At 70.7% G+C, this 56,313-nt stretch carries 54 protein-coding genes, 1 tRNA gene and 2 pseudogenes (2 of these 57 cut by a window edge); 28 read left to right on the top strand and 29 right to left on the bottom strand.

The annotated features are described in order from the left end of the window. From MYF83_RS18365 to MYF83_RS18395, 7 genes are all read left to right on the top strand, one after another. Positions 1 to 719 carry the 3' portion of an O-antigen ligase family protein gene (locus MYF83_RS18365; RefSeq protein ID WP_248961684.1) on the top strand. The gene continues 682 nt to the left of window position 1, outside the view, so 719 of the gene's 1,401 nt are visible here — the last part of the coding sequence; its start codon lies beyond the left edge, outside the window; its stop codon occupies positions 717 to 719. Further along, on the top strand, positions 716 to 1,702 hold the full coding sequence (locus tag MYF83_RS18370) for a hypothetical protein (protein WP_248961685.1): 987 nt from the start codon (positions 716 to 718) through the stop codon (positions 1,700 to 1,702). The genes MYF83_RS18365 and MYF83_RS18370 overlap by 4 nt, the downstream gene beginning before the upstream one ends. Next, the gene (locus MYF83_RS18375; RefSeq protein ID WP_248961686.1) at positions 1,699 to 2,556 is read left to right on the top strand and encodes a sulfotransferase domain-containing protein; all 858 of its coding nucleotides are present in this window, start codon (positions 1,699 to 1,701) and stop codon (positions 2,554 to 2,556) included. Before MYF83_RS18370 ends, MYF83_RS18375 begins: the two co-directional genes overlap by 4 nt. Beyond that, a complete protein-coding gene (locus tag MYF83_RS18380) occupies positions 2,544 to 4,028 on the top strand; it encodes a lipopolysaccharide biosynthesis protein (protein ID WP_248961687.1) in 1,485 nt (494 codons plus the stop codon). Before MYF83_RS18375 ends, MYF83_RS18380 begins: the two co-directional genes overlap by 13 nt. Next, a complete protein-coding gene (locus MYF83_RS18385) occupies positions 4,025 to 5,110 on the top strand; it encodes a sulfotransferase (protein ID WP_248961688.1) in 1,086 nt (361 codons plus the stop codon). The genes MYF83_RS18380 and MYF83_RS18385 overlap by 4 nt, the downstream gene beginning before the upstream one ends. Positions 5,111 to 5,226: 116 nt before the next feature. Further along, positions 5,227 to 6,195 (top strand): GlxA family transcriptional regulator, encoded by a 969-nt coding sequence (locus tag MYF83_RS18390; RefSeq protein WP_248961689.1) that lies wholly within the window; start codon positions 5,227 to 5,229, stop codon positions 6,193 to 6,195. A 77-nt stretch (positions 6,196 to 6,272) separates the two neighbouring features. Further along, positions 6,273 to 6,899 (top strand): DJ-1/PfpI family protein, encoded by a 627-nt coding sequence (locus tag MYF83_RS18395; RefSeq protein ID WP_248961690.1) that lies wholly within the window; start codon positions 6,273 to 6,275, stop codon positions 6,897 to 6,899. Between the two features lie 216 nt (positions 6,900 to 7,115). On the opposite strand, the gene MYF83_RS18400 is transcribed toward MYF83_RS18395, so the two are convergent. From MYF83_RS18400 to MYF83_RS18410, 3 genes are read right to left on the bottom strand one after another with little or no spacing between them, the layout of a single operon-like run. Continuing rightward, positions 7,116 to 8,033 (bottom strand): WecB/TagA/CpsF family glycosyltransferase, encoded by a 918-nt coding sequence (locus MYF83_RS18400; protein WP_248961691.1) that lies wholly within the window; start codon positions 8,031 to 8,033, stop codon positions 7,116 to 7,118. Then, a complete protein-coding gene (locus MYF83_RS18405) occupies positions 8,033 to 8,968 on the bottom strand; it encodes a glycosyltransferase (RefSeq protein ID WP_248961692.1) in 936 nt (311 codons plus the stop codon). The genes MYF83_RS18400 and MYF83_RS18405 overlap by 1 nt, the downstream gene beginning before the upstream one ends. Continuing rightward, the gene (locus MYF83_RS18410; protein ID WP_248961693.1) at positions 8,965 to 9,939 is read right to left on the bottom strand and encodes a sulfotransferase; all 975 of its coding nucleotides are present in this window, start codon (positions 9,937 to 9,939) and stop codon (positions 8,965 to 8,967) included. The genes MYF83_RS18405 and MYF83_RS18410 overlap by 4 nt, the downstream gene beginning before the upstream one ends. 398 nt (positions 9,940 to 10,337) lie before the next feature. Between MYF83_RS18410 and MYF83_RS18415 the strand changes: the two genes are divergently transcribed. Beyond that, positions 10,338 to 10,622: a hypothetical protein gene (locus MYF83_RS18415; protein ID WP_248961694.1), complete on the top strand. Its 285-nt coding sequence runs from the start codon at positions 10,338 to 10,340 to the stop codon at positions 10,620 to 10,622. 82 nt (positions 10,623 to 10,704) lie between these two features. After that, complete coding sequence (locus MYF83_RS18420) at positions 10,705 to 12,021, top strand: sensor histidine kinase (RefSeq protein WP_248961695.1); 1,317 nt, start codon at positions 10,705 to 10,707, stop codon at positions 12,019 to 12,021. A 17-nt stretch (positions 12,022 to 12,038) separates the two neighbouring features. On the opposite strand, the gene MYF83_RS18425 is transcribed toward MYF83_RS18420, so the two are convergent. The 3 genes from MYF83_RS18425 to MYF83_RS18435 all read right to left on the bottom strand — a co-directional run bounded on the left by MYF83_RS18425 (position 12,039) and on the right by MYF83_RS18435 (position 14,370). After that, positions 12,039 to 13,121, bottom strand: coding sequence for an LCP family glycopolymer transferase (locus MYF83_RS18425; RefSeq protein ID WP_248961696.1), 1,083 nt, complete (start codon positions 13,119 to 13,121; stop codon positions 12,039 to 12,041). Next, entirely contained in the window at positions 13,109 to 13,708 is a 600-nt protein-coding gene (locus MYF83_RS18430) for an RNA polymerase sigma factor (RefSeq protein WP_248961697.1), read from the bottom strand. The genes MYF83_RS18425 and MYF83_RS18430 overlap by 13 nt, the downstream gene beginning before the upstream one ends. Positions 13,709 to 13,911: 203 nt before the next feature. Next, positions 13,912 to 14,370, bottom strand: a complete 459-nt coding sequence (locus MYF83_RS18435; protein ID WP_248961698.1) for a rhodanese-like domain-containing protein — start codon at positions 14,368 to 14,370, stop codon at positions 13,912 to 13,914. 71 nt (positions 14,371 to 14,441) lie between these two features. Here MYF83_RS18435 and ftrA point away from each other — a divergent pair, with 71 nt between their 5' ends. Beyond that, positions 14,442 to 15,440: a transcriptional regulator FtrA gene (gene ftrA / locus MYF83_RS18440; protein WP_248961699.1), complete on the top strand. Its 999-nt coding sequence runs from the start codon at positions 14,442 to 14,444 to the stop codon at positions 15,438 to 15,440. A 64-nt stretch (positions 15,441 to 15,504) separates the two neighbouring features. On the opposite strand, the gene MYF83_RS18445 is transcribed toward ftrA, so the two are convergent. Continuing rightward, positions 15,505 to 15,951 (bottom strand): Lrp/AsnC family transcriptional regulator, encoded by a 447-nt coding sequence (locus tag MYF83_RS18445; RefSeq protein ID WP_248961700.1) that lies wholly within the window; start codon positions 15,949 to 15,951, stop codon positions 15,505 to 15,507. 105 nt (positions 15,952 to 16,056) lie between these two features. On the opposite strand from MYF83_RS18445, the gene MYF83_RS18450 reads away from it, so the two are divergent. The 5 genes and pseudogenes from MYF83_RS18450 (at position 16,057) to MYF83_RS18470 (ending at position 20,596) form a co-directional block, all read left to right on the top strand. Further along, entirely contained in the window at positions 16,057 to 16,914 is an 858-nt protein-coding gene (locus MYF83_RS18450) for an LLM class flavin-dependent oxidoreductase (protein WP_248961701.1), read from the top strand. Continuing rightward, entirely contained in the window at positions 16,911 to 17,366 is a 456-nt protein-coding gene (locus tag MYF83_RS18455) for a nucleoside deaminase (protein WP_248961702.1), read from the top strand. Before MYF83_RS18450 ends, MYF83_RS18455 begins: the two co-directional genes overlap by 4 nt. 221 nt (positions 17,367 to 17,587) lie before the next feature. Beyond that, positions 17,588 to 18,094, top strand: a pseudogene (locus MYF83_RS18460) (IS5 family transposase); the annotation flags it as partial. 161 nt (positions 18,095 to 18,255) lie between these two features. After that, a complete protein-coding gene (locus MYF83_RS18465) occupies positions 18,256 to 19,020 on the top strand; it encodes a class I SAM-dependent methyltransferase (protein WP_093931067.1) in 765 nt (254 codons plus the stop codon). Between the two features lie 1,048 nt (positions 19,021 to 20,068). Beyond that, positions 20,069 to 20,596, top strand: a complete 528-nt coding sequence (locus MYF83_RS18470) for a hypothetical protein (RefSeq protein ID WP_248961703.1) — start codon at positions 20,069 to 20,071, stop codon at positions 20,594 to 20,596. Positions 20,597 to 20,784: 188 nt separating this feature from the next. On the opposite strand, the gene MYF83_RS18475 is transcribed toward MYF83_RS18470, so the two are convergent. After that, the gene (locus MYF83_RS18475; RefSeq protein ID WP_248961704.1) at positions 20,785 to 22,209 is read right to left on the bottom strand and encodes an MFS transporter; all 1,425 of its coding nucleotides are present in this window, start codon (positions 22,207 to 22,209) and stop codon (positions 20,785 to 20,787) included. 101 nt (positions 22,210 to 22,310) lie between these two features. On the opposite strand from MYF83_RS18475, the gene MYF83_RS18480 reads away from it, so the two are divergent. Further along, the gene (locus tag MYF83_RS18480) at positions 22,311 to 22,805 is read left to right on the top strand and encodes a winged helix-turn-helix transcriptional regulator (protein WP_248961705.1); all 495 of its coding nucleotides are present in this window, start codon (positions 22,311 to 22,313) and stop codon (positions 22,803 to 22,805) included. Between the two features lie 3 nt (positions 22,806 to 22,808). Here the strand turns inward: MYF83_RS18480 and MYF83_RS43810 are convergent, their stop codons facing one another. The 6 genes from MYF83_RS43810 to MYF83_RS18510 all read right to left on the bottom strand — a co-directional run bounded on the left by MYF83_RS43810 (position 22,809) and on the right by MYF83_RS18510 (position 26,056). Then, on the bottom strand, positions 22,809 to 23,585 hold the full coding sequence (locus MYF83_RS43810; RefSeq protein ID WP_248961706.1) for a GNAT family N-acetyltransferase: 777 nt from the start codon (positions 23,583 to 23,585) through the stop codon (positions 22,809 to 22,811). Positions 23,586 to 24,080: 495 nt separating this feature from the next. Beyond that, entirely contained in the window at positions 24,081 to 24,314 is a 234-nt protein-coding gene (locus MYF83_RS18490; protein ID WP_248961707.1) for a hypothetical protein, read from the bottom strand. Positions 24,315 to 24,322: 8 nt separating this feature from the next. After that, positions 24,323 to 24,613, bottom strand: coding sequence for a DUF6247 family protein (locus MYF83_RS18495; RefSeq protein WP_248961708.1), 291 nt, complete (start codon positions 24,611 to 24,613; stop codon positions 24,323 to 24,325). A 78-nt stretch (positions 24,614 to 24,691) separates the two neighbouring features. Next, positions 24,692 to 24,904, bottom strand: a complete 213-nt coding sequence (locus MYF83_RS18500) for a DUF397 domain-containing protein (RefSeq protein ID WP_248961709.1) — start codon at positions 24,902 to 24,904, stop codon at positions 24,692 to 24,694. A 115-nt stretch (positions 24,905 to 25,019) separates the two neighbouring features. Beyond that, positions 25,020 to 25,232: a DUF397 domain-containing protein gene (locus tag MYF83_RS18505; RefSeq protein ID WP_248961710.1), complete on the bottom strand. Its 213-nt coding sequence runs from the start codon at positions 25,230 to 25,232 to the stop codon at positions 25,020 to 25,022. Then, positions 25,220 to 26,056, bottom strand: coding sequence for a helix-turn-helix domain-containing protein (locus MYF83_RS18510; protein ID WP_248961711.1), 837 nt, complete (start codon positions 26,054 to 26,056; stop codon positions 25,220 to 25,222). Before MYF83_RS18510 ends, MYF83_RS18505 begins: the two co-directional genes overlap by 13 nt. 232 nt (positions 26,057 to 26,288) lie before the next feature. On the opposite strand from MYF83_RS18510, the gene MYF83_RS18515 reads away from it, so the two are divergent. From MYF83_RS18515 to MYF83_RS18530, 4 genes and pseudogenes are all read left to right on the top strand, one after another. Then, on the top strand, positions 26,289 to 26,807 hold the full coding sequence (locus MYF83_RS18515; protein ID WP_248961712.1) for an ATP-binding protein: 519 nt from the start codon (positions 26,289 to 26,291) through the stop codon (positions 26,805 to 26,807). A 239-nt stretch (positions 26,808 to 27,046) separates the two neighbouring features. After that, positions 27,047 to 27,373 carry a YciI family protein gene (locus MYF83_RS18520; RefSeq protein WP_248961743.1) on the top strand — a complete coding sequence of 109 codons (327 nt, stop codon included), beginning with the start codon at positions 27,047 to 27,049 and terminating at the stop codon, positions 27,371 to 27,373. A gap of 88 nt (positions 27,374 to 27,461) precedes the next feature. Then, positions 27,462 to 27,827: pseudogene (locus tag MYF83_RS18525) on the top strand (sigma factor); the annotation flags it as partial. 182 nt (positions 27,828 to 28,009) lie between these two features. Next, on the top strand, positions 28,010 to 28,624 hold the full coding sequence (locus MYF83_RS18530) for a DUF6596 domain-containing protein (protein ID WP_308201469.1): 615 nt from the start codon (positions 28,010 to 28,012) through the stop codon (positions 28,622 to 28,624). A gap of 141 nt (positions 28,625 to 28,765) precedes the next feature. Here the strand turns inward: MYF83_RS18530 and cysN are convergent, their stop codons facing one another. From cysN to MYF83_RS18580, 10 genes are all read right to left on the bottom strand, one after another. Then, positions 28,766 to 30,028 (bottom strand): sulfate adenylyltransferase subunit CysN, encoded by a 1,263-nt coding sequence (gene cysN / locus MYF83_RS18535; RefSeq protein ID WP_248961713.1) that lies wholly within the window; start codon positions 30,026 to 30,028, stop codon positions 28,766 to 28,768. Positions 30,029 to 30,116: 88 nt separating this feature from the next. After that, positions 30,117 to 31,031 (bottom strand): sulfate adenylyltransferase subunit CysD, encoded by a 915-nt coding sequence (gene cysD, locus MYF83_RS18540; RefSeq protein WP_248961714.1) that lies wholly within the window; start codon positions 31,029 to 31,031, stop codon positions 30,117 to 30,119. A gap of 23 nt (positions 31,032 to 31,054) precedes the next feature. Further along, the gene (locus MYF83_RS18545; protein WP_248961744.1) at positions 31,055 to 31,834 is read right to left on the bottom strand and encodes a 3'(2'),5'-bisphosphate nucleotidase CysQ; all 780 of its coding nucleotides are present in this window, start codon (positions 31,832 to 31,834) and stop codon (positions 31,055 to 31,057) included. A gap of 40 nt (positions 31,835 to 31,874) precedes the next feature. Then, on the bottom strand, positions 31,875 to 33,227 hold the full coding sequence (locus tag MYF83_RS18550) for a sugar transferase (protein WP_248961715.1): 1,353 nt from the start codon (positions 33,225 to 33,227) through the stop codon (positions 31,875 to 31,877). 555 nt (positions 33,228 to 33,782) lie between these two features. Beyond that, on the bottom strand, positions 33,783 to 34,379 hold the full coding sequence (gene pth / locus MYF83_RS18555) for an aminoacyl-tRNA hydrolase (RefSeq protein WP_248961716.1): 597 nt from the start codon (positions 34,377 to 34,379) through the stop codon (positions 33,783 to 33,785). 108 nt (positions 34,380 to 34,487) lie between these two features. Then, complete coding sequence (locus MYF83_RS18560) at positions 34,488 to 35,081, bottom strand: 50S ribosomal protein L25/general stress protein Ctc (protein ID WP_248961717.1); 594 nt, start codon at positions 35,079 to 35,081, stop codon at positions 34,488 to 34,490. A gap of 66 nt (positions 35,082 to 35,147) precedes the next feature. Further along, positions 35,148 to 35,435 (bottom strand): hypothetical protein, encoded by a 288-nt coding sequence (locus tag MYF83_RS18565; RefSeq protein WP_248961718.1) that lies wholly within the window; start codon positions 35,433 to 35,435, stop codon positions 35,148 to 35,150. Positions 35,436 to 35,605: 170 nt separating this feature from the next. Next, positions 35,606 to 36,583 (bottom strand): ribose-phosphate diphosphokinase, encoded by a 978-nt coding sequence (locus MYF83_RS18570; RefSeq protein WP_248961745.1) that lies wholly within the window; start codon positions 36,581 to 36,583, stop codon positions 35,606 to 35,608. A gap of 98 nt (positions 36,584 to 36,681) precedes the next feature. Continuing rightward, positions 36,682 to 38,277: a bifunctional UDP-N-acetylglucosamine diphosphorylase/glucosamine-1-phosphate N-acetyltransferase GlmU gene (gene glmU / locus MYF83_RS18575; protein ID WP_248961719.1), complete on the bottom strand. Its 1,596-nt coding sequence runs from the start codon at positions 38,275 to 38,277 to the stop codon at positions 36,682 to 36,684. Between the two features lie 193 nt (positions 38,278 to 38,470). Beyond that, positions 38,471 to 38,543 (bottom strand) — tRNA-Gln (locus MYF83_RS18580). Positions 38,544 to 38,863: 320 nt separating this feature from the next. On the opposite strand from MYF83_RS18580, the gene MYF83_RS18585 reads away from it, so the two are divergent. From MYF83_RS18585 to MYF83_RS18600, 4 genes are all read left to right on the top strand, one after another. After that, a complete protein-coding gene (locus tag MYF83_RS18585) occupies positions 38,864 to 39,808 on the top strand; it encodes an acyl-CoA desaturase (protein ID WP_248961720.1) in 945 nt (314 codons plus the stop codon). A gap of 139 nt (positions 39,809 to 39,947) precedes the next feature. Next, a complete protein-coding gene (locus MYF83_RS44320) occupies positions 39,948 to 41,003 on the top strand; it encodes a TetR/AcrR family transcriptional regulator (RefSeq protein WP_248961721.1) in 1,056 nt (351 codons plus the stop codon). A 57-nt stretch (positions 41,004 to 41,060) separates the two neighbouring features. Continuing rightward, entirely contained in the window at positions 41,061 to 43,154 is a 2,094-nt protein-coding gene (locus MYF83_RS18595) for an RNA degradosome polyphosphate kinase (RefSeq protein ID WP_248961722.1), read from the top strand. Continuing rightward, positions 43,147 to 44,040 carry an NUDIX hydrolase gene (locus MYF83_RS18600; RefSeq protein WP_248961723.1) on the top strand — a complete coding sequence of 298 codons (894 nt, stop codon included), beginning with the start codon at positions 43,147 to 43,149 and terminating at the stop codon, positions 44,038 to 44,040. Before MYF83_RS18595 ends, MYF83_RS18600 begins: the two co-directional genes overlap by 8 nt. Before the next feature lie 54 nt (positions 44,041 to 44,094). Here MYF83_RS18600 and MYF83_RS18605 read toward each other — a convergent pair whose 3' ends face one another. Both MYF83_RS18605 and MYF83_RS18610 read right to left on the bottom strand, forming a co-directional pair. Continuing rightward, positions 44,095 to 45,594 (bottom strand): CYTH and CHAD domain-containing protein, encoded by a 1,500-nt coding sequence (locus tag MYF83_RS18605; RefSeq protein WP_248961724.1) that lies wholly within the window; start codon positions 45,592 to 45,594, stop codon positions 44,095 to 44,097. Between the two features lie 132 nt (positions 45,595 to 45,726). After that, positions 45,727 to 46,500, bottom strand: coding sequence for a trans-aconitate 2-methyltransferase (locus MYF83_RS18610; RefSeq protein WP_248961725.1), 774 nt, complete (start codon positions 46,498 to 46,500; stop codon positions 45,727 to 45,729). 57 nt (positions 46,501 to 46,557) lie between these two features. Here MYF83_RS18610 and MYF83_RS18615 point away from each other — a divergent pair, with 57 nt between their 5' ends. Next, entirely contained in the window at positions 46,558 to 47,145 is a 588-nt protein-coding gene (locus MYF83_RS18615) for a MarR family winged helix-turn-helix transcriptional regulator (protein ID WP_248961726.1), read from the top strand. A 183-nt stretch (positions 47,146 to 47,328) separates the two neighbouring features. On the opposite strand, the gene MYF83_RS18620 is transcribed toward MYF83_RS18615, so the two are convergent. Further along, positions 47,329 to 49,158 carry an ABC-F family ATP-binding cassette domain-containing protein gene (locus MYF83_RS18620; protein ID WP_248961727.1) on the bottom strand — a complete coding sequence of 610 codons (1,830 nt, stop codon included), beginning with the start codon at positions 49,156 to 49,158 and terminating at the stop codon, positions 47,329 to 47,331. Between the two features lie 215 nt (positions 49,159 to 49,373). Continuing rightward, positions 49,374 to 50,357, bottom strand: coding sequence for a 4-(cytidine 5'-diphospho)-2-C-methyl-D-erythritol kinase (locus MYF83_RS18625; RefSeq protein WP_372500189.1), 984 nt, complete (start codon positions 50,355 to 50,357; stop codon positions 49,374 to 49,376). A gap of 178 nt (positions 50,358 to 50,535) precedes the next feature. Here MYF83_RS18625 and MYF83_RS18630 point away from each other — a divergent pair, with 178 nt between their 5' ends. After that, a complete protein-coding gene (locus tag MYF83_RS18630) occupies positions 50,536 to 52,017 on the top strand; it encodes a serine/threonine-protein kinase (protein ID WP_308201470.1) in 1,482 nt (493 codons plus the stop codon). Between the two features lie 71 nt (positions 52,018 to 52,088). Next, a complete protein-coding gene (locus MYF83_RS18635) occupies positions 52,089 to 53,735 on the top strand; it encodes a hypothetical protein (RefSeq protein WP_248961730.1) in 1,647 nt (548 codons plus the stop codon). 76 nt (positions 53,736 to 53,811) lie between these two features. Here MYF83_RS18635 and rsmA read toward each other — a convergent pair whose 3' ends face one another. Further along, the gene (gene rsmA, locus MYF83_RS18640; RefSeq protein WP_248961731.1) at positions 53,812 to 54,669 is read right to left on the bottom strand and encodes a 16S rRNA (adenine(1518)-N(6)/adenine(1519)-N(6))-dimethyltransferase RsmA; all 858 of its coding nucleotides are present in this window, start codon (positions 54,667 to 54,669) and stop codon (positions 53,812 to 53,814) included. Positions 54,670 to 54,770: 101 nt separating this feature from the next. Here rsmA and MYF83_RS42850 point away from each other — a divergent pair, with 101 nt between their 5' ends. Then, a protein-coding gene (locus MYF83_RS42850) for a protein kinase domain-containing protein (protein WP_279339708.1) crosses the window boundary here: on the top strand, positions 54,771 to 56,313 show its 5' portion. Its footprint extends 371 nt past the window's final position; only the first 1,543 of its 1,914 coding nucleotides appear in the window; the start codon lies at positions 54,771 to 54,773; its stop codon lies beyond the right edge, outside the window.

Here is a 56,313-nt window from a genome sequence, read left to right on the forward strand (position 1 = left end):
GCCTGGCGACCGTTCCCATCGTCTACTCGCTCAACCGCGGCCTGTGGATCGGCCTCGCGATAGCGGTCGCGTACGTCCTGGTGCGTGCCCGCTCGCGCACGGCCCTGGCGATCGGCGTGGCCCTCGCGGCGGCGGCGCTGGCGTTCCTGGCCGGCCCGCTCAGCACCATCGTGGCCCAGCGCCTGGACAGCCCGCACAGCAACCGCATCAGGGCCTTCACGGTCGCCGCCACGCTGGAGGCCGCCACCCACTCGCCGATCATCGGGTACGGCAACACCCGCAACGCCTACGGCAACTATCAGACGATCACCACCGGCAAGACCGGCTGGTGCGCCGAGTGCGGGCATCCACCGCTCGGCAGCGACGGGCAGCTCTGGTTGCTGCTGATCACTCAGGGCTTCACCGGCGCTGTGCTGTACATCGCGTTCTTCGCCGGGGCCGTCCGCCGGTTCTGGCGCGACCGCACTCCCATCGGCCAGGCGGGGACGCTCGTCATGATCCTCGTGCTGCTCTACATGTTCGTCTACGACGGCCTGGTGACCGCGCTGAGCCTCTACCTGATCTCCTTCGCCCTGCTCTGGCGCAACACCCGCACCGACGTCGCGGCAGCAGCCATGACCGCCACGGCACCCACTGCGCCGATGACGATCACCACTCCCACGACACCCATGACGATCATGACGGCGACCCGCTCCACGGCGACGGAGGCGAGCCCGTGAGGGACTCCCGCGCGCGACTGCGCTATCTCGACGAGGTGATCACCGTGCTCTACCCCTCCCCGCCACCGGCCGCCGCCCCCTACCCTCGGGCCGCGTACGCCCTGGTCCCGAGCAGGTTCGTGCCACGGCGCCTGGTCCCGCGCTCGCGCTGGCTGCCGGGACGGCGGCGCCTGCCCCGCTGGACCGGCACCATCGAGGCCTACCTCGGCGAGGTGTTCGGGCAGCGGGTCACGGCGACCATCCGCGTACGGCCCGCGCGGCGCGCCAACCGCAAACCCGTCCTGGAGCTCCGGGGCGCCTCCGGCGGCCTGCTCGCGTTCGTGAAGATCGGCGACACCGACCGCTCGCGGGCGCTGGTCAGGCACGAGAGCGCGACCCTGGAACTGCTGGCCGGCACCCCGATGAAGGTCGTGTCGGCTCCCACCGTCCTGCACCACGGGCAGTGGAACGGCCTTGACGTGCTCGCGCTCTCCCCGCTGCCCACCCGCCGTGGACGGGTCTCCCACGTCCTGCTGGGAAGCGCCGTCCGGGAGATCGCCGCACTGGCCACCGCAGCGCCGGGCGGCGGTTCAGCGGCTGCGTGGCCTGGCGATCATCCAGGGCTCGGTGGAGCGGGTGGTCGCCACTACGCCTGGCACGGCGACTTCTCCCCGTGGAACATGGCCCCCGCGCCCGACGGACGCCTGTCGGTATGGGACTGGGAGCGCTTCGCCACGGGCGTTCCGCTGGGCTTCGACGCACTTCACCACTTCTTCCAGCGCGCGCTGCGCCGGATGCCTCCCCGGCTCGCCGCCGAGGCGTGCCTCGCGCAGGCCGTACGGACGCTCGCGCCCTTCGGGCCGTCGGCCGGCGAGGCGCGGGAGACGGCGGTCCACTACCTGATCACCTTGGCCGACCGGTACGAGCGGGACGGCCACCAGCCGCTCGGACCGCCCTCCGAATGGCTCAACCCTCTCGTCGACCACCAGGAGGTCCTGCCATGAACCGCACCGTGAAGAGGTCCGCGCACGCCTTCTCCCATACGGCCGGACGGCTCACCGTCAGCGGACGGCTCCTGCCGTCCTTCCTGATCGCCGGAGCGCAGCGCTGCGGCACCACCTCGCTCTACCGGGCGCTGGCCCAGCACCCGCTCGTCCTCAAACCGGTGCTCCGCAAGGGCGTCCACTACTTCGACATGGCCTACGACAAGGGTCCTTCGTGGTACCGCGCGCACTTCCCGCTGAAGGCGACCGCGCACCGCCTGGAACGCAGGTTCGGCATCCGCCCGCTCACCTTCGAGTCCTCGCCGTACTACCTGTTCCACCCGCTGGCCGCGCCCCGCATCGCCCACGACCTGACCGGCGTGAAGCTCATCGTGCTGGTCCGCGACCCGGTCGAGCGGGCGTACTCCGCTCACGCGCACGAGGTGGCGCGTGGCTTCGAGACCGAGCCGTCGTTCGAGCGCGCGATCGACCTGGAGCCGCACCGGCTGGCCGGGGAGGCCGAACGGCTGCACGCCGACCCCTCCGCACGCAGCCACGCCCACCGCCACCACGCGTACGTGGCCCGGGGCCAGTACGCCGAGCAGCTCGCGAGGCTGGAGCCACTGGTCGGCCGGGACCGCATCCTGCTGGTCGACAGCGGCTGTCTGTTCGCCAACCCCGAGAGCGTGTACGACCGGGTGCTGGAGTTCCTCGGGCTCCCCCGTCTCGGGGATCCGGTGTTCGAGCGCCACAACGCCCGGCCGCGCCCCTCGGACATGCCGGCGTCCCTGCGCCGGAGACTGTCGGAGCATTTCGCCCCCTGGGACGCCCGCCTCGACCCCTGGCTCGGCGACCAGCCATCATGGCGCCGCTGAACACCCCCGTACCGGCCGGGGGAGGCACGCGTTCGCTGGTCAAGGGAGGTGCGGCCGGGCTGGCCGGGGCGGCCGTCAACGCGGCCTCGCAGTTCCTGATCGTGGTGGCCGTGACCAGAGGGCTCGACGCTCGCACGGCGGGCTGCTTCTTCACCGCGACGACGCTGTGCCTGATGGCCGTGGGCATCCTCCGGCTGGACGCCGGGAACGGGCTGATCTACTTCATCGCCCGATCCCATGGATCCGGCTATCGCGACGTATCACGATTTATCCGCGCGGCAGTGGTTCCCGTGGCCGGCGTGTCCATCGCCGCGACGGCCGTAGTGGTCATCTTCGCCGACCCGATCGGGGCCGCGTTGATGTCCGGCGCCGAGCCGGCCATGCCCGGGGCGGCGTTGACGCCCGGCCCCGAGCCGGCCACGCTCGGCCCGGCGCTCCGCGTGCTCGCCCTCGCCCTGCCCGTCATGGTCTGCGCCGACGTCCTTCTGTCCGCGACGCGCGGCTTCGGCACGATGCGCCCGACCGTGTTCCTGGGCGGGATGCTCCAGCCGGGGGCGCAGCTCGTCCACGTCACGACCCTCGCGCTGACCGGCGTCACCGCCGGGTGGACGCTGTCCGCGGCGTGGGCCGCTCCCGCGCTGCCCGTCCTCGTGCTGAGCGCCCTCTTGCTACACCGGCGGCTCCCCTCCGGGCCGCACATCCCGGACTGCGGACACCGGTTCGGGCAGGTGCCGGAGCCCGGACGCGGGTTCCAGCACGCCCCGGGGCCCGGACGCGAGTTCCGGCGGGTCTCCGGAAGCGCGGGGGAGTTCTGGCGCTACACGGCTCCCCGGGCCCTGGGGGGCGCGGCGCAGGCGGTGTTCCAGCGGCTCGACATCGTCATCGTGGCGGTGCTCGCCGGGCCCGAGGAGGCGGCGCTGTACACCGCCGCCACCCGTTTCAAGGTCGCCGGTCAGCTCGTGAACCAGGGGTTCGCCCAGGCGGTGCAGCCTCGGCTGGTACGGGCGATGGCCGAAGGCGATCTGCGGCTCGCCCGCAGGCTCTACCAGACGACCACGATGTGGCTCGTGCTGCTGACCTGGCCGGTCTGGCTGGGCTATGCCCTGCTCGCGCCGTGGCTGCTGCGGGCGTTCGGCGACGGATATCGGGACGGAGCCGCCGTGGCGGTGGTCCTCGCCGCGACCATGATGCTGGCGACCGCCTGTGGCATGGTCGACGTGGTGCTGATCGCCGCCGGGCACACCGCTTCCAGCATGGCCAACATCCTCGGCGCGATCGCGGTGACCGTCGCCCTCGACGTCGTGCTGGTCCCCTCGCACGGCGCGCTCGGGGCCGCCCTCGGCTGGTCCGGAGGGATGCTGGCCAAGAACCTGCTCCCCCTGTTCAAGATCGCCCGCCTGTACGGGCTGCGCCCCTTCGGCGCCCACAGCCTCCCCTCTCTGCGCCCATGGCGCCCGGAGGAGGCGCGATGAGCACCCCGCCGATCCGCCCTGACGACCTCCCTCCCCCTGCCCCAGGCCCACCACTCCCCCCCACCGGCCCGCGGACCGCCTCCGCCGGCCCGCCGCGCCCCGCTGCGGGTCCACGACTTCCCGCCGCCGGGCCGCCGATTCTGGTCACGGGGCTGCCGCGGAGTGGTACGAGCTGGGCGGGCAAGATGCTCGCCGCCGGTGGGGGTGCGGTCTACGTCAACGAGCCGCTCAACCCGCAGCGTCCACCCGGGCGCTCCCCCGGTGTGCTGAACGCCACGGTGGGCCACCGGTTCCAATACATCTGCCGGGACAACGAGGGGCCGTGGCTGCGCGCCTTCGCCGACACCGTGGCGCTGCGCTACCGGTACGCCGCCGAGCTGGGGCGCAACCGGTCCCCTGGGGATCTGGCACGCCTGCTGAAGAACGCCTCCGCCTTCACGCTCGGCAGGCTGCGCGACCGCCGGGCGCTGCTCGACGACCCGTTCGCGCTGTTCTCGGCGGGCTGGTTCGCCGAACGGCTCGGCTGCCGGGTGGTGCTGCTGGTGCGCGACCCGGTGTCGCTGGCGGCGAGCTGGCGGCGGCTCGGGTGGACGGTCTACTTCCATGAGCTGCTCGAACAACCGCTGCTGGTGCGCGACCACCCGCCGGTCGAGACCCTCCGCCCGCTGGTCGGCTCGCAGGACCGCGTGGCGAAGACCGCCGCCCTGTGGGCCGTGGCACGGGAGGTCGCGCAGACCCTGGCGGAGCGTCATCCGGCCGTCCGCCTGGTGGGCTACGAGGCTCTCGCCGCCGACCCGGTCACCGGCTACCGGGACCTGTACGCGTGGTGCGGCCTGCCCTGGACGCCCGTGGCGGCGCGGCGCGTCGAGCGGGCCTGCACGGCGGCGGGCTCCGCGGACGCCTCCAGGCGCGCCGGCTTCGCCTGGACCGGCCTGTCCCGTACGGCCTACCGGCCCATGGACTCACGCCAGGCCCTGGCCCGCGCCCGTGACGGGCTCACCCTCGAGGAGATCACCCGCGTCGACGCGCTCACGCGATCTCACCGGCGCGGTATCCCCACCCCTTGGACCGACCGGCAATAGAGATCATCCCGGCTGAGCTCGCCGGACCCATTTCAGCGGACCCTGCTCCCTTCATGTCCGTATTGGTGGGGTATGTGGCATTGCTGACATCGCATCGGCTGCTAGATGCTTGATCCATGAACGGCGCTGAGGTGCTTGTGGTGGTTTACGACGGGGTCCAGTTGCTGGATGTCGCGGGGCCACTGGAAGCGTTCGATGGAGCGACCCGGGCCTCAGCGGGCGCTTACCGGGTGCGGCTGGCCTCGCTCGGCGGCCGGGACGTGGTGACGTCGTCAGGCGTACGTCTCGGCGTCGATACGGACCTGGCACGGGTGGAGGGCGCGCCGGATACGCTGCTCGTGGCGGGGGGCTGGGGCCACGCCGCTGCGGTGGGCGACCGCGAACTGGTCGGTCAGGTGCGGCGGTTGTCTGGCGGGGCCCGCCGGACCGTCTCGGTGTGCACAGGCGCTTTCGTGCTGGCCGAGGCCGGGTTGCTGGACGGTCGGCGGGCCACGACGCACTGGGCGTACTGTGCCGACCTGGCCGAGGCCTACCCGGCTGTGACCGTGGAGCCGGATGCGATCTTCGTCCGGGATGCGGGGGTCGCCACGTCGGCCGGGGTCACCGCCGGGCTCGATCTGGCGCTCGCGCTCATCGAGGAGGATCACGGGGCGGAACTGGCGCGCCGGGTCGCCAAGTGGCTGGTGGTGTTCCTGCAGCGGCCGGGAGGGCAGTCGCAGTTCAGCATGTGGTCCCGGGTCCGCCCGTCGGGCGATGACACACTGCGACGGCTGCTCGGCGAGATCGCCGCTGATCCGGCGGCTGATCACTCGGTTCCGGCGTTGGCCGAGCGGCTATCGGTGAGCGCGCGCCATGTCAGTCGCGTGTTCGCGCGGGAGATCGGCATGAGCCCGGGCCGGTACGTGGAGCGGGCTCGTGTCGAGGCGGCACAGGTCCTGCTGGAGATGGGCCGCGACGGTGTGGAGAGCATCGCCCGGCGATGCGGCTTCGGAACCGCCGAGGCCATGCGCCGGGCGTTCCTCAGGGAGATCGGCGTGCCGCCCAGCGCCTACCGCGACCGCTTCGTCGGCACCGCGGCGATCTGACCTCACCGCCCCTTTCCAGAACACCGCTCACCAGGCGCAAGCCATCGCCGACCCATCGTTGACGAGGAGACTTCGCGATGAATGTGGCATTCGTGCTTTATGACCAGATGACCGCCCTGGACATGATCGGCCCCTACGAGGTGCTGGCCGGTCATCCACAGGTGATGCCCCACTTCGTTGCCGCGCGGGCCGGGGGCGTGCGCTGCGACAACGGGCTCACGCTGCAGGCCGACGTCGGTTTCGACGAGATGCCCGCGCCCGAGCTCATCGTTGTTCCGGGCAGTTCGCACTGGCGCAGGGCTCTCGATGACGAGCCCCTGATCGCCTGGCTGGCCGCCACCTGCCCGACGGCCGGGTGCACCGTTTCGGTCTGTTCGGGCTCCACGCTGCTGGCCAAGGCCGGCATCCTGGCCGGCCGCCCGGCGACCACCCATTGGGCGGTGCGGGAAGTCCTTGCCGCATACGGCGCCATCGTCAGCACCGAACGTGTGGTCGTCGACAAGGACGTGATCACCTGCGCCGGGGTGTCGGCCGGCATCGACATGGCCCTGACCCTCGCGGCTCGCCTGTGGGGCGAGTCGACGGCCAAGGCGATCCAACTCGCTCTCGAATACGACCCCCGGCCGCCGTTCGACTGCGGGTCACCGGACAAGGCGCCACCCGAAATCGTCGCCGCCGTACGAACCCTGCTGACAGGTGCGTGAAACAGACACCGCAGTGACCGATAGGCGCACACGGCCGTGCCCGCACCAGAGGTGATCATGAAATAGAAGATGCGTGCGAGCCGAACGACTGGAAGATCGTGTTGAACGTCGTCGAAGAGATCATTTGAGGCGTGATGCGCGTCACTCGGCCACGCCGGGCTTACGCCGGCCCCTTGTCGCGGCGGGGCACGGGGACGCCGTGCGGATCGAGGGGGCTCAACGCGTTGACGGGTCAGGCAGACCGGCCACCGCTGGGTGGTCGAGGGACCCCGGGACCTTCACCCGCCGGCCCGTACGTTGCCGGAGCCTCTGCGCGAGGTGCCGGCAGAAGCACGCCGCGAGAAGGCGGAGCGCGAAGGGCAGGTCGTCGACGAGGTAGCGGCGGGCGAGACGGCCGGGCTCGGCGGCCAGGCGGTACAGCCACTCCAGCCCCGAGCGGCGCATCCACTCGGGAGCGCGCCGCACCGAGCCGGCGGTGAAGGCGATCGCCGCGCCGCAGCCGACGAACCAGGTGCCCGGCAGGTCGGCGCGGAGCAGGTCGATGAGGCGATCTTGCTTGGGGAAGCCGAGGCCGACGAACACCACGCGGGGCCGCGCCGCCAGCAGCGCCTCCCGTACGGACGCGAGGCCCTCCGCCGAGGTCTCGAACCCGAACGGCGGGGACGCCACCCCCGCGACCCGAAGATCTGGATAGCGGTCGCGCAGCACCTCGGCCGCGCGCACCGCGACGCCGGGCGGCCCGCCGAGGAGGTAGACCGGCAGCCCCTTGGACGCCGCCGCCTCCGACAGCGACCAGATCAGGTCGGCTCCGGTGATGCGTTCCGGGACGGGCGTGCCCAGCAGCTTGGACGCCCAGACCAGCGGCATGCCGTCGGGCACGGCGAGGTCGGCGCCCGCCACGATGGCGCGTACCTCGGGGTCTCTGGAGCAGGCGCGGCAGATGTCGACGTTGGGCGTGACCACGTGCCCGCCCTGCCCTCGTCCGAGGGCGGCGACGACGTGTGCGACCACTTCCGCTTCGGTGAGGGCGTCGACGGCGACACCCGCCACCGTCACCCTGTCCCGGCTCCCGATCGCCCCGCCCCGGCTCTCGACCGTGAGGCGCGGGGCGCCGAGGAGTGTTCGCGGCGCCATCAGATGCCGTGCCCTCGGGTATGGAGCAGGCCCATGACCCTGTGCGCCGGGACCACGCCGAGCGCCACCGCCAGGGCGATGGGGGCGCGCGGCTCGCCCAGGCGGGCGCCGAGCGCCCGGAAGGCCCAGCGCCACGCCTCTCGGCGGCACCCGAGCGCGGCGTTGTGGAAGGCGAGCTGTCCGTATATGCGTGCGGCGCCGCGCGGATCGGCGGTGAGGTAGGGATGGCGGGCCAGCATCCATTCGAGGCCCGCGATGCGGTCGGCCCAGCGCGTCGCGTAGGCGGAGCCGCCCCAGCGGACCCGCACCAGCGGCCGGTCGACGTACACGATCGGGTGGCGCCCGGCGGCGCGAAGGGCGAGATCCCAGTCTTCGTTCTGCCCGGCGGGCGCGCTCTCGTCCGGCCAGAGCGACCCACGCCTGAACAGGAACGTGGACGAGTGGACCATGGCCATGCGCGACCGGGTGAGGTGCTGCCTGGTCACCCTGGTCGTGCCGGCGAGCCGGACGGCACGGCGCGAGCCGTACTCCACCTCGATGGCGCACCCCACGAACTCGGCGGCCGGGTCGGCGGCGAGCGCCACGAGCTGCGCCGCCAGCTTGCCGGGCAGCCACATGTCGTCGTCGTCGCAGAACGCGACCAGGCTCGTGTCGAGCGCGGCGATGCCGGTGTTGCGAGCGCCCGGCAGCCCTGGGCTGAGCCGGTTCGCGATCACGTGAACCCGGCCCCGGACCCCGGAGAGGGCACCGGCGGGGTCCATCTGGACGCCGGACAGTTGCTCCTCCACCATGTCGGCCGAAGCGCCGCCGTCGACCACCACGACGACCTCCACCCCGCCCGGATGCCCCTGGCCGAGCACCGCGGCCACGGCGGCCCGGAGCAGGTGCGGACGGTCACCGCGCGTGGGGATGACCACGCCGACCGAGGGGCTCATCGGCACTCCTGCGCCGTCGCGACGCCGGCGGTGAGCCACGGGGAGGAGGAGGTCGCCTCCGGCGCCTGCCGATCGCGCACGCCGTAGCCGTACTGGAGCATCAACGGCCAGGTCAGGGCGGTGACCAGCCATCGGTGCCAGAAGGACAGGTGCTCGCGCCAGGAGTCGTCCCTGCTGAGCGCCAGCGGCCCCGCGGTGAAACGCATCGGGTTCCCGGCACAGGTGTGCGCCACCGACAGCTCGGCCAGCCCGGGACGCAGGAACGTGAGCGCGCCGCCACCGCCGGCGAGCCCAAGCCGGGCCAGCAGGGTGGACAGGACGGTGTGCGGATCGGCCAGCAGGTCTTCGTACCTCACGCGGATCACGGTGGCGCCGCGACGCGCGAGCAGTTCGAAGGCGAGGTTCTGGACGACCCAGTGGAGGGTGGTGCGCCACGGCCGCCAGCGCGTCATGTGGGCGCCGTTCTCGGGCCTGCTGACCCGCCGCCGCCAGGAGTGGGCGACCGCCCGGGGGTCTCGGACGACGTGGACGACGCTCAGGTCGACGACCGGCGAGGTGCTCAGGCAGAACGCCAGCGACGCGTGCTTGCTGGAGTCGACCACCACCGGGCAGGCGGCGATCTGGGACGCGGCCTCGTAGACCCGGGAGTAGGCACGGGTGTAGCCGCTGAGGCCGACGCGGCACCGGCGGGCGGCCAGGGCGGGGATGTGCCTCGTGCGGTCGACCCGGCGGCGCAGGGTCAGAACACGGTCGGCGAGCCCGGGGGACCATCCTCCGAACGCCCGGATGCCGACCCTGCGCCAGAAGGGGCAGGCGGTGAACGGCTCGCCGCACCCGCACGGCTCGTGGGCGTTGACCCCGCGCTCCCACAGGTGCACGACCTCACCGAGCGGCACGACGCCGGGCACCTCGCCGAGCAACCGCTCCAGCAGGGTCGTGCCACTGCGCCCCAGCCCACCTACGAAGACCACACGAACAGCCACTGGCACGGACCCCCGGGAGGACGATCAATACGAAACGTGCCGAGGTTATCGCGGAGAGTAATCAACGAGTGCGGAAACGGTAAAGGATCTACCTACCGCCACGGCCGCCGCCCGGTCGGCGGCGACGGGCGGACCGCCTCGCCGGGCCGGCGCGAGAGGGTTCGGCCCCGCAGGGCCAGGGGCAGCGGAAACGATCTCTACGCGGTTTACCACCGCGTGACCCTTTATGGGGGGTGAGGCGTGCCTAGGCTGGAACCTTTCAGGAAACCGAGGCCTTAACTAACCTGAAAATCCCTGGTCGGTGCGGTTAGTGACCTCCATCACACCAGCGGCCCGGCGCTACGGCCGTTCCCCTACCGGGGGCGGCGAAGGGAGAAGAGGACACCATGAACCCCTACGATATTCCGGCCGGAGAAGGGGACATGCTACTGATCATGATCGGTGGCGTCCTGCTCTGGCTGAGCATCATCGGGACGGTGCTACTCCGTTACCGGCTCGTCCGATCGAACCGTGCGGTCCCGAGGTGCAGAGAGAAGCCGGCATTCCAGACGGCGGGCACCGGCGAGATCCGCGATGACGACGTGAGCGAGCGCGGTACCGTCTTCCGGCGCGAGTTCGATGGTGTCGAGCGCCGCGGCGCCTGGAGCCGCCACTCCAGTCGCGCAGGGTGAGATGCGCATCGGTGCAGATTCGATGGCGGCACGCTTCGGGAGTTTGCCGTATCCGAGCTCGATCCGGACGCATTACACGATCATGACGGCGGCCCTGTCACTGATCTTCCTCACCACGGTGGGGGCGGGCTTCGACACGCTCGTCCGGGACAACGTCCGGTACAGAGTGTTCAGGGAGACCGAGCGGGTCGCCACCCAGTGGAGCGCCAGGGTGCGGGACGCCGAGGTGCCGACGGTCCTCCCCTCATCCGGTGAAGTGGTCCTGATCCAGCTGGCGGATTCGCGCGGCCACGTCCTCCGATCGAGCGAGGCGGCCGCCGGCAGGCCCGCGCTCACCGCGAACCGGCCTCCGGCCGACGATCGCTTCCAGGAAGTGACCCAATGCCCGCCGGGCGGCCCGTGCGTCATGCTCACCGCGGTCCGGGTCACGCCCACATCGAACTCCTCGTACGTCTACGCGGGCCTCACCCAACCGCCCATCTTGGCCGGCCACTGGCTGGAGGTCGGCATCGTGACCGGCGCCCTCCTCATCTTGTGCCTGGTGACCTGGATGGCCTGGAGCCTGGCGTACCAGATACTCGGGCCGGTCGAGTGCATCCGCGTGCGGATGTCGGAGATCACGGGCAGTGATCTCAGCCTTCGGGTGCCACAGCCTCCCGGCCGGAACGAGATCGCGATGCTCGCCCGTACCGCCAACCTGACCCTCAACCGGCTGGAAGCGGCGGTGAGGCAGCAACGCCGGTTCGCCTCCGACGCCTCCCACGAGCTGCGCACGCCGCTCGCCGGCCTGCGCAGCCGCCTGGAGGAGGCGCTGCTCTACCCGCAGGAGGTCGACCCGCACGACGCCATCCGGGGGGCCCTTTCGACCGCGGACCGGCTGGAGGCGATCATCAACGACCTGCTGATGCTCGCCCGACTCCAGGCCACCGACTCGCCGCCGCCCGAGTGCGTCGACCTCCGCGCCCTGGTGACGGAGGTGACGGCGGCCCGATCCGGCCGGGTCCCGGTGCACGTCCACGCCCTGCCCGAGGTACGGGTACGCGGCTCACGCATCCAGCTGATGAGGGTGGTCGAGAACCTGCTGGCCAACGCGCAGCGACATGCCGACACCCGCGTCGACGTCACCGTGGTGCCCCAGGGCAGGCAGGCGGTGGTGACCGTGGCCGACGACGGGGACGGCATACCACCACAAGATCGCGAGCGGGTGTTCGCGCGCTTCACCCGCCTGGACAGCGCGCGCCGCCGCGACCCCGGCGGGAGCGGTCTGGGCCTCGCCATCTCCCGCGAGATCGCCGAGGCCCACGCCGGGACGCTAGAGGTCGAGGACTCCCCCCGAGGAGCCTGTTTCGTCCTGCGGCTGCCCACGTCCAATGACGCCCGGCAGGAACTCGTGTCCTAGCCGGTCGCCTTTGGACGTCAGTCGCCTTTGAACTGCTCGAAGAGCCGGTCGGCCTCGGGCTGGACCCATTCGATGCGGTTCTTGTCGATCTTGCTGGGGCGGAAGGGCACGGTGACGAGGCGCACGCCGTCGAGTCCGCTCTCTCGAAGACCGCGGACGACGGCGTACAGCGTGTCGAGGTCCAGGTCCACATCGCTGGTGACCGCCTTGCGCGCGACGTCGAGGAAGGCGGTCAGATCCGCTGGATCGTCGGCGCGCGTGGTGACCTGTCCCAGCAGGGCGTTCATCAGAAGGTGCTGCCGCTTGATCCGTGCGATGTCCGAACCATCGCCGAGGGCGCGCGTGCGCACGTAGCCCAGCGCCTGCTCGCCGTTGAGATGGTTCCGGCCGGCGGGCAGATCGAGCTTGGCCTTCGGGTCGCGCACCGCCGCGGGCAGCGTGATGTCCACTCCGCCGAGCACGTCCACCATGTCCTTGAAGCCCAAGTAGCTGATCTCCACGGCGTGGTCCACGTGGACACCGGTGGTGCTCTCGACGGTCTTCCAGGCGCAGCGCAGCCCTCCCGTGTCGAAAGCCTGGTTGATCATGTCGACACGCGACGGGATGGTCGCGCCGGACGAGGACTGGCACGCGGGGATACGGACCATGGAGTCCCTCGGCAGGCTGACCGCCACCACCCGCTTACGGTCCGCCGACAGGTGCAGGAGGATCATCACGTCGCTCCGCCGGCCGAGTTTCAGCCCGGGCTGCCCCTTCGGCGGGAGCCTCTCGTCGGAGCCCACGAGGAGGACGTTGAGCGCGTCGCCGTGCTTCGGCGGGCGGTCCCACGCGGGGGCCGCCACGGTGGAACCGGCGGGAGCGGCGCTCCGGAGCAGCACCGTCGGGACGACGACCAGGGCGGCGGTGATGGCGGCGACACCGGCGAGCATCACCCAGTTCGCCCGCCTGGGCAGTCCCGGGAAGCCCGCCGGGCGCCGTCGCGGGCGGGACGCGGACGCGCCCATCGCGTCGAGCAGGCGCCGTCGCTGGTGGCCGAGCGTGGCCGGAGGCTCGTGCTCCAGGTCGCGACCGAGGTCACGAAGCGTCGTCAGGTCGTCCATCGCTCCTCCTGGGCGTGCAGCGGGTTGGTGTCGCCGAGCGCCGCGCGCACCTTGCGCCTCGCCCGGCTGAGGCGGGAACGGACCGTGCCGATCGGTATGCCGAGAGCCTGGGCGACCCCCTCGTACGAGAGGTCCCCCCAGGCGATCAGCAGCAGGACGTCGCGGTCGCCCTTCGACAGGCCCGCCAGCGCGGGCGCGAGGGCCGAGCGGGCCGCCGTCGCGCTGACCCCGGCGGCCACCCGGTCGGCGGGACCTTCGACGACCGTCTCGACGGGACTCCGCAGCAACGCCCGGTAGCGGGCCGCCTCGGCGCGGTGATGCCGGGCGACGAGCTTGGTGACGATGCCGAACAGCCAGGGACGGGCGTCGGGATGGGCCAGGTCGTAGTGGTCCCGGCGGCGGAACGCGATCAGGAACGTCTCGCCCACCAGGTCCTCGGCGACCTCCGGGCCGAGCCTGCGGGAGACGTACCGGTAGAGCATGCCCGCATAGCGGTCGAACAGCGCGGCGAACGCCTCCGGCCGTCCCCTGGACTCGGCGATCAGCTCCGCGTCCGGGGTCCCGCGGGTCGTGGGGGGTGCGGTCATCGTCGGCACCATGGCATGAAGCCGGCCTTCCCGTAGGGGACTTGTCGGGGATGTCTCGCCACAACCCCCCGTACGAGTTCACGCCGTACGCCATGGCGCGGACCGGCGTCGGAGAAACTGCAGACATGATCGGCCCGCCTGCTCCATCGGAGGTGCACCGGTCCGGTCCACTCGGGCACTCGCCGGCCTGGTCCGTCGGAGTCTCAGCAGCCGCAGACGATCCCGAGGCTCGGCGCGGTCAGGTCGTCGACCGGGCGCCGGATCACATCGCCGCCGGCCCGCACCGGCAATCCCTCGCGCACCCAGTACTCGTAGCCGCCGATCATCTCCTTGACCTGGTATCCGAGCTTGGCGAACTCCAGCGCGGCCCTGGTCGAGCCGTTGCAGCCGGGTCCCCAGCAGTACGTCACCACGACCGAGCCAGCGGGGATCAGCTCCGCCGCCCGTGCCGCGATCTCTCCGGTGGGCAGATGGACGGCGCCGGGCAGGTGGCCCTGCTGCCACGCCTCCCTGCTGCGGGAGTCGACCACGAACAGCCCCGGCACCCGGGCCTCCAGGTCGGCATGGACATCGCTGACATCGGTCTCGTAGCGCAGCCGCGCGGCGAAGTGGGCGGCGGCCTCGGCGGAGGTGGCCGGCGGGGTGGAGAGCACATTCGACATGCCGACGATCCTGTCCGCCGGCGGCCGTCGCCACCAGCGGCGCGAATGACGCCTTGCGCTAATATCCCGCCATGCTTCCCCTGCCGGTCCGGCGTGGGCCGAAGGTGTCCGTCCTCGCCTACCAAGGCATGTCGGTCTTCGAGATCGGCATCGTCACCGAGGTGTTCGGCCTGCCACGGCCGGAGTTCGACCTTCCCTGGTACCAGCTCAGCGTGTGCGCGGAGCACCAAGGCCCGGTCGGTGTCATCGGCGGTGCGAGCCTGCGCACGCCGCACGGCCTGGAGGAGTTCGCGGCGGCGGAGACGGTGATCGTGCCCGGCGTGCCCGACGTCACCGCCGCCCCCTCGCCGGACCTCGTGGCGGCGCTGCGCCTGGCGCACCGGCGCGGCGCGCGCATCATGTCGATCTGTTCCGGCGCCTTCGCGCTGGCGGAAGCGGGCCTGCTCGACGGCCGCCGGGCCACCACCCACTGGCGCTACGCCGACCTGCTGTCCCGCCGGTACCCCGCGGTCCAGGTCGATCCGAACGTGCTCTACATCGACGACGACGATGTGCTCACCAGCGCCGGAAGCGCCGCCGGCCTCGATCTGTGCCTGCACGTCATCAGGCGGGACTTCGGCGCCGCCATCGCCAACGCGGTGGCCCGGCGGCTGGTGATCCAGCCCCATCGCGACGGCGGGCAGGCGCAGTTCATCGAAGCACCCATGACCGTCACACCCGACGACGACCGGGTCGCGAAGAGCATGGCGTGGGCGCTGGAGCACCTGGCCGACCCGCTCACCGTCGAGACGCTGGCCCGGCAGGCGCACATGTCCACCCGGACCTACCTGCGCCACTTCGCGCGCTCCACCGGCACCACCCCGATCCGCTGGCTGATCGACCAGCGGGTACGGGCCAGCCTCGTGCTGCTGGAGACGGCCGGCACGCCCATCGAGGAGATCGCCAAGGCCGTCGGATTCGACACGCCGGTCACCTACCGCCACCACTTCGGCCGCGCCATGCGGACCTCCCCGTCCGCCTACCGCCGCGCCTTCCACACGCGGGCCGGCGACAGCGGCACACGGGTATGACGGCGGGCGGCCGGCACGCCGTACGACGGCGGGCACCCGGGACGCTGTACGTCGTCGGGGCGGGCTACGGGGTCCGGGGGCCTCGGTAGGGCAGCGTCTGGCTGTAGACGATGCTGGTCGTGGTGCTGCCGAAGCCGGCCAGCTCGTCGATGAGCTTTTCCAGGTGCGGCATGGACGTCGCCGTCACCTTCAGCGTGTAGCAGTCCTCACCGGTGGTGCGCAGGCACTCCAGGATCTCCGAGCGCTCCGCCAGCAGCCGGTGCAGCGGCTCGTGCCGGCTACCGGGGTACTTCAGGCGCACCACCGCGAGCACCGCGAAACCGACCTTCGCCAGGTCCACGTCGGCCCGGTAGCCGGTGATGACCCCCTCGGTCTCCAGCCGCCTGACCCGCTCGGTCACCGCCGAGGCGCTCAGACTCACCCGGCGCCCCAGCTCGGTGAGCGGCACCCGGCCGTCGCGCTGCAACTCGGCCAGGATGGACCAGTCGGTCGGATCGAGATTCACGGCCATCCGCTGAAGATACCGGCAGATTCCCGGCCTGAGCCGCCCCACACCGGGATGAATCCCTTCAGGCTCCCCGGAGACGGTGGATAGCCTTGACCAGTGCGGATAGGCGTGAACGTTCCCAACTTCGGTCCCGGCACCGACCCCGACATGCTGCGGCGGTGGGCGCAGACGGTGGAGGGCCTCGGCTTCGACCTGCTCATGGTCTCCGACCATGTCGCGGTGACGCCCGACGTCGCCGAGCAGTACCCGGCGCCGTTCTACGAGCCCTTCACCACCCTGGCGTGGCTGGCCGGTCTCACCCACCGGATCGGGCTCGGCACCACGGTGCTCGTCGTCCCGTACCGCCATCCGCTGCTGATCGCCCGCATGGCCGCCAACCTCCAGCGGCTCAGCGGAGGGCGGCTGGTCCTGGGCGTGGGCGTGGGCTGGGCCCGCCAGGAGTACGCCGCCCTAGGAGTGCCGTTCGAACGGCGCGGCGCGCTGACCGACGAGTACCTGGACGCCGTACGCGCCGCCTGGGAGGACGAGAAGGACTACCGCGCCGGGCACATCCCGATCTGGGTCGGCGGGAACAGCGACGCCGCCCTGCGCCGGGCCGTACGGCTGGGCCAGGCGTGGCACCCGCTGCGCTTCACCCTGCCCTGGCTGCGCGAGGCGCTGGAACGCCTGAAGCACCTCGCGCACGAGCAGGGGCGACCGGTGCCCGCCCTGGCGCCCCGCATCGCGCTGCGGCTCACCGACGCGCCGGTCACCGGCCCCGATCGGCTCGCCGGCGAGGGCACGGCCGACCAGATCCACGACGACCTGCGTGAGTTGCGCGCGCTGGGCGCCGGCACCGTCGTGCTCGACCCGTTCAACGGCGACCCGGCCGAGACCCTGCACCCGCAGCCGGCCTGGCAGGCGCTGGCGACCGTGGCCGCCCGCGAGAACCTGAACAGTGATCCAACCCTGAAGGAGCGACGGTGACGCACGACCAGAAGACACCCCTTCCCCGGGCCGACGACGAGGCGCTCCTGCGCCGGGCCATCGAGCTGGCCGCGACGGCGCGGGCCGGCGGCAACCCGCCGTTCGGCTCGCTGCTGGCCGGCCCGGACGGCACCGTCCTGGCCGAAGACCACAACACCTCGCTCACCGACCGGGACATCACCGCCCATCCCGAACTGAAGCTGGCCAGGTGGGCGGCCCGTGAGCTCGACCCCGCCACCGCGGCCGCCACCACCCTCTACACCAGTTGCCAGCCCTGTGGCATGTGCGCCGGCGCCATCGCGCGCTCGGGCCTCGGCCGCGTCGTCTACGCCCTGTCCAACGACCAGCTCACCACCCTCAAACCCCCCGGCACCGGCTTCACCGACGCCCCCGCCGAAGGCCCCGCCCTCTTCGACGAGGCCCGCGTACCGGTCGAGGGCTACTACCGCTGACACCGACCCCGGACGGCGCTCGCGTCTCAGCCGGGCCCGCCGGCCAGGAACCGGCGGGTGCCGCCTGAACAGCCCGGACGCGCTCGTCCCGGCCCCACTCCCCCGGCGGCATGGCTTCCCTCCGCTTAACGTGCGGGTTGTACGTCGGGCGCCGCGACGGCCAGAAGTGGTACGGCGATACCGGCGCCCTTCGTACGGCGGACAACCCGGCGAACATCCGTGGACCCCGCACTAGGGGCTCTGCATCCCCCGCACTCGGACGCTCCCGGGGCGGCCTGACCAGCAAGATCCACCTGGCCTGCGATGCCCTGGGGCGCCCGCTCGGCTTCGTGCTGACGGGCGGCAACACGAACGACTGCACGCAGTTCACCGCCGTGATGGAGGCGATCCGGGTGCCCCGCCTCGGGCCGGGACGGCCCCGGCTGCGGCCCGCTCATGTGCTGGGCGACAAGGGCTACAGCTCCCGCGCGATACGCACCTGGCTGCGGCGGCGCGGCATCGCCCACACCATTCCCGAGCGGGCCGACCAGAAGCGCAACCGGGCCCGCCGCGGCAGCCGAGGCGGACGCCCGCCCCGCTTCGACAAGCATCTCTACAAGCAGCGCAACGTCGTGGAACGGTGCTTCAACAGCCTCAAGCAGTGGCGTGGCATCGCGACCCGCTACGACAAGACCGCCGAGTCCTACCAAGCGGCCGTCACCCTCGCCTCGCTCCTGATGTGGGCGTGACATTGAAGACAACTCCTAAGCGGCCTGGCCGAGGTTCGCTTCGGTACGGCCGTGCCCGATAGGGGCGCCGGGATCAGCGGCGCACTTCGCCGCGCCCGCTTGGCGCCGTAACCCGAGAAAGCAGTGGCCGCGCGGGCTCGGGGCCACATACGTTCGCCTCCATGGTTGACGCGACTTTCGGGCATCCGCGCCTCGCCGCCATCTACGACCCACTCGATCCGGACCGCAGCGATCTCGACGCGTATCTCGCGATGGCGGAGGAGTTCGGCGCGCGATCCGTGCTGGACATCGGGTGCGGTACGGGCGTGTTCGCGCTGCTGCTCGCCGAGCGCGGGATTACGGTCACCGGGATCGATCCCGCGCGGGCGTCCGTCGACGTCGCGCGTGGCAAGCCGGGCGCGGAGCGGGTGCGCTGGCTCGACGGCGACGCGGGGGACCTGCCGCCCATGCAGATCGACCTGGTGACGATGACCGGGAACGTCGCCCAGGCGATCGCCGATCCGCAGGCATGGCGTACGACGCTGCGCGGCGCGTACGAGGCGCTGCGGCCCGGCGGGCGGCTTGTCTTCGAGACGCGCGATCCGGCGCAGCGCGTGTGGGAGGAGTGGGCGGAGTGGACGCGCGAGACCACGTACCGCATGACGGACATCCCGGGCGTCGGCCACGTCGAGACCTGGGCCGAGCTGACGGACGTGAGCCTGCCGCTGGTGAGCTTCCGGGGTACGCACGTGTTCGCTGCGGACGGGGACGTACTGACCTCGGAATCGACACTTCGCTTCCGCGAACGTACGGAGATCGAGCGGGACTTGCACGAGCACGGCTTCGTCGTCGAGGACGTACGCGACGCACCCGACCGGCCGGGCAGGGAGTTCGTGTTCGTGGCGCGGCGCGGTACCGCGGAGCCCGTCCCTCCCGGAATGCCCTAGGGAGCGTGCGCGCCACACAGCGCCGAGCAGACGGGACTTTAAAGACACTCCCTAGGGCTATTCGACCCACCCGGCACCCACGCCGGTGGTGACCCAGTGGTGCCCACCCAGGCCGTGACCTACTGCACCCGCCGACCAGGAACCGGCGGGTGCCCCCTGAACAGCCCGGACGCGCTCGTCCCGGCCCCACTCCCCCGGCGGCATGGCTCCCCTCCGCTTAACGTGCGGGTTGTACGTCGGGCGCCGCGACGGCCAGAAGTGGTACGGCGATACCGGCGCCCTTCGTACGGCGGACAACCCGGCGAACATCCGTGGACCCCGCACTAGGGCTATTCGACCCCACCCGGCGCCCACGCCGGGGCCGGTGCGTGGTGTCCGGGGCTGCTGGTCTGCGGCCGGCTCACAGAAGCGACCGTGCCCGGTGGGCCGGGACTGAGGAACGGCGTACCGGACCTTCGATCGCCCCCAGCCCCGCGTCAACCACCCGGTGGCGGTCGCCGGGCTGCAGGGGTGAATACATGGACGCTGACAGGTGAGAGCCGCACTTTGACCGGCTCGATGTCCCGGCGACCCCCGCAGGGCCGTCGCCTGCGCAACGGTGCGTCGCGGGCTCGGTGAGGACCGCCTTTTGAAGGCAGCGCCGAAGGCGCCATTTCAGGGGCACCGCTTGATGAGGTGAAGGCCGTGCGGTCACGCACGCCACGACGGCGTCCAGACCAGGCAGACCAGCCCCGACGAGTACGCCAGGGCATGCCGGACTTTTCTCATCGGCGAAGGCCATATTTTCGCACCGGACCATTCACAGGCCGGTTCGGGCAAGCGCCTTTCAACAGGATTGCAAGTGGGCGGCCGTTAACTGGATCCGCATCCGATGAAATGACCGTACGGCCTTACCGCCCGAGCCTGGACACCTCGCACCAGGTCTACGGCCGGTAAGAGGACCGTCCTGCCGGCCCGGTCCGCGTCGCACCCTGCCACTCAGCTCGAATCGCCCGTGAGAACCGCGGGAAGCACAACCGCCGAGTTCCCTGCCTGGAGGTGAACGATCATGCCCGACAGAAGCGGGACGATCATTGCCGCGCTCATTGGTGCTGCCGCGGTCATCGGGGCGGCGGCCATAACCGCCGGCTACACCAAACCCCACGACGGCGACCAAAACCCCTCTATTGCTCAGGTGGAACCGTCCAGCTCTCACAAGAAGTCCTCGGGTCCCAAGCCAACGCGTGTGAAGTCATCCAAACCCACCGACACCGGCAACGGCAACGGCAACGGCAACGGAACCAATGCCAACACCAACACCGACCCCGACACCTGCATATCGGGCTTCGTCTGGCGAGAAGCCGTTCCCAACGACCGCGTATGTGTCACACCGCAGGTTCGTGAACAGACACGCATGGACAACCAGGCGGCCGCTGAACGGGTGGACCCCAACGGTGCGTCGGGACCTGACTCGTGCATATCGGGCTTCGTCTGGCGTGAGGCGGTCGCCGATGACCATGTCTGCGTGACACCGGAACAACGTTCCCAGGCCGCGTCTGACAACAGCCAGGCGTCCGCTCGACGCGTCGGAGGCTGACGCCGATCCACCCACGGCACCTTCGAGGGATCGTCGCGCCAAGGTCTGGACGCGGATGAGTGAACCAGGTGTACGAGCTCATCCAGGGCCTAAACCGTCCCTGGCGGCTGAGCACAATCCTGGACCGTCCCGCCGGGGCGCCTTAGGCGGTCCCCGGCGGGTGGACCCGAGAACCGGCCGGTGACACCTCACCGCTGCGCGGCGAGCGCGGGCTCGGGATCACGGGCAGGTGTGCGCAAGCCGAAGGCGATTACCAGCGTGGCGGCGACGGCAGCGGCGACCGGGACGGCGAGCGCGATCCGTAGTGCGTCGAGTGCCGCCCCCCGGGTCGCGGCGTCGCCAAGCGCCGCGACGTTCACCGCGGTCACCGCCGACAGGCCGAGCGCGGTGCCGAACTGTATCGAGGTGTACAGCAGGCCGCCGGCCACGCCGTGCTCCCGCTCGTCGACACCCTCGACGGCGGCCATGGTCAGCGGGCCGTACGCCAGTGAGAACGCGAGGCCGAGCAGGACCATGGTCGGCAACATGGCGGCGTAGGTCCAGTCCACCCGGAGCGGCAGGAACAGTGCGTAGGCCAGCGCCGCCAGTACAAGACCGCCGAACAGGACGCGAACGTTGCCGAACCTGTTCACCAGGCGCGGCGTCATGGTCGGCGCAAGGATGGTGTCCAGGCCGATCACCAGCATGGCCAGTCCGGTCTGCAGGGTGGTCCAGCCACGCACCTCCTGGAGGTACAGCGTCGCCAAGAACTGGAACCCGGCGAACGAGCCGATGAACAGCAGCGCCGTCAGGTTGGCTCGCATGAGCGGACGCGAGCGCAGGATGCCGAGCCGCACCAGGGGGTTGGCGGATCTCCGTTCGATCCGAACGAAGGCGATCAACGCCGCCAGTCCCGCGGCGAACACGCCCAGCGTGATCCCGGTGTCGTCGCCTGGGCGCTCCAGCCGGACCACCCCGTACACGAGCAGCATCATCGCGCCGGTGATGGCCAGGGCGCCGGCCAGGTCGAAGCCGCCCGGGGAGGCCTCCGGCGCGTCCGGCTCCTTGACGAGGGGGATCGCCGCCGCCAGGATCAGCGCCGCCAGCACCACCGGGGCGAAGAACACCCACCGCCAGCCGATCGAGGCCAGCAGCCCGCCGGCCACCAGGCCGAGGGAGAACCCGCCCGCGGCCGTCCCGGCGTACACCCCGAGCGCCTTGGTGCGCTGCGGTCCCTCGGGGAAATTGCCGGTGACCAGGGAGAGCCCGGCGGGGGCCATGAACGCGGCCGCGACCCCGGTGACGAACCTGGCGAGCAACAGCATCCAGCCCTCGGTGGCGAAACCACCCAGACCGGAGAACAGCAGGAAGACGACCAGCCAGAACAGGAACATCCGGCGGCGGCCGAACAGGTCGGCGGCCCGGCCGCCCAGCAGCATGAACCCGCCGTAGCCGAGCACGTAGCCACTGACCACGCCGCTGAGCATCCCGGTGGACAGCCCCAGATCAGCGCGGATCGACGGCAGCGCCACGTTCAGCATCGCCACGTCGATGCCTTCCAGAAATACGGCTCCAGCAAGCACGAGCAGCACGCTCCAGGCGCGCGCGTCCATGCGGTCGACCGATGCGGACATGGCCGGCTCCTCTCGGGGACATGGAACCGGCTCCATGGTTACCCAAGTGAGGGCCGGTTCCTTCTTGTAACCAGCAGCATCGTCAGGCAGTATCGGAAGGCGTGGAAGACGGCACTTCAAAGTTCCTCGGTCACTGCGGGGATACCGACGGCGACTACGACGTTCTCCAGTGGGACACCCGGGAGGGCTGCGACGTCCGGCAGATCCTCGACCGCATCGCGGACAAGTGGTCGCTTCTGGCCATCGCCTTGCTCGACCGGCGCAGCCTGCGTTTCACCGAGCTGCGCAAGCTGATCGACGGGATCAGCCAGCGCATGCTCACCCAGACTCTGCGCCACCTCGAGCGCGACGGGTTGGTGATACGCACCGTGCACGCGACCGTGCCGCCTCGCGTGGACTACGCGCTGACGCCCTTGGGCACGACCCTGCACGCCACCATCCAGGCGCTGGTCACCTGGACCGAAACACACCAGGGCGAGATCGCCACCGCCCGCGCGGCGTACGACGTCCGGATGGCGGACGAGCAGAAGTCGGCGGCCGACGAAGCCGCCAAGCGCAAAGCCGTCGCCCGTGACGTCATCACGGGCAGGCGCTGACCGTCACCCTTCGAGCGCCATGTACAGGCGGGTGCCCTCGGGCCGGTAGCCGACGCGTTCGTAGACGCGGCGGGATCCCTCACCCGAGTACTCCAGCCACACCGACTGCGCTCCCAGGGCGAACATCGCCTCGGTCAGCGCGGCGGTGACCGAGGCGGCGATGCCACGGCCGCGGAAGGCGGGGCGAGTGCCCACGCCGGCCAGCTCCGAAGTGCCCACGGCCGGTGCCGAGCACAAGGCCCCACCGGCGCAGCCGCCGTCGGGCGACCGGACGAACCGCACCGCCCCGCCGTTCTCCTGGGTGCGGCGCAGCCGGGCCACGCCTTCCGGGGAGGAGGCGAACTCGCCAGTGAACGCCTCGGACAGGGCGCCGTCGATCGACGCGTACTCCTCGTCCGTGGAGGGGGTCTCCACAAGCAGCGCGGCCATGACCGGGTCGGGCGTACCGCCGACCGGCGGCATCGTCAGTGTGGCCGGACTGCAGACCAGGTACTCGTGTACCTCCTCCATGGTGAATCCCGCCGCGCGCAGTGCGGGCTCCACGGCGGGCGCGGCGTCCGGCGCGAACTCGAGCCGGGGCTTGAGACCGCGCTCGCGGAACACCTCGATCAGCGCTGCGACATCCCCGCTGGTGGGACGAGCACCGGGCACAGGGGTCGCGTAGTTGATGTGAGGGCTGGTGGTGCTGGGATCGAACCCCGCGACGAAGCCACCGGTCTCGACGACCACGGGACGGCGGCGGAGGTTGGCGACGGCAAAGCTCTGGACATTGGTACCCACGGTGATGTTGACCTCACGTAGATGACATGGTGGAGCGCGCTCCCGCCGCACGAGGCGGACCAGTGAGCCGCACAGGCTTTTGTCAGACCCGGCGCTGGGCCGGGGCCATCCCCGCACAGGGAGATGGAAGCGGTGCCAGGCACCGCACGTGGGGCCGCCGTGAGGAGACGGACGTGGCACTAGGAGTGCCGGATGCTGCCCGGAAGAGCAGAGCGGTCAGTGCCGACGGCGGCCACTGGAGGGCGCCGAAACCATGGACTTCAATCCTTCGCTATGTGCACGCATGTCGCAGAACGGGACCGACTTTCCCACGCCCCCCCACGAGCACGCAACCGAATAAACGCCCCTCTCGCTCGACGTCGTAGCCGTACAACGGGCGGCGCGACGGCGAGAAGGGGTACTGGTGCGAGCACCGTTGAAAAACCGTTTCGAGTGTCGGCCGACATCCCCTGACGCGGCCGATGCCACGTCGGTGCCGTGCGGACGGTGGCGACGTCAGCCGGCCCAGGTCACGTTGAAGATCCGGATCAGCTCAGCCTCTTCGTCGACCTGGAAGAACAGCACGCCGAAGTCACCGAAGAGCGTCTGCCGGAACTCCGGCTCATCCGGGTAAAGCACCTGAGCGTCCCATGGCGCGTCGACCAGATCCGCAGCCCGCTTGACCAGAGCGTCGAACGCTTCACCGGGGAGACCTTTGAGCTGTACCAGAGCCGACACGTGGAACTCCACGCGATAGCTCACAGACGTCCGTTCCAGCCGGGAATGACGTTCTCTGCTGGCACGAACTCCTCTGAGCGCCGCTCGCGGGCGGCCTGAGCCGCACTCTCGAAGTCCGGGTTGGAGAAGGCCACCGCCCGCAGACGCCACACATGCAAGAGGTCCCGGAGTTGATGGAAGCGCCAGACCTCATGGGCGGCGTCCAAGGCCCTGTGATATTCACCGAGGAACTGCTCATGCCACGTCTCGGGCAAGACGCGCAAGATCTCCGCCGGGTCGTCCCCGGCGTCGTGCAGCGGCTCAGCGGTCATGGGCTCAGCCTAACCCGCCCAGGAGTACCGCCGCCCGGTACGAGCCAGAGTGGAAACGCGGTCAGAGCGTGTGCGACATCAGGCCAAATGATCGATCTTCAGATGGTCAAGGAAGGCGACCCACTCAACCGAACTGACGACAAGCGCGGGGCGACCGCGATCTTTACTGTCACGCACACCCCGCCGCCCACCGGACAAGTGAACGACCTCGACGCAGTCGCTACCGTCGTGACCAGAGAAGCTGGACTTGCGCCACTGGACGTTGGTGAACTCGTAGGTCACATTGTCCATCTCCGCACCCCTCATCGATCACGCCGGGTCCGCATGATCCCTGATCATCAGTGGGAAATGAGACCCCGAGAGCGTAGCCGGAGGACTCTGCCGCACATTAACTACCCACCATGGGTCAGGCAGAAGGGTTGGACTTCACGTGATCGAGAAATGTGACCCACGCCGCGGGGGTGACGACGAGGACGGGGCCGCTCCTGTCCTTGCTGTCACGTACGGCCCGTCGCCCGCTGGACAGCACAGCAACCTCGACACAGTTGCTTCCGTCGTCACCAGAGAACGTGGACTTCCGCCACTGGGCGTTGGCGAATTCTCGGGTCAGGCCGTCCATCTCCGCATCGTCTCCTTGATCATGCTTAATGATTCACAACGTGGTAGCGCGTCTACCCGGATCATGTCGTACCTGAGCGCTAGACCTTTCACCTCTTCTGGTCGATCGCTCACGCGGTCTTCCGTGCTCTGCGACTCGATGTAGGCCGCAGGTAGTGCTCCTTTGGGCATGTCCGCGATGACGAAGCCACCCATCAACCCAACCACGCTGCATGCCCGGTAGGGAAGCACCTGGAGGGATATACAAGGGTTTGCTCCAACCTCAAGAAGGTATTCGAACTGGCCCTTCATTACCGCCGACCCTGAGATAGGGCGGTGGAGGATGCCTTCATCCAGGATGACCCAGAGCATGGGCGGCATCGACCGCTTGAGAATACTCTGCCGGTCCATTCTGGCCGTGACATGCTCCTCCGCTTGCTCAGCGGTGATACCGGGTTTACGGCTCAAGACGGCTCGCGCATAGTCCTCGGTCTGGAGGAGGCCGGGGACCATCAACGGCTCCCACATACGCAGGGCCTCAGCCTCGCGTTCGAAGTCGAGCCAGGGGCGGAACCAGCGGGGGAGCTGGGCTGCCGCGCGGTTCAGGCGGTCGAGGAGGCCGGTGAGGGTGGTTCCGAGACCGAGGGCCTCGTCCACCGCTCGAGCCAGCTCCATCGTCGGCGCCCGGTGGCCGTTCTCGATCATGCTGAGCTGGCTGATCGACACATGGATCGCGTCGCAGAGTTTCCGTTGCGAGAATCCCACGGAAAGTCGGAATTTGCGTAGTTCTGTACCGAACTGAATACGCGGGGATATAGACGGATCCGGCTCCAGGGGGACGGTCACCTCCGGGCTCCTCTCTCACGGCCTGGCACCTATTTACGCCATCATGCTGGGCGTTCACAAGGTCACCCGAGAGGGTTCACGCGATTGTGAACACATTGCGAACACGAATAACCGTTTCACTCCCCCGATTGTTTGCCACCGTATGAGGGCCACGCCGACGACACTGCGGCGCCTCGGCCGGCGAGCCGAGTGAAACAGGAATTCAGCCGGAACGGACTGGGAAGGCATATCAATGGCGCCGGACACGCTCAAAGAGATTCGTCTGCCCAGCGACCCCGAATCGGCGGCCCGCGCCCGCGCGGAGGTACGCGACTGGCTCGGCGAGGAACACCCGGCCTACGAACCCGTACGCCTGGCCGTCTCCGAACTGATCACCAACGCCGTCCGCCACGCCCGGCACCAGGTGGCCGGCGGTACGGGGAGCGCCGAACGCGCGCCCTTGGTCCTTCGATTGGCGGTGGACGGCGATCGGCTGCGGGTCGAGGTGACGGACAGGGGCCTGTCCGCCGGAATCCCGCGCATCCGGGTGGACCAGGCGCTGCTCCTGGCGGAGAGTATCCAGGTCGAGCCTGCGTTCCTCCTCGGGGAGGGCGGCCGGGGCCTGGCCATCGTCGACATGCTGTCGGAGGGAAACTGGGGCTTCCATGCCAACCCTGAGGGACCAGGCTGGTCCGTCTGGTGCGCGATCACGACCGAGCCGCCCGACCTCGATTCGGAACACCCCCGCCAGGGGTCCATTCGTACGCTGTGACGCGCGTGCGCCGGGTTGCCCACTGTAAGGCGGCGCCGACTTCGCCGTACCCCTTCCCACCGACCCGGCGCCGGATCCACCGACCGTCACTGGCCAGAGAAGCACCACGACACAAGCAAGCCGGTCACAGGCAGCGGCATTCTGGACGAATCGCAGGTGCGCCTGTTGTCCGGAACCGCCCCGGCCGTTCGTCAATAAGGTGCGACCACATCGATCCAGGGAGTGTTGAGTTGAAGTACATGATGTTCGTCTGCACCGACCTCGAGCCTGACACCGACAAGGAGAACGAGCCCGACATCGACGTGTGGGTGTCGGAGAACGACGCCAGTGGCCGGCGTCTGGAGGGCATGGCGCTGGCCGCCGAGTCCACGGCCACCACCGTCCGGGTCCGCAACGGCGAGTTGCTGATCTCCGACGGTCCCTTCGCCGAGACCCAAGAGGTGATCGTCGGCTTCGACCTTCTCGAATGCGCGGACCTCGACGAGGCGATCGAGGTCGCTCGCGCCCACCCCATGGCCAGAGCCGGACGGTTGGAGCTGCGGCCGGTCGCCGACTGGGAGCAGTGAGAGCGTGCCCGACAGGCCACCGGCAGAGACGGCCGCCGCGACGGCGGCCGTCGACGCCTACTCTCGCATCGTCGCCGCCCTGATCCGCGTGACCGGCGACTGGACGCTGGCCGAGGACTGCGCCCAGGAGGCCCTAGCGCTGGCCTTGCGGCGCTGGCCCGCGGAGGGTGTACCGGACAACCCGGGCGGCTGGCTCATGACGGTGGCCCGCAACCGCGCGATCGACACCTTACGGCGCGCGTCGGTGGAACGCCGCAAGATGCGCGACCTGGCGGTGCTCGCGTTGACCGCCGGGAATGCCGGCGCCGCCCCGGAAGCGGAGGAGGACATCGTGGACGACCGGCTGCGACTCATCTTCACGTGCTGCCATCCCGCGCTGACCATCGAGGCGCGCGTGGCGCTGACGCTGCGGACGATCTGCGCCGTGCCGGCCGCCGACATCGCCCGCGTCTTCCTGATCAGCGAATCCACCATGACCCGCCGCCTGACCAGGGCGAAGACGAAGATCGCCGACGCCGGCATCCCGTATCGGGTGCCCAGCGGACCGGCACTCGCTGAGCGGCTGCCCGGTGTCCGTACCTACTGTTCACCCGCGGCTACAAAGCCGACGGCGAGCCCGCCTTCGCCGAGGAGGCCATACGTCTGGCACGGCTGCTCAGGCAACTCATGCCGCTACAGCCCGAGGTGTCCGCACTGCTGGCTCTGTTCCTCCTCCAGCACTCCCGGCGCGACGCCCGCCACGACGCCGACGGCAAGCTGCTCTCCCTCGACCGGCAGGACCGGTCCCGCTGGGACCACGCCGCGATCGCCGAAGGTCTCGACATCCTGGCCGGGATCAGGCAGGACGGCCCTTACGCGCTCCAGGCGCGCATCGCCGCATGCCATGCCGCCGCGACGTCCGCGTCCGCCACCGACTGGCCGGCGATCGCGCGATGCTACGACGAGCTCCGCCGGGTGCAACCCACACCCGTGGTCGAGCTGAACCGCGCCGTGTCGCACGGTTACGCGTACCGGCCCGCGGCAGGGCTGGAACTGCTGGCCCGAGCACGCGCCGGCGGCGCGCTGGACGGCTACCCGCTCGCCGTCGCCGCGGAGGCGGACCTCACCGCCCGCCACGGTGACCATGGCCGCGCCGCCGTCCTGTTCCGGCAGGCCGCCTCCGCCGCCCACAGCGAGCCGGAGCGTCGTGCCTTACTCGACCGCGCTGACGAGGAGGATGAAAACCATGTCGCGAACGACCGTCAACACTGAGATCGAGATTCTTCTCGCCCATCAGAACGATCAACGGCGGCACTGGCTCATCCTTGACTGACCCGCCGGCGCAGGTCGCGAGCAGCGTGGTGATCGCGACCTGCGAGGCGCATCACGTCATCGTGAGATCGGCTCGCCAGATCAGCGGGCGTCGACGATCATGCCGGCGCCCACGGTGCCGTTGGTGGCCTCGTCGATGAGGATGAAGCCGCCGGTGAGGCGGTTCCTGGCGTAGTCGTCCACGAAGAGGGGCTGGGTGACCCGCAGCGAGACCCGGCCGATCTCGTTCAGCCCGAGCGCCGGGGCCGACTCGTCGCGGTGCAGGGTGTTCACGTCGAGCCGGTAGTGCAGGTCGCGCACCAGCGCGCGAGCCGTACGGGTGGTGTGCTTGATGACGAGCTTGGAGCGCGGGCCGAGCTTCATGTTGTCGGACATCCAGCAGACCATGGCGTCGAGGTCCTGGGCGACCTGCGGCTGGTTGTTCGGACGGCAGATCATGTCACCACGCGAGATGTCGATGTCGTCCTCCAGGCGGAGGGTGACGGACATGGGCGCGAAGGCCTCCTCGAGAGGCCCGTCGAAGGTGTCGATCGCCGCCACCCGCGTGGTGAGGCCCGAGGGGAGGTGCATGACCTCGTCACCGGGCTTCAGGACGCCACCGGCCACCTGGCCGGCGTACCCGCGATAGTCGTGGAACGCCGGGTCGGTGGCCCGCTGGGGGCGGATGACGTACTGCACGGGGAAGCGCACGTCGACGAGGTTGCGGTCGGAGGCGATGTGCAGGTGCTCCAGGTGGTGCAGCAGCGAGGTGCCCTGGTACCACGGCATGTTCTCCGACCGGGACACGACGTTGTCGCCGTGGAGGGCGGAGATGGGGATGAAGGTCAGGTCGGAGACGTTCAGCTTCGCCGCGAAGGACGTGAACTCCTCGCGGATCTCCTCGAACCGCTCCTGCGAGTAGTCGACCAGGTCCATCTTGTTGACGGCCAGCACCAGGTGGGGCACCCGCAGCAGCGTGGTGAGGAACGCGTGGCGGCGCGACTGCTCGACGACGCCCTTACGCGCGTCGATCAGCACAATCGCCAGGTCGGCCGTGGACGCGCCGGTGACCATGTTCCGGGTGTACTGGATGTGGCCGGGGGTGTCGGCGATGATGAACTTGCGCTTCGGCGTGGCGAAATAGCGATAGGCCACGTCGATGGTGATGCCCTGCTCGCGCTCGGCCCGCAGGCCGTCGGTGAGCAGCGACAGGTCGGTGTACTCGGTGCCGCGGTCGCGGCTGGTGCGCTCGACGGCCTCGAGCTGGTCCTCGAAGATCGCCTTGGAGTCGAAGAGCAGGCGCCCGATGAGGGTGGACTTGCCGTCATCGACCGAACCGGCCGTGGCAAAACGCAGGATGTCCATCAGAACTGCTCTCCATCGGTTGTACGGCGGGCGCGGGACGGCTCCGTGGTCACGGCAAGGCGGGACATTGCCACGACAAGGCGGGGCATTAGAAGTACCCCTCCTTCTTGCGGTCCTCCATGGCGGCCTCGGAGGTGCGGTCGTCGGCCCGGGTCGCACCGCGCTCGGTGATGCGGGTCGCCGCGATCTCGGCGATGATCTCCTCCACCGTGGCGGCGTTCGACTGGACGGCCCCGGTGCAGGTCATGTCGCCGACGGTGCGGTAGCGGACGACGGTCTCGAAGACGAGCTCCTCCTCGTCGCGGTTGACCACGTCGTCGTCGGCGAGCAGCATGCCGTCACGCTCGAACACCTTGCGGGTGTGCGCGAAGTAGATCGACGGGATCTCGATGCCCTCACGCCGGATGTAGTCCCAGATGTCCAGCTCGGTCCAGTTCGAGAGCGGGAAGACCCGGATGTGCTCGCCCTTGCGGATGCGCGCGTTGTAGAGGTTCCACAGCTCGGGGCGCTGGTTCTTCGGGTCCCACTGGCCGAAGTCGTCGCGGAACGAGAACACCCGCTCCTTGGCGCGGGCCTTCTCCTCGTCGCGCCGGGCGCCGCCGAAGACCGCGTCGAACTCGTGCTCCTCGATGGCGTCCAGCAGGGTCGTGGTCTGCAGACGGTTGCGGCTCGCGCGGCGGCCGGTCTCCTCGACGACCCGGCCCGCGTCGATCGACGACTGGACGGACGCGACGACCAGGCGCGCGTTCAGCTCGGCGACCCGCCGGTCGCGGAACTCGATCACATCCGAGAAGTTGTGCCCGGTGTCGACGTGCATCAGCGGGAAGGGGATCGGCGCGGGCCAGAAGGCCTTCTCCGCGATGCGCAGCATCACGATCGAATCCTTGCCACCGGAGAAGAGCAGGCACGGACGCTCGAACTCGGCCGCGACCTCACGCATGATATGGATCGCCTCGGCCTCGAGAACGTCGAGTTGCGATGTCGTGTAGTCGCTCTGGAGCATTTGCTCTACCTCCGGGGTCGGCCCTAACGGTGCACGTCGCGGATGCCGGCGAGCAACGTTGGCGCCAGATCCGGTAGGGAGACCAGGATATCCGGCAATGAGGGGTTCTCCTGGTTGTAGGTCAACGGTGACCCGTCGATCCTGCTCGCGTGGGCTCCCGCGGCCAGCGCCACGGCCACCGGAGCGGCCGAGTCCCACTCGTACTGGCCTCCGGCGTGGACGTAGGCCTCGACCTCACCGGTGAGCACCGCGGCGATCTTCGCGCCGGCCGAGCCGATCGGGACGAGGTCCGCGCCGATGAGGTAGGCGAGCTTCCTGACGAACTCGGGGGGACGGGTGCGGCTGACGGCGATGCGCATGCGGCCCTCACGCGGGGCGGGCAGCACGGGCGGCGCGCCCGTGCTCAGCGTCAGCCCCTGCGCGGGCAGCGCCACGGCCCCCGCCACCAGCTCACCGGCCGCGGAGGTGCGCTGCCACAGGGCTACGTGCACGGCCCAGTCGGCGCGGCCCTTCTCGCCGAACTCGCGCGTGCCGTCGAGCGGATCGATGATCCACACCCGGTCGGCGGCCTGGCGGCGCGGGTCGAGCCGCTCCTCACGCGTGCCCTCCTCGGACAGGACGCGGTCGCTCGGCCGCAGGCGCGACAGCGACTCGGTGAGGTAGGCGTGGGACTCATGGTCGCCCGCGTGGCGCAACGCCACCGGATCGTCGAAGCCTGCACGGGAGCGCAGGGCCAGCAGCCTCTCACCGGCCTCGGCCGCCAGATCTGCCGCGAGCGCGTGGTCGTCGCGTATCGTCACGATGCCCTTTCTGATGCCGCACCCGAGTATCCCTCGCCTCGGGCTAGTAAGCACCCGAGCCGCGTGCCACGGCTGACCAGGTCTTCCACAGGATTTGGAGATCCAGGGTGAGAGACCAGTTCTCGACGTAACGCAAGTCCAACCGTACCGATTCCTCCCAGGAAAGGTCAGACCTACCGTTCACTTGCCAGAGGCCGGTCATGCCGGGACGGACCACCAGCCTCCGCCGGACGTCGTCCCCGTATGCGGCGACCTCCTCCGGAAGCGGCGGCCGTGGCCCGACCAGCGACATGTCGCCGAGCAGCACGTTGAAGAGCTGGGGCAGCTCGTCCAGGGAGTAGCGCCGTAACCACGCCCCGAGCGGGGTGACCCTCGGATCGTCTCTGATCTTGAACAGCACGCCGTCCTGGTCGCTGACGAGGTGGACCTTGCGGCGCTCGGCGTCCAGCCGCATCGTCCGCAGCTTGAGAATGGTGAACTCCACGCCGTCCTTGCCGACCCGCGTCTGCCGGAACAGCGCCGGCCCCGGACTCGTCGTCCGCACGGCCACCGCCAGCGTGGCGAGAACCGGCGCCAGGACGGCGATCGCGAGGCCGGCGACCACCCGGTCGAAGAGGTTCTTGAGCAGTTGGCGGACCCCGGACAGCTCCGGATGCTCGACGTGCAGCAGCGGCAGCCCTGCCACCGGCCTGATCGTGGTGCGCGGGCCCGCAACGTCCATCAGCGCCGGGGCGACGACGAGATCGGTGCGGGTCTTCTCCAGCCGCCACGCGAGGCGGCGCAGCGCGGTGCCGTCCAACTCGGGACAGGCGAGCACCGCGACGGTGTCGGCCGCCGCCTGCCCGACGACCAGCGGGACGTCGGAGAAGTCGCCCAGCACCGGGACGCCCTCGACGCTCGCCGTGGTGTCGTCACGCGGCAAGCACACTCCTACGATCTCCATGCCGTGGTACGGCTCGCGCCGGAAGCGGCGGACCAGATCGGCGGTGGACGCGGGATGACCCACCGCGATCACACGGCGCATGCACAGCCCTCTGGCCCGCATGACGTGCAGCCGGAGCCGCAGGGCGTACCGGCAGGAAAGGGTGAGGCCGGTCATGAGCGGAAGGGCGAGCACGACATATCCGCGGGCGAGATCGGTCTTGGTGACGTAGGAGGCGATCGCCACCCCTGCGGTGAGGACGAACCCGCACTGCGTGATGCGGCGGAACTCCTCCGACCCCACCCCGACCAGCCGGGGCTCGTACGCCCGGTTGAGGCCCACGGCGGCCACCCACAGCAGCGGCAGGACAAGGCTGAGCACGAGATAAGGCGTGACGTAAGGGGTGACCTCGCCGAAGCGCACCAGGACGGCGGCGGCACCGGCGAGCAGACCGCACCCGAGGTCGAGGGCCATGGCCTGGAAGCGGTGGCGCCTGGCCCACCGAGGCAACCGCGGCCGCCGCCGCGCATCAGCACGACCACGACCCCTCAACCTCCCCTCAACAACCCCCCGGCCGCCCGACGCCACAACCGCCACACCGGCCCTCCGACCGGCCAACATCTCGACACCCGCGACCGAGCCCTGACCACCCAACACCTCGACAGCCAGCCCCGACCCATTAGCCATCGCGTCGCCAGCCTGAACCGGCCGCTGATCGCTCATCGTGTCGACGGCCACGGGCGATGCCCCACCGGCCGTCGTCTCGATGGTCGCCACCGGGCCTTCGGCGGTCGCTGCCGGCCTGCTGACGACCGCCGCCGGTCTCTCGACATCAGGCACCGGCCCTTCGCCGTCGCGCACACACCCTCCCCGTGACCGTCTAGATACCGTCCGTGACGGATGCTAGCGGGAGCCTGTGACAGTCTTTGGGAAATCGAGGAAGTCCGTTTACCGGCGTGTACTCCAACCTGCCCGACTGGACGCGGTGTGCCGGACGCCGGGCGAGGTGTGTCGGGTCGGGGGGAGGGGTTAGCGGGGGGGTTTGAGGGGTTTCAGGTCGGAGGGGTGGAAGGTGTTCTGGGTGGCCTCGAGGCCGGAGACGATCAGCGACTCGGTGACGTCGGCGGCGCGGTCTACCAGCAGCGGCAGGTCCTTGCGCTCGGACGTGGCGAAGTCGCGCAGCACGTAGTCGGCCGCGTCCATCCGGCCGGGCGGGCGGCCGACGCCGAAACGCACCCGCAGGTAGTCCTTGGTGGCGAGCGACTTGGTGAGCGAGCGCAGGCCGTTGTGGCCGTTGTCGCCCCCGCCCAGCTTGACGCGCAGCGCGCCGTACGGAATGTCCAGCTCGTCGTGGATCACGATGATGTTCGCCGGGACGACCTTGTAGAAATCGGCGAGAGCCTTCACCGGCCCGCCGGAGAGGTTCATGTACGAACGGGGCTTGGCCAGCACGACCGGAGCACTCGCGAGACGCCCTTCGACGACCTCGGCGCGTGCCTTGTGCGCCTTGAACCGGCCGCCGGCGCGCGCGGCGAGCTCGTCCAGCACCATGAACCCGGCGTTGTGCCGGTTACCGGCGTACTCGGGCCCGGGGTTGCCCAGCCCGACGATCAACCAGCGGTCCACGACAGACCTCTCCGTTCCTTCCAGTTCACGCGAACAGGGCAGCCGGGGGCCGTGATCGGCCTCCTGGCTGCCCTGTCGACGATACGGGACTGCCGACGACGCGCGACGTTACTCGGCGGCGGACTCGCCCTCGCCCGCGGCCTCCTCGCCCTCGCCGGCGGCGGAGGTCGGGACGGCGGTGACCTGCAGAATGACCGTCTCCGGGTCGGCGGCCAGGGTGGTGCCCTTCGGCAGCTTCAGGTCGCCGGCGGTGATGACGCCGCCGACCTCGAGGCCGGTGATGTCCACCTCGATGCCCGTCGGGATGTGGGTGGCCTCGGTCTCGACCGCGATCTGGAGAAGCTGCTGGTCGAACAGGCCGCCCGGGGCGATGTCGCCGACCGTGGTGACCGGGATTTCGACCGTGACCTTCTCGCCGCTCTTCACGAGGAGAAGGTCGACGTGCTCGAGGAAGCCCTTGATCGGGTCCTTCTGGACGCCCTTGGGCAGCGCCAGCTCGTTGACGCCGTCGCCCTCGAGGCGGATCAGGACGTTCGGCGTGCGCAGAGCGATCATGAGCTCGTGGCCCGGGAGGGTCAGGTGCTTGGGCTCGATGCCGTGGCCGTACAGGACGGCAGGGACCTTGCTGGTGCGGCGGATCTTGCGAGCGGCGCCCTTGCCGAACTCGGAACGCGGTTCGGCGGCGATGCGTACTTCGGACACGGCTGTCTCCTAGGGAGTCTGGAAGAACGGGAAGGCGCTCACCCTCACCCGCCCTAGCGGAAGGCGTTACGAGCGCGGAATCCTTATTGAACCCTCAGAGCCTACCGGACCCGGCACGGTCCCCGGGGTCCGCGGCGGGGTGACGGCGAAGGCGGCGACGACAAGGGCGGCCAGGTAGAGCCCGCCACCTGCCAGGAGGGCGGTGGTGTAGCCACTGGTCAGGGACTCTGGGAGCGCCGGATCGCCGGTGGCGGCCGAGGCGACGGCCGCCAGGACGGCCAGGCCGAGGGCGCCGCCGATCTGCTGGCTGGTGTTCACCAGACCCGAGGCGACACCGGTGTCGCTAGGGGCCACGCCCCGCACCCCGCCGATGCTCATGGTGACGAAGCCCAGTCCGAGTCCCGTACCCGCGACCAACTGCGCGGGCAGCAGTACCGCGAAGTAGCTCGTGTCCGGTGCTGGACGCAGAACGGCCTCTGACCGGTTGTGCGGGTCAGAGGCCGTTTCGGTAGTTGTCGGGCCGGTCAGGCGTCGCCCTCGAAGAGGCTGGTCACCGAGCCGTCGCTGAAGACCTCGCTGATGGCGCGGGCGATCAGCGGGGCGATCGACAGGACGGTCAGCTTGTCGAACCGCTTCTCCTCGGGGATGGGGAGCGTGTTGGTGACGACCACCTCGGAGATGCGGGAGTTCTTCAGCCGGTCCACGGCGGGCTCGGAGAAGATGGCGTGGGTCGCGGCGACGATGATGTTCGTGGCGCCCTGCTCGTACAGCGCGTCGGCGGCCTTGCAGATGGAGCCACCGGTGTCGATCATGTCGTCGATCAGCACACACGTGCGGCCCCGCACCTGGCCGACGACTTCGTGGACCTTCACCTGGTTGGCGACGTCGAGGTCGCGGCGCTTGTGGATGAACGCGACGGCGGTGCCGAGCTGGTCGGCCCAGCGCTCCGCGAGGCGCACCCGGCCGGTGTCGGGCGAGACGATCGTGGTGTTGGCGGGGTCGAGCTTGCCGCTGAGGTAGCGGTGGAGCACCGGCAGCGCGAACAGGTGGTCGACGGGCCCGTCGAAGAAGCCCTGGATCTGCGCCGTGTGCAGGTCGACCGACATCAGCCGGTCGGCGCCCGCGGTCTTGAACAGGTCGGCCATCAGCCGGGCCGTGATCGGCTCACGGCCGCGGCCCTTCTTGTCCTGGCGGGAGTAGCCGAAGAAGGGCAGGACCACGGTGATGCGCTTGGCCGACGCCCGCTTGAGGGCGTCCACCATGATCAGCTGCTCCATGATCCACTTGTTGATCGGCTCGGTGTGGCTCTGGATGACGAACGCGTCGCTGCCGCGCACCGACTCCAGGTACCGGGCGTAGATCTCGCCGTTGGCGAAGTCGTGGAGCTTCGTCGGGGTGATCTCGGTGCCGAGGTGCTGCGCCACCTCGGCCGCCAGCTCAGGATAGGCCCGGCCGGAGAAGAACATCAGGTGCTTCTCCCCGGTGGCCTTCTTCCCGGTCATGACGGCCTCCTCGACCGGCCGCTCGCCGGACGCGGCCGTGAAGGCCTCGCCGTACTGCTCGGCTCGCTCGCCGCTCTGGTTCATTTTGGCGCTCCCCGCTATCTTTCGCCGGCCTGTTCGGCCTGCTCGCCCTGTTCGGCCCGCTCGGGCGATGTGCCCGGCGCGCCCTTTCCGGCCCGCTCGGTGTGTACACCGGGCGTACCCTTTTCGGCCTGCCCAGACCGTGTGCCCCGCTCGCCGTTCTCGGGGTGCCCCGCGTGGCCGTCGTCCCCGGCGGTGGCTCGCAGCGCGGCCTCGGCGGAAGCGGTGCCCGCGCGCCTGCGCGCCACCCACCCTTCGATATTGCGCTGGTGCCCTCGGGCCACCGCCATCGCCCCCGGAGGTACGTCGCCGGTGATGACGGAACCCGCCGCCGTGTAGGCGCCGTCGCCGATCGTGATCGGAGCGACCAGCATGTTGTCGCTGCCGACCCGGACGTGGTCGCCGACCGTCGTGTGGTGCTTCTCGACCCCGTCGTAGTTGACGAACACGCTGGCCGCGCCGATGTTGGTGCCTTCGCCGATGGTCGCGTCGCCCACGTACGTGAGGTGGGGCACCTTGGATCCGGCGCCGAGGCGGGCGTTCTTCATCTCGACGTAGGTGCCCGCCTTGGCCTTGCTGCCGAGCACGGTGCCCGGCCGCAGGTAGGCGAACGGGCCCACCGAGGCGCCGGGGCCGATCTCGGCGCCCTCGCAGACGGCGTTGCGGACGACCGCGCCGGCGCCGACGACCGTGTCGGTGAGGGTCGACGCGGGCCCGACCTCCGCCCCGGCGGCGATGCTCGTGCGGCCGTGCAGCTGGGTGCCCGGGTGGATCACCACGTCGGGTTCGATGGTCACGCTCACGTCGGCCCAGGTGGTGGCGGGGTCGATGACGGTGACGCCGGCGCGCATGTGGGCCTGGAGGATGCGGGTGTTGAGGACGCCGCGGGCGAAGGCGAGCTGCACCCGGTCGTTGACGCCCTCGACCTCGACGTGGTCGGCGGCGACGGACGCGCCCACCCGGTGGCCGTCCTCCCTGAGGATCGACAGCACGTCGGTGAGGTACTCCTCACCCTGGGAGTTGGCGGTGGAGACCCGCTTGACCGCGTCGGCGAGCAGGAGCCCGTCGAAGGCGTAGACCCCGGAGTTCATCTCCTTGATCACGCGCTGCTCCGGCGAGGCGTCCTTCTCCTCGACGATCGCAAGGACGGCGCCCGTGGTGTCGCGGATGATGCGGCCGTACCCGGTCGGGTCGGGCACCTCGGCGGTGAGCACGGTGACGGCGTTGCCGTCGGCGGCATGGGTGGCGAGCAGCCGGGCGAGGGTCTCGGTGCGCAGCAGCGGCGTGTCGCCGTAGGTCACCAGGACCGTGCCACTGATCGTGCCGACCGCCTCCAGGACGGTGCGGACGGCGTGGCCGGTGCCGTTCTGCTCACTTTGGACGACCGCGCGGGCGTCGGGGCCGGTCTCGGCGAGGTGCGCCTGGACCTGCTCTCGCGCGTGGCCGATCACGACGATCAGGCGTTCGGGCTCGAGGCCCCGGGCCGCCGCGAGCATGTGGTCGACCAAGGCGCGACCGCACAGATCGTGGAGGACTTTGGGTTTGGCGGACTTCATCCGGGTGCCCTCGCCGGCGGCGAGGACGATGACGGCTGCCGGGCGCGGCACACTCACGGACTGAGGCTCCCTCGGCGTCGCGGCTGAGACATTGCGAGCGGGAAGGCGTACGGTCACCGCTCAGGCACCGCCCGGCCACCCACCCGACACCGTGAGAATACCCGCCGCCTCCCCGGAGGGATCCAGCCCCCTCGGGGAAGAGGGCGTCCCGAATCGGACACGGGCGGCGGCCCGCTAGTGCGAAGAGAAGTTCCGGCGCCTGGACTCGAACCAGGACAACCCTGCTCCAAAGGCAGGTGGGCTGCCAATTACCCCACGCCGGACCGATGAGAGACCTTCCTCAACCGCGGTGACAAGAATACCCACGAGAGCCCCTTGCCGCTCACCGCATTTCCTGCCGCCGCATGGGCGGCCCGCGGCGCCGTCACGCACGCCTGGCATGTCGTGGCCGACCTTTTGGCCCCTTCGACCGCGTCGCTTTAGCAGATATGGGCATGTAAGCGCAAGACGCGGACCTGCCACCGGTTCGCTGTCGAAGCTTCATCTTCCCCACATTACGGCTTAGGGATTCCTAACTTACGATGGCGTAGGTTACGGTTACGTAGCTACAGCCACACTCCGTACGAATCACGTGAGGTAGCCCATGACAGTCGTCGCCGACCGTACGACTCCGCCGCCGCCGCCGCGGCCGGACCTCGAACCGGAACCCAAGAGCAACTTCGAACGCGTCCTTCTCGTCATCTTCGTGGCGGTCCCGTTCCTGGCGGTCATCACGGCCGTTCCCATGGCCTGGGGGCACTTCCTCGGCTGGAGCGACGTCGTCATCACGGCCGTCTTCTACGTGTTCACCGGGCTCGGCGTCACCGTCGGCCTCCACCGGTACTTCACGCACGGATCCTTCAAGGCGAACCGGCCGCTCAAGATCGTGCTCGCCATCGCCGGCAGCATGTCGCTGGAGATGGGCGTCATCGACTGGGTGGCCACCCACCGCCGCCACCACAAGTACTCCGACAAGGAGGGCGACCCGCACTCGCCGTGGCGCTTCGGCAACGACTGGAAGGCGCTGACCAAGGGCCTGCTGTTCGCCCACATGGGCTGGATGTTCTCCTCCGAGCGCACCAACCGCGAGCGCTTCGCGAAGGACCTCATCAACGACAAGGACGTCTACCGCATCCACCTGGCGTTCCCCTGGCTGGTCTTCGCCTCGCTGGCGCTTCCCGCCGTCATCGGCGGCCTGGTGACCTGGTCGTTCACCGGCGCGCTCACCGCCTTCTTCTGGGGCAGCCTGGTCCGCATCGCCCTGCTCCACCACGTCACCTGGTCGATCAACTCGGTCTGCCACGTCTTCGGTGACGAGACCTTCGAGGTCCGCGACAAGTCCCGCAACGTGTGGTGGCTCGCCATCCCGTCCTTCGGCGAGTCGTGGCACAACCTTCACCACAGCGACCCGACCTCCGCCCGTCACGGCGCACTCAAGGGACAGATCGACCCGAGCGCCCGCGTGATCCGCTGGTTCGAGCAGGCCGGTTGGGCGACCGACGTCAGGTGGCCGACCCCTGATCGTCTGGCGGCGAAGCGGCTTGGCTGATCCAGCCCCCGTGTCGGGCCGCCAGACGGCGGCCCGAATCCTTGTCCCGGCCCAATCCAACCCCCAGAAAACCGCTATAGCTCGTCAAACCAGGGCATTGGCGGTTGCCGGACCCGCCGGGCCAGCCATTATGGAACCCATGACCGAACCCCGCTCGCGCGTGCGCATGACTGGTAAGGAGCGCAGGGAGCAACTGATCCGCGTCAGCCGCACTCTGTTCGCCGAAAAAGGGTTCGACGGCACCTCCATAGAAGAGATCGCCGCCAGCGCCAAGGTCTCCAAGCCCGTCGTCTACGAGCACTTCGGCGGCAAGGAGGGCATCTACGCCGTCGTCGTCGACCGTGAGATGCAGCGGCTGCTCAGCCTGGTCGCCGTCGCGCTCAACGCCGGCCACCCGAGGATCCGGCTGGAACGTGCCGCGCTCGCACTACTGCAGTACGTCGAGGAGTCCAGCGAGGGCTTCCGCATCCTGGTGCGCGACTCGCACGCGGCCTCGGGCACCGGCACGTTCGCGAGCCTCATCAGCGACATCGCCAGCCAGGTCGAGGACGTGCTCGCCGACCAGTTCGCCGACCGCGGGTACGCCCCGACGCTCGCCCCCATGTACGCCCAGATGCTCGTCGGCATGGTCGCCCTCACCGGCCAGTGGTGGCTGGACGCGCGCCAGCCCAGCCGCGAGGAGGTCGCCTCCCATCTGGTCAACCTCGCTTGGAACGGCCTGACCGGCCTGGAGCCGCGCCCCGGCCTCACCGCCCTCTCCACCCGCGGCCTGCCCGCCGCGCCGCCGGCCGTCGAGCTGCGCGGCATCGCCAGGCCCAGCGAGAAGGAGCTCAAGGAGCAGGAGAAGATCCGGGCCCGCGAACTGCGCGAGCAGGAGAAGATCCGGGCCCGCGAGTTGCGCGAGCAGGAGAAGCTGCGCCGCGAGGAGGAGAAGCTCCTCGCCCGCGAGCAGCGCGAGCGCGAGAAGCTCCGCGCGCAGGAGGCCAAGCTGGCCGAGCAGCAGGCCAGGCAGTCCGAGAGGGAGGCCGCCCGGCGGGCCAAGCTCGCCGCGGAACGCGCGGAACACGTTGAGCGGGTCGAACGGGTCGAATTGGTGGAGCGCGTGCCGCTGATAGATCGCGGTGAGCGGGCGGAGTTACTGCAGGGGCCGGAGGTCCACGCGACCGACCCACCCCCATCGCGCGGAGTGAAGTAAAAGCGTCGTTGCTGAAAAGTTAACGTGCCGTTCAACCAAGTAGGGCATTTTGGACATATGTCCGCTGAGATCGTGCCGCCGACCCCTGAAGGACACGACGAGCCCCTCCTTCCCCAGGACCGCTTCCTCAACCGCGAGGAGAGCTGGCTCCACTTCAACGAACGGGTGCTGGAGCTCGCCGAGGACGCCTCCGTTCCGCTGCTGGAACGGGTGCGGTTCCTCGCGATCTTCGCCAGCAACCTCGACGAGTTCTTCCGCGTCAGAGTCGCGGGCCTCAAACGCCGGATGGCGACCGGCCTGCTGCTCCGCACCAAGAGCGGGCTGAAGCCTCGCGAGGAGCTGGCCAGGATCGCGGCGATCGCCGACGATCTCGCGCAGCGCCACGCCGCCGCGTACCACAAACAGGTCTGCCCCCAGCTGGCGAGTGTGGGGATCGAGGTGGTGCGCTGGGACGATCTCGACAGGGACGAGCGCACGGCCATGCGCAAGCTGTTCCGGGAGCGGGTCCGGCCGGTGCTCACCCCGCTCGCCGTGGACCCCGCGCACCCCTTCCCCTACATCTCTGGCCTCTCGCTCAACCTGGCGGTCACCGTCCGCAATCCGAGCACGGGCCACACCGTCTTCGCGCGGGTCAAGGTCCCGTCGCAGCTCCCACGCTTCGTCGCCGCGTCCAAGGACCGGTTCGTCCCCCTCGAGGACGTCATCTCCGCCCATCTCGGCCAGCTGTTCAAGGGCATGGAGATCGTCGAGCACCATGTCTTCCGGGTCACCCGCAACGAGGACCTCGACGTCGACGAGGACGTCACCGAGAACCTCATGCAGGCCCTGGAGAAGGAACTGCTGATGCGGCGCTTCGGGCCTCCCGTGCGGCTGGAGGTCGAGGACACGATCAGCCCGGCGGTCCTGGACCTCCTCGTCGACGAGCTGGACGTGGCCGACCACGAGATCTACCGGCTGCCCGGCCCGCTCGACCTGACCGGGCTGCACGCGATCGCCGACCTGGACCGGGGCGAGCTGAGCTTCCCGCCGTTCGTGCCGGCCGAGGCCGTCCACGCCGAGGACGACATCTTCTCGGTCCTGCGGGAGCGGGACATCCTGGTCCACCACCCGTACGACTCGTTCTCGACCAGCGTGCAGCGGTTCATCGAGCAGGCGGCGGCCGACCCGAACGTGCTGGCCATCAAGCAGACGCTCTACCGCACGAGCGGCGACTCGCCGATCGTCGACGCGCTGATCGACGCCGCCGAGGCGGGCAAGCAGGTCGTCGTCGTGGTGGAGATCAAGGCGAGGTTCGACGAGCACGCCAACATCACCTGGGCGCGCAAGCTCGAACGGGCCGGCTGCCACGTCGTCTACGGCGTCCTCGGCCTGAAGACCCACGCCAAGCTGGCCCTGGTCGTGCGGCAGGAGCCGTCGGGCGAGCTGCGGCAGTACTGCCACATCGGCACCGGCAACTACAACCCCAAGACCGCCCGGCAGTACGAGGACTTCGGCCTGCTCACGGCCGACCCGATGGTGGGCGAGGACCTCACCGACCTGTTCATCCACCTGACCGGCTACTCCTACCACTCGGCCTACCGGCGGCTGCTCGTGGCCCCGCACTCGATGCGGGCCGGGCTGCTGGCCAGGATCGACCGGGAGATCGCCCATCACGCCGCCGGCCGCCCCGCGCGCATCCGGATCAAGACGAACTCCCTGGTGGACGAGCCGACCATCGACGCGCTTTACCGGGCGTCGCAGGCAGGTGTCCCCGTGGACCTCGTCGTGCGCGGCGTCTGCACCCTCCGGCCGGGCATTCCGGGTTTGTCGGAGAACATCAGGGTCAGGAGCATCCTCGGACGCTTCCTGGAGCACTCGCGCATCTACGAGTTCGGCGGCGGGCGGCGCCCGGAGATCTGGATCGGCAGCGCCGACCTGATGCGCCGCAACCTGGAGCGCCGCGTGGAGTCGCTGGTGAAGGTCAACAGCGCGCAGCACCGCGCGTACCTCTCCGAGCTGCTCGACCTTTCCATGGCCGACACCACCGGCTCCTGGTGGCTCAACGGCGACGGCACCTGGGTTCGCCACCATCGCGACGACAACGGCGAGCCGCTCCTGGACCTACAGTCCCGCCTGGTCGCGACCCGGCGGTGGAGGACCATCGATGACTGACGACGCCGCACGCCGCAACGACCTCATCCGCGCCGGCGGCGCGGTCGTCTGGCGAGGCGACGCACGCGACCCCGAGGTCGCCGTGGTCCACCGCCCGAAGTACGACGACTGGTCCTTCCCGAAGGGCAAGCTGAAGCCGGGCGAGCACCCCGTCACCGGCGCCCTGCGGGAGGTGGCCGAGGAGACCGGGCTGAGCGTCACGCTCGGCCGCCGCCTTCCCACCGCCCGGTACACGAAGGGCGGCCGGCCGAAGCGCGTCGACTACTGGGCGGCGCGGGTCATCAAGGAGGTGGCCCCGGAGCCCTCCGACGAGGTGGACCGTCTCGAGTGGCTGCCGGTGCCCGAGGCGCGTGACCGGCTCACCTACGGATGGGACACCCGGCTGCTCACCGCGCTGAATAAGGCGCCGCTGGACACCACGCCGCTGGTGATGGTCAGGCACGCGTACGCGGGCACGCGCCAGGACTGGCACGGCGACGACGACCTGCGCCCCCTCGACGACCAGGGCGAGGCGCAGGCCGGCACCATCTGCGACATCCTGTACGGCTACCGTCCGGCGTCGCTGCTCAGCTCGCCGAGCCGGCGGTGCGTGCAGAGCCTCCTGCCGTACGCCGCCCGGCAGGCGCTGCCGATCCGCACCGAGCCCCCGCTGAGCGAGACCCACTACGACGGCTCCGTCTCACTGGCGCTCACCCTGTCCCTGCTGGACGAGGGGGTGCCCGCGGCGGTCTGCAGCCACGGCAAGGTGCTCCCCGAGCTGATCTCCGGCCTCTGCGAGCGCCGCTACGACGGCCCCGCGCGGGACGTCCACCTGCGCAAGGGGGCGCTCGCGGTGCTGCACCACACCGGCGGGCGGGTCACCGCCATCGACCGCTACCTCACCTGACTTCGGCGCCGCCCGGCGGTTCAGGAACCCGCCGTGACCTCGACGGCCGGCGGTTCAGGAAGCGGCCGTGACCTCGGCCCAGACCTCGGGGAAGCCGTCACGGGAGCGTTCGGCGGCGGCGCGTTCGATGCCGTAGAGCAGGCCGTAGGTGAAGGTGTCCTCACCGGCCTCCCGCGCCCGCTCGGTCTCCTCCAGCAGGATCCCCTGGGCCACGACGCCGTCCACGTAGAGCCCCAGCACCGTCTGAACGGCCTTCGCCCGCCTGGCCAGCCCGGCCGCCTGGGCGCCGAGCAGCGGCCTGAGCGACTCGGCGGTGTACCGGGCCCGCTTGGCGGCCTTGCGGACGTCGTGCATCGCGGTCTCCCGCCGCTGGGCGTCCTCGATGGCCTGAGCCTCGTCGTACTTCTTCTCCACCCGGCGCCAGCTCTTGTCGGCGACCTTCGCGAGCGTCGTCTCTGCCTTCTTGGCCGCGAGCGGGGTGAGCGGCGGCTTGGCGACCAGCGTGTCCAGCCTGTCGAGCAGCGCGAAGTAGCGCTCGCCGTTCATCGCCTCGGCCGCCCGCGCGAGCGCCTCCTGCTCGCGCCGCGCGAGGTCGTCGCCGAGGCGGTCGCGGACCGGGCCGGCGATGAGGGAGGGGTCGAGCTCGTCCAGCAGCCCGGCGAACCGGTCGCGGATGACCTCCAGGTCGCGGGCCTCGCCGAGCACACCGGCGATCCACCGCAGCTCGTCCTGCACGCCGGCGGTCTCGGCGATCACGCCGGAGAAGGACCGCAGCGCGCTGCGCAGGCGGCGGCTCGCCACCCGCATCTGGTGGACGGCGTCCTCCTCCGCCTGCCGCACCCGGGGATCCTGGGCCATCAGGGCGGCCAGCTGCGACTTCAGGTAACCGACCACGACGGCGCCCGCCGTACCGTTCTCCTGCGGCTCGGTGAGGACCGGAGCCGGGATGCGGGGGCCGAGGAGGCGGGCGAGCTTGCTCTGCGAGCCGGCCGCGGTCGCGCCGGCCTTGCGCAGCACCTTGCCGACCCGCTTCAGCAGAACCGCGTCGCCGTCGGCCAGCTCGGCCTCGACCTCGCGCCAGCGGTCGACCTGCCGGTCGTCCTCGCCGAACGCGGTCCCGAACACCGTCCCTTTGACGTTGTCGTCGGCGATTTCGAGCAGCCGCCGCCCGTGGGCGTCGCGCAGGATGGTCACCTTGCGCAATGTTTCCAGCTCCGCGACCGGGACGAGCGTCTCTCCGCGGGTCTGCGCCCGGACCAGGCCGGCGAGCTCCGGCGGGACGGTCTTCGCGCTCCGCGTGAGCGGGCGGGTGACCTCGTCACGCATTCCCTTGGCCTTCGGCAGCTTCAGGTGCCATCCGGCGTCGTGGCCGCCGCGCCTGCGGCGCAGGGTGATCCCGCGGGCGGCGAGGCGCAGGTCGGGCGTGTCGAAGTACACGGCGACCAGCTTCTCGGTCACGAGATCGTCCATTGCGGCGCAGCCCGAGACGCCGCTGAAGTCGGGCACCGCGAAGTCCGCCGGCACGTCGAACTTGTCTTCGATCTCGATGGCCATGCCCACCCCGCCAGTCAGCCGAATCCGGCTATGGTGTCATATAAAGGTTAACAAGTGACAGTAACTGACAGTACTCGGCACTTCCACCGCCCGAGCGGCCCGCCGCCGCCGTCCTTCCGAGGCCGGAGGCCGCTAGGCGGGCTTGCGCGCGACGACGAAGATCCGGCGGAACGGGAATGCCGTGCCGTACGGCTCGCGTGGGTAGACCTCCTCCAGGGCCCGGGCGCAGTCGGCGAGGAACGCCTCGCGCCTGCTCTGGTCGGGCCCGATGCGGTCGAGCATCGGCCGCAGGGCGGTACCCATGATCCAGTTGAGCACGGCGTTCTCGCCGGGCAGCAGGTGGATGTAGGTCGTCTCCCAGGTGTCGACCTCGCAGCCGAGCCCGGCGAGCAGCGCCAGGTACTCCTGGGGGTCGCCCACGGGCGTGGAACGCACGAGGTCGCCGAGCTGCTCCTTCCAGGCACCGGTGCGGCACAGCTCCCTGACGACCGCGTGGCTCGGGGCGTCGAAGTTGCCGGGAACCTGGAAGGCGAGCCAGCCTCCGGGGCGCAGCGCCTCCACCCAGCGCGGCAGCAGCTCGCGGTGCTCGGGCACCCACTGCAGCATGGCGTTGGAAACGATCACGTCGACCGGGCGCTCAGGACGCCAGGAACGGACGTCGCCCACGCTGAACGCCGGCCCTTCCGGGGCCTTGGCGATCATCGCGGGTGAGGAGTCGACGCCGTGGACGATCGCCTCCGGCCAGCGGCGGGCCAGCTCGGCGGTCAGCTCGCCGGTGCCGCAGCCGAGATCGACGACGTAGCCGGGGCTCTCCGCGCGGACGCGGGAGACGAGCTCGAAGAACGGGCGGGCGCGCTCGTCGGCGTACCGGCCGTAAACGGTGGGGTCCCAAATATCTCTTGACATCAAGATACTGAATACTAGGCAAGATGTCTCGATGTCAAGAGAGATAGACTCGGCCGCATGACGACGCGCCGGAGCGACGAGGCCGCCGAAGAGCTCACCGAGGAGTCCGCGGAGTGGGCCGCAGGGTCCGCGGAGAGTACGCCGCAGGACGAGGTGGACCAGCTCGTCCTGTCCTGGCGACAGGAGCGTCCCGACCTCGACGTGTCGCCCCTGGAGGTGCTGAGCCGGGTCTCCCGGCTGGCCAGGCATCTCGACCGCGCCCGCCGGGCGTCCTTCGCCGAGCACGGGCTGGAGCCGTGGGAGTTCGACGTGCTCACCACCCTGCGCCGGTCCGGCCCGCCGTACGAACTCAGCCCCGGAGCCCTGCTGCGCGCCACCCTGGTCACCTCGGGCACCATGACCAACCGCATCGACCGGCTCGCCGCCGCCCGCCTCGTGCGCCGGCGGCCCGACCCCGAAGACCGGCGCGGCGTGCTGGTGTCGCTCACCGAGCAGGGACGGGCCCGCGTCGACGAGGCCTTCGCCGACCTGCTCAGACGCGAGCGCGAACTGCTCGCCGGACTCGACCCGAGCGAGCGGCGCACACTCGCCGCGCTGCTGCGCACGATCCTCGTCCCGTTCGACTCGGCCCACAACGGCGCCTGACCCGCGCCGGAGGGCGTCCACACGGCGAAGGCGAGGTCGCCTGCGCCGAGCGCCCGGCACGGGAAGATCTACACGGCGGAGGCAAGATCGACAAGCATCCGCATGGGAAGATCCACACCGCGAGGCAAGGTCGCCGAGCGCCCGCGCACGGAAGACCGGGCGGGGAAGGTCAACGGGTGAAGGTCACTCGCCAAGTCTCTCGGCGAGCTCCATCCACTCGAGCTCGATGGTCTCCTTCTGCGCCTGGAGCTCCTTCAGCTCGGCGTCCAGCGAGGCCAGCCTGCCGTAGTCGGAGGCGGCGTCCGCCATGGCGGCGTGCAGCGTGGTCTCCCGCCCGCTGATCTTGTCGAGCTGGCGTTCGAGCCTGGACAGCTCCTTCTGCGCCTCGCGCAGCTCCTTGGCCGACATCCCCGAGGGTGCCGCGCCGTCAGTGGCGGCGGACGTACCCGAGGCGCCCTCCGCGCCGGAGCCGCCGGAACCCGGCGGAGCCGAGCCGGCCCGCGCGGTCAGGGCGTTGCCGGACGAACGGCGCTGGAGATACTCGTCGACGCCGCCGGGCAGCAGCGACAGCCCGCCGTCACCGAGCAGGGCCACGCAGCGGTCGGTCACCCGCTCCAGGAAGTAGCGGTCGTGACTGACCAGCACCAGCGTGCCCGGCCAGGCGTCGAGCAGGTCTTCCAGCTCGTTCAGCGTCTCGATGTCGAGGTCGTTGGTGGGCTCGTCCAGCAGCAGCACGTTCGGGTCGTCCATGAGCAGCCGCAGCAGCTGCAGCCGCCGCCGCTCGCCGCCCGACAGGTCTCCGACCACCTTCCACTGGGCGTCGCCACGGAAGCCGAGACGCTCCAGCAACTGCGAGGCCGTCCACTCTCGCTTGCCGACCTGGATGAACTTGCGGATCTCCTCGACGGTCTCCAGCACGCGCCGGGTCGGGTCGAGCTCTGCCAGCTCCTGGGACAGGTGCGCCAAGCGCACCGTCTTGCCCCGCACCACCGTCCCGGAGTCGGGCCGGACCGAGTCGGCGAGCAGCCGCAGCAGCGACGACTTGCCCGAGCCGTTCACCCCGATCAGCCCGACGCGGTCACCCGGACCGAACTGCCAGGTGCAGTCGTCGAGCACCAGCGGGCCCTCTCCAGGGCCGCCTGCGTGCAAGGTGACCCGATCGAGGTCGTAGACGGTCTTGCCGAGCCGCGCCGAGGCGAACTTCACCAGCTCAACGGTGTCGCGGACCGGCGGCTCGTTCGCGATGAGCGCCTGGGCCGCCTCGATGCGGAACTTCGGCTTGGACGTGCGGGCGGGCGGGCCGCGGCGCAGCCAGGCGATCTCCTTGCGCATGAGGTTCTGGCGGCGCTCCTCGGTCGCCTGGGCGATGCGTGCCCGCTCGGCCTTGGCCAGGACGTACGCGGCGTACCCGCCCTCGTAGCGCTGGACGGTGCCGTCGACGACCTCCCACGTGCGCGTGGACACCGCGTCCAGGAACCACCGGTCGTGGGTGACGACGAGCAGCGCGGACCGGCGCTGCGACAGGTGGCCGGCCAGCCAGGCGATGGCCTCGATGTCGAGGTGGTTGGTGGGCTCGTCCAGGATGACCAGGTCGTGCTCCTCGATGAGCAGCCGTGCCAGGGCGGTGCGCCGCCGCTCGCCACCGGACAGCTCACCGACGCGCGCCGACAGCTCGATGTCGCCGAGAAGGTTGCCCAGGATCTCCCTGACCGCCTGATCACCGGCCCACTCGTGCTCGGCGCGGTCGCCGAGCACGACCTCGCCCACGGTGAGCGCCGGGTCGAGGTCGTCACGCTGGGAGAGGAAGCCGATGCGCAGACCACGCGTGTGCGTCACCCGGCCCCCATGGGGTTTCAGGGTGCCGGCGATCACGGAGATCAGCGTGGTCTTGCCGTCGCCGTTGCGCCCGACGACGCCGATGCGGTCGCCCGCCTCGATGCCGAGGGACACCTCGCCGAGCAGCGGCTTCGGACCGTAGGCATGGGAGACCGATTCGAGGTTTACCAGATTCATCGCCTTCAAAGCCTATCCGGACCTCATACACCCCGCGCCCAGCGAACCCCCGCCCCTCACCTTCTTCCCCAGCACAACGATCACACCCCCGGCACCTCCGGTGCGGTGGCGCGGATCCGGCGCCGCGGCGGCGAGAAGGGGTACGGCGATGCCGGCGCCGTCGTACGGGGAGCAACCCGGCGAGCGTTCCTCGACCTGGGACCAGACAGGCACGGTCAGCGGTGATCGGTGGGCACGATCGTCGCTCCGGGGACGGGTCCGTAGGCGGTGACGGCCGAGCGGCAGACGCCCGCAGCCTGCAGGGCCGTCGCCAGCTCGGCCGCCTCGGCCGCCGACTCGGCGAGGAAGGCGCATGTAGGGCCGGAGCCGGAGACCAGGGCGCCGAGCGCGCCGTGCTCCCGTCCCGCCGACAGGGTGCGCACGAGCGGGCGGCACAGCATCAGCGCGGCCGGCTGCAGGTCGTTCACCAGCGCCTCGCCGAGCACCTTCGCGTCCCCGGCGGCGAGTGCGGCCATGAGGACGTCGTCGGCCTGGGGCCAGGCGACCCGCTCCCCTGTGGCCTCGCGCAGCCGGTCGCACTCGCCGTACACCTTGGCGGTGGACAGGCCGCCCTCGGCGAGCGCGAAGACCCAGTGGAACTCACCGCCGACGGGGACGGGCTGGAGCTTCTCGCCTCGGCCGGTGCCGACGGCCGTGTCGCCGAGGAGGGCGAAGGGCACATCGCTGCCCAGGGCACCGCCGATCTCCATGAGCTCCTGCCCGGTCAGGCCGAGGCCCCACAGCTCATTGCAGGCGACCAGGGCACCGGCCGCGTCGGCGCTGCCGCCGGCCATACCTCCGGCGACCGGGATCGCCTTGCGGATCGCGAGATGGACGCTCACCGGCCGCCCGGCACGCGCGGCGAGCGCCAGAGCGGCCTTCACCGCCAGGTTCTCCCCGTCGAGGGGCACCAGGCCGGCGGAGTCGCCTTCGCAGCTCACGGTGACCGTGGTCTCTCCGGAGACGGCAACCGGCCCTTCCCCAGCCGTCCTGGCGCCGTCGGAGGCAGTGACCTCGTCGAACAGGGAGACGGCGTGGAAGACGTTCACCAGGTCGTGGTAGCCGTCGTCGCGCGGCGGCCCGACGGACAGCTGCAGATTGACCTTGGCGGGCACCCGGACGGTCACGGAAGTCACGGGATCTGATCGTAACCCCCGCATACGCCCCCACCGGCCGAGACCCTACGCGCCTAAGGGGGTGCATGTCGGTGGGAGTCAGGACAAAGGGGATCGGGTGTCTGTACGGTGACGGTTCGGGGGCACCGGGGTGACGTGAAGGAGAGCATCCATCGACGGCCAGAACAGCTCCTCCCCGCTGCGGGAGAGCGATCCCGCCGCGATCGGGCCGTACACGCTGACCGGCCGGCTCGGCGAGGGAGGCATGGGCACGGTCTACCTGGGCGTGAGCAAAACCGGGCGGCAGGTGGCCATCAAGGTCGTGAAGCGGCAGTTCACCGAGGACGCCGGGTTCGCCGCGCGGTTCCGCTCCGAGGTCGCGAGCGCGCGCAAGGTGGCCTCGTTCTGCACGGCCAGGGTCCTCGACGACGGCGACGCCGAGGACGGGCGGCCGTACATGGTCACCGACTACATCCCCGGCACCCCGCTCTCATCGCAGATCGCCGCCTACGGTCCGCTGGAGGAATCCTCCCTGGTCGGCCTGGCCTTCGGGGTCTGCGCCGCGCTCGCGGCCATCCACGCCGCGGGGCTGGTCCACCGCGACCTCAAACCCGGCAACGTCATCCTGTCGATGACCGGGCCCCGGGTCATCGACTTCGGCATCGCACGCGCGCTCGGCGGCCTCACCGGCCCCACCCTGACCGGCGAGGTCGTCGGCACCCCCGGATGGTGGGCGCCCGAGCAGCTCGACGGGCGGCCGGTCACCCCGGCCACGGACGTCTTCTCCTGGGGATGCCTGGTCGCCTACGCCGCCAGCGGGCGCCATCCCTTCGGCGACGGCGACGCGATGACGGTGGCGTACCGCATCTTGCACGAGAAGCCCGTCCTGAGCGGCCTCCCCGACCCGCTGGACCGCCTGGTCCAGCGGGCGATCGACCTCGACCCGGCGGCCCGCCCCACGGCCCAGGAGCTCCTGCTCGCCCTCATCGGAGGGGACAGCGCCACGGACGGTCCGCCCACCCGCGTGCTCGAGGCCATGTGGGACCCGCCGAAGAACCTCCAGGCTCCGGACGGCGGCCCCCACCTCGCACCCGCACCCGATCGAGGGCGGGGCATCGGCCCGGCGAGGCCGGGAGGACGGGCGGGCTTGAGGCGATGGAGGACCCGGGCGGTGATCGGCGTCGTGGCCGTGCTCGCGCTGGGCACCGGCCTCGTCCTGCTCGCCCCATGGGACCGTATGGCGGGCCGCACCGCGACATGGAGCGGAGAGGCTGACACCCCGATCCGGGCGAACGACATCGGCCGGCACATCATCGTCGGAGATCAGGGCCTCCAACTCCTCGTCAGCGCACCGCCCGCCTGCGGCAAGCCGGTCCACGCGAACGGCGAGAGGGTCGACGACCTGCAGGCGTGTCAGATGTACTGGTTCGTCCTCAACACCGGCGGGACGCCGATCAAGCTCGCCGGCCCGCTGGACCTGGTCGACGACACCGCACACCACCACAAGATGACCCGCGCCATCGCGACCGACGTCGCCGGGGTCCTCGGAGGCCCGAAGCCGGACCGGCCTGACTGGTCCGCCGACATCCAGCCCGGCCAGGCGCTCACCTTCGGCGGCGAGTACACCCTGCCCGCCGAGCGGACGGCTGTCGCCCTCATCGGGCCGGTCGTCACCGGCGGCGAGCCGATCAGGGTGTACCTATGAACGGTGCTCGCACGAACGGTGCTCGCACGAACGGTGCTCGCACGAACGCTGCTGGTATGAACGGTGCTCGTATGGGACGCCTCCTGTTCGGGGTGACCGTGCTCCTGGCCACCATCGGCGCCGCCCCCGCGCACCGCTCCCCCGTTCCCGCTCCCTCCCCAGGCGGGACGACGAGCACGGTCGCGCCGGCCGGGACGGTACCGGCACCCGGCGCGCCGACCGGAGCGGTACCGCCGACCGGGGCGGGTTCCGCGTCCGGTTCGGCCTCTGGGGAGTGCGCGAACGCCGGCAGTGCCGACTTCGACGGGGACGGCTTCAACGACATCGTCGTCGGCGACCCGTTCGGCGACCCCGCCGACCGGTGGGCCGGAGGGGGGCACCTGTTCTTCCTGCGCGGCACCCCGCAGGGGTTCCCCAAAGTGCGCGGCACGCCCTTCCCCCGGGACGGCGGCCTGAGCGGCTGGGTGGCCCGCGCCGGCCACATCGACGGCGACCGCTGCCTGGACCTCGTGGTCGCCAACCCGTTCTGGGCCGGCTCCGTCACCGAGAAGTCCAGCGGCCGCGTCACCTCGGTCCCCGGGGCCGGAAACGTCTACGTCTACTGGGGCGGACGCGACTTCGGCCGCACCAACGCCGGCCGGATCGAACTGCGCGCCCCCGAACAGCGCAACGGCGCCCACTTCGGCTGGTCGCTGACCGTCACCGCCGGGGCCGTGGCGGTGGGGGCGCCGTACGAGGACGCCGACGGGGTACCCGACTCCGGCGCTGTCTACCTGTACGGCTTCGGCGGCGCCGGCGGCCGCCAGGCGGGTGAGCCGCGCCGCATCACGCAGCAGTCCCCCGGCGTGCCGGGCGACGGGGAGGCCGGCGACCTGTTCGGCTGGTCCCTCGCCCTCGGCGGGCTGGCCGCGGGACCGGCCCCGGACCTCGCCATCGGCGCCCCCTACGAGGACACCGGTGGCCAGGGCACGCCCGTACCGGACGCGGGAGCATTGACGGTCCTGTACGACCCGGGGGCCGGGGCGGCGACGTGGTACCGCGGCAAGGGGTGGAACCTGCCGGACCTGACCGACCAGGTGCCGGTCGGCGAGAGGGACCTGTTCGGGTACTCGCTCGCCTACGGGGACAACGGCGGCCGGGGGTACCTCGCGGCGGGCGCACCGTACGCCGATCCGGTGGGCACGAAGGACGCCGGAGCCGTCCAGCTTCTCGCCGGCCGGTCCGCGGGAGATCCCCAGCCGGCGGGGACGCTGTGGCAGGGGGCCGGCGGCGTCGCGGACGTCAGCGAGGACCACGACGCCTTCGGCTTCTCCCTGGCGTTCTCCGGAGGCCGCGACCTGGTGGTGGGGGCGCCGTTCGACGGCGACGGCCGCCATGCCGAGACCGGCGCCGTGCACGTGCTGTCGCTCGGCGGCACCGATCCGGCGACCGGCAGGCCACTGGACCCCGAGCGCCTGCTGCCAGGCTCAGGACGCCTGATCAGAGCGAGGACACCGCAGACTTACGACCATCTCGGCTGGTCCGTCAGCGGGACCGGCGACGGCTGGCTGGTCATCGGCGTCCCCGACCGGGAGGGCGCCGGCGCGATCGCGCTGGCCGCGCCCGGAGCCGGCGACGCTCCGATGCTCCGTCCCGGCGACGGGAACATCGCCCTGTTCGACCAGAGCCGTCACCTCCCGTTCCAGGGCATCGACTTCGGTGCCACCGTTGCCGGCTGAACACGCCGCCCAGGAACCTTCGCCGGTCCCCTCACCGTCACCGGCCGACCGCCAAGTGCGTAGTGGTGGGGCGGGGTCAGGGGTGGTTTTCGGCGATTTTGGCGAAGTCTTCTACGCGGAGTTGTTCGCCGCGTTCGGAGGGGTCGATGCCCGCCGCTCGGAGCGCCGCCTCGGCCGCCGCGGGGGTGCCGGCCCAGGATGCCAGGGCGGCCCGCAAGGTCTTGCGGCGCTGGGCGAACGCGGCGTCGATCACCGCGAACACCTGCTCGCGGGTGGCGGTGGTCTCCGGCGGCTCGCGGCGGGACAGCGCCACCAGGCCGGAGTCGACGTTGGGCACCGGCCAGAAGACCGTGCGGCCGACCGGCCCGGCCCGTCGCACGTCGGCGTACCAGGCGGCCTTGACCGACGGCACCCCGTACACCTTGGAGCCGGGCCCCGCCGCCATGCGGTCGGCGACCTCGCTCTGCACCATCACCAGGCCCTTGCGCAGCGAGGGCAGGATCTCGAGGAGGTGGAGCACGACGGGCACGGCCACGTTGTACGGCAGGTTCGCCACCAGGGCGGTGGGCTCTCCCCCGAGCTCCTCGGGACGGACGCGCATCGCGTCCGCCTGGACGACGGTGAGCCGCCCGGCCAGAGAGGGGGCCCGTTCGGCGACGGTCAGCGGCAACTGGGCGGCGAGAACGGGATCGATCTCCACCGCGATCACCCGGGCGGCCTCGGGGAGCAGGGCGAGCGTGAGCGAGCCGAGGCCGGGACCGACCTCGATCACCACGTCGTCGGACGAAACCTCGGCCACCCTGGCGATGCGCCGCACGGTGCCGCCGTCGATGACGAAGTTCTGCCCGAGCCGTTTGGTCGGGCGAAGATCGAGCTTGTGCGCCAAATTACGTATTTCCGCCGGGCCGAGCAAACTCACAATTGAACTCCCCATCCACCCAGTGTCCCGCACCGAACAGTTCGCAGCGGCGGGTGACGAACCGCCCCAAATGCCCTGCCAGCCGTAACCGATCTTCAAGCGGAAGGAAAGTGGGCATGGTTAGTGTGGCCGCGCCAGGGAACGAGGAGGCGTCGTCGATGGACCGTACCGGTGCGGACCCGTTACGTCCGACCGATCCACCACGGATCGGGCCCTACCGATTGATCGGCCGTCTCGGCCAGGGGGGCATGGGCACCGTCTACCTGGCCGAGGCCCCCACCGGGCGGCTCGTCGCGGTGAAGGTCGTCAAGGCCGAGTTCACCATCGATGAGGGCTTCGCCGTCCGGTTCCACGCCGAGGTCACCAACGCCCGGCGGGTCGCGTCGTTCTGCACGGCCCAGGTGCTCGACAACGGCAACGCCGACGACGGCCGCCCGTACATGGTCACCGAGTACATCGCCGGGACGCCGCTGTCCCAGCAGATCTCGCGGTACGGCGCGCTGGAGGCCGGCACGCTGCACGGAGTGGCGCTCGGCGTGGCGGCGGCCCTCGCGGCCATCCACGTGGCCGGCCTGGTCCACCGCGACCTCAAGCCCGCCAACGTGATCCTGTCGATGTCCGGGCCCCGGGTGATCGACTTCGGCATCGCCCGCGCACTGGACGCGACGCAGGGCGTGACCCGATCCGGTGAGCTGCTCGGCAGCCCCGGCTGGTGGGCGCCGGAGCAGGTGCGCGGCGAGGACATCACCCCGGCCGCCGACGTCTTCGCCTGGGGATGCCTGGTCGCCTACGCCGGGAACGGGCGCCACCCGTACGGGCGCGGCGACCTGATGACCCTCGCCTCCCGCGTGCTGACCGGCAGACCCGACCTCGGCACCCTGCCCGCGCCGCTCGACCGGCTCGTCCGGCAGGCCACCGACCCCGATCCCCGGAGCAGGCCCACCGCGCAGGACCTGCTGATCGCGCTGGTCGGCGGTGACCCGGCGGGCCGCGGTCCGCGACCGGCGGACGAGCCCACCCTGGCCGCCCCGGCCGACCCGCCGACGCTCGTGGCCACCGAGATGCTCAACGAGTCCTGGGAGCCCCCCGCCAACGTCGCCGCCGCCACTCCCGCGGCCACGCCGGCTCGCCCCGGCACCCCGGCCGGCGACCGCGCCGCCGTCGAGAGCATCGGGGACACCGACGAGACGAACCCGGGCCTGTCGCTCCCCGGCCTGGCCCTCCCCATCCCGGCCTCCCAGGTCTCCGCCCAGCCCATACCGACCTCCGGCGTCTCCGCTCACCCCGTCCCGGACTCCGGCGTCTCCGCCCAGCCCGTCCCGGCTTCCCAGGTCTCCGCCCAGCCCGCTCCCTCCACCCCGTCCTCGCATGCTCCGGCCTCCGTCACCCCGGCCTCCGCCGCTCAGGCAGTCCGCACCGGTACGCGGGGGGAGGACACCCAGCCGCCCACGGGCACGACCGGGGTGACCATGCCCTCTGTCCTGCCCGGGCCGGACGTCCGGCGCCGCGGGTACGCCCGCAAGTGGCTGGTGCCCGCGCTGACGGTGCTCGGCGGGCTCGTCGTCACGGGCGGCGTGCTGCTGATGGTGGTGCAGAATCGGCCGCCGGTCCGCGCGACCGGTGTGGCGGCCGTCACCGCTCCCGCGCCCACACCCGAGA

Source organism: Sphaerisporangium perillae (genome assembly GCF_023276435.1).
Lineage (GTDB): Bacteria > Actinomycetota > Actinomycetes > Streptosporangiales > Streptosporangiaceae > Sphaerisporangium > Sphaerisporangium perillae.

Bases quoted from the DNA above. Each gene is read 5' to 3' on its own strand.
- MYF83_RS18375 (WP_248961686.1), top strand. From the start codon at position 1,699: ATGAACCGCACCGTGAAGAGGTCCGCGCACGCCTTCTCCCATACGGCC.
- MYF83_RS18380 (WP_248961687.1), top strand. From the start codon at position 2,544: ATGGCGCCGCTGAACACCCCCGTACCGGCCGGGGGAGGCACGCGTTCG.
- MYF83_RS18385 (WP_248961688.1), top strand. From the start codon at position 4,025: ATGAGCACCCCGCCGATCCGCCCTGACGACCTCCCTCCCCCTGCCCCA.
- MYF83_RS18390 (WP_248961689.1), top strand. From the start codon at position 5,227: ATGAACGGCGCTGAGGTGCTTGTGGTGGTTTACGACGGGGTCCAGTTG.
- MYF83_RS18395 (WP_248961690.1), top strand. From the start codon at position 6,273: ATGAATGTGGCATTCGTGCTTTATGACCAGATGACCGCCCTGGACATG.
- MYF83_RS18400 (WP_248961691.1), bottom strand. From the start codon at position 8,033: ATGGCGCCGCGAACACTCCTCGGCGCCCCGCGCCTCACGGTCGAGAGC.
- MYF83_RS18405 (WP_248961692.1), bottom strand. From the start codon at position 8,968: ATGAGCCCCTCGGTCGGCGTGGTCATCCCCACGCGCGGTGACCGTCCG.
- MYF83_RS18415 (WP_248961694.1), top strand. From the start codon at position 10,338: ATGAACCCCTACGATATTCCGGCCGGAGAAGGGGACATGCTACTGATC.
- MYF83_RS18420 (WP_248961695.1), top strand. From the start codon at position 10,705: ATGACGGCGGCCCTGTCACTGATCTTCCTCACCACGGTGGGGGCGGGC.
- MYF83_RS18425 (WP_248961696.1), bottom strand. From the start codon at position 13,121: ATGGACGACCTGACGACGCTTCGTGACCTCGGTCGCGACCTGGAGCAC.
- MYF83_RS18430 (WP_248961697.1), bottom strand. From the start codon at position 13,708: ATGACCGCACCCCCCACGACCCGCGGGACCCCGGACGCGGAGCTGATC.
- MYF83_RS18435 (WP_248961698.1), bottom strand. From the start codon at position 14,370: ATGTCGAATGTGCTCTCCACCCCGCCGGCCACCTCCGCCGAGGCCGCC.
- ftrA (WP_248961699.1), top strand. From the start codon at position 14,442: ATGCTTCCCCTGCCGGTCCGGCGTGGGCCGAAGGTGTCCGTCCTCGCC.
- MYF83_RS18445 (WP_248961700.1), bottom strand. From the start codon at position 15,951: ATGGCCGTGAATCTCGATCCGACCGACTGGTCCATCCTGGCCGAGTTG.
- MYF83_RS18465 (WP_093931067.1), top strand. From the start codon at position 18,256: ATGGTTGACGCGACTTTCGGGCATCCGCGCCTCGCCGCCATCTACGAC.
- MYF83_RS18470 (WP_248961703.1), top strand. From the start codon at position 20,069: ATGCCCGACAGAAGCGGGACGATCATTGCCGCGCTCATTGGTGCTGCC.
- MYF83_RS18475 (WP_248961704.1), bottom strand. From the start codon at position 22,209: ATGTCCGCATCGGTCGACCGCATGGACGCGCGCGCCTGGAGCGTGCTG.
- MYF83_RS18495 (WP_248961708.1), bottom strand. From the start codon at position 24,613: ATGACCGCTGAGCCGCTGCACGACGCCGGGGACGACCCGGCGGAGATC.
- MYF83_RS18500 (WP_248961709.1), bottom strand. From the start codon at position 24,904: ATGGACAATGTGACCTACGAGTTCACCAACGTCCAGTGGCGCAAGTCC.
- MYF83_RS18505 (WP_248961710.1), bottom strand. From the start codon at position 25,232: ATGGACGGCCTGACCCGAGAATTCGCCAACGCCCAGTGGCGGAAGTCC.
- MYF83_RS18515 (WP_248961712.1), top strand. From the start codon at position 26,289: ATGGCGCCGGACACGCTCAAAGAGATTCGTCTGCCCAGCGACCCCGAA.
- MYF83_RS18520 (WP_248961743.1), top strand. From the start codon at position 27,047: ATGATGTTCGTCTGCACCGACCTCGAGCCTGACACCGACAAGGAGAAC.
- cysN (WP_248961713.1), bottom strand. From the start codon at position 30,028: ATGGACATCCTGCGTTTTGCCACGGCCGGTTCGGTCGATGACGGCAAG.
- cysD (WP_248961714.1), bottom strand. From the start codon at position 31,031: ATGCTCCAGAGCGACTACACGACATCGCAACTCGACGTTCTCGAGGCC.
- MYF83_RS18550 (WP_248961715.1), bottom strand. From the start codon at position 33,227: ATGGCCCTCGACCTCGGGTGCGGTCTGCTCGCCGGTGCCGCCGCCGTC.
- MYF83_RS18570 (WP_248961745.1), bottom strand. From the start codon at position 36,583: ATGACCGGGAAGAAGGCCACCGGGGAGAAGCACCTGATGTTCTTCTCC.
- MYF83_RS18585 (WP_248961720.1), top strand. From the start codon at position 38,864: ATGACAGTCGTCGCCGACCGTACGACTCCGCCGCCGCCGCCGCGGCCG.
- MYF83_RS44320 (WP_248961721.1), top strand. From the start codon at position 39,948: ATGACCGAACCCCGCTCGCGCGTGCGCATGACTGGTAAGGAGCGCAGG.
- MYF83_RS18595 (WP_248961722.1), top strand. From the start codon at position 41,061: ATGTCCGCTGAGATCGTGCCGCCGACCCCTGAAGGACACGACGAGCCC.
- MYF83_RS18600 (WP_248961723.1), top strand. From the start codon at position 43,147: ATGACTGACGACGCCGCACGCCGCAACGACCTCATCCGCGCCGGCGGC.
- MYF83_RS18605 (WP_248961724.1), bottom strand. From the start codon at position 45,594: ATGGCCATCGAGATCGAAGACAAGTTCGACGTGCCGGCGGACTTCGCG.
- MYF83_RS18610 (WP_248961725.1), bottom strand. From the start codon at position 46,500: ATGTCAAGAGATATTTGGGACCCCACCGTTTACGGCCGGTACGCCGAC.
- MYF83_RS18615 (WP_248961726.1), top strand. From the start codon at position 46,558: ATGACGACGCGCCGGAGCGACGAGGCCGCCGAAGAGCTCACCGAGGAG.
- MYF83_RS18620 (WP_248961727.1), bottom strand. From the start codon at position 49,158: ATGAATCTGGTAAACCTCGAATCGGTCTCCCATGCCTACGGTCCGAAG.
- MYF83_RS18625 (WP_372500189.1), bottom strand. From the start codon at position 50,357: ATGCGGGGGTTACGATCAGATCCCGTGACTTCCGTGACCGTCCGGGTG.
- MYF83_RS18635 (WP_248961730.1), top strand. From the start codon at position 52,089: ATGGGACGCCTCCTGTTCGGGGTGACCGTGCTCCTGGCCACCATCGGC.
- rsmA (WP_248961731.1), bottom strand. From the start codon at position 54,669: ATGGGGAGTTCAATTGTGAGTTTGCTCGGCCCGGCGGAAATACGTAAT.